Origin of the sequence: Bordetella ansorpii (assembly GCF_900078315.1) — a bacterium.
GTDB lineage: Bacteria > Pseudomonadota > Gammaproteobacteria > Burkholderiales > Burkholderiaceae_B > Bordetella > Bordetella ansorpii.
Genome location: NZ_FKBS01000006.1, coordinates 218,865 through 275,589, shown reverse-complemented (window position 1 = coordinate 275,589; position 56,725 = coordinate 218,865). Strand labels below are relative to the sequence as shown.

At 66.6% G+C, this 56,725-nt stretch carries 50 protein-coding genes and 1 tRNA gene (1 of these 51 running past the window's edge); 27 read left to right on the top strand and 24 right to left on the bottom strand.

The window, feature by feature from the left end; translation table 11 throughout:
- Positions 1-320 carry the final stretch of an autoinducer binding domain-containing protein gene (locus A7W11_RS29030; RefSeq protein ID WP_066407263.1) on the top strand. It extends 442 nt beyond the left edge of the window, so only the last 320 of its 762 coding nucleotides appear in the window; its start codon lies off the left edge, out of view; its stop codon occupies positions 318-320.
- A 447-nt stretch (positions 321-767) separates the two neighbouring features.
- On the opposite strand, the gene A7W11_RS02330 is transcribed toward A7W11_RS29030, so the two are convergent.
- Positions 768-1,652, bottom strand: a complete 885-nt coding sequence (locus tag A7W11_RS02330) for a LysR family transcriptional regulator (RefSeq protein WP_066407261.1) — start codon at positions 1,650-1,652, stop codon at positions 768-770.
- Positions 1,653-1,809: 157 nt separating this feature from the next.
- On the opposite strand from A7W11_RS02330, the gene A7W11_RS02325 reads away from it, so the two are divergent.
- From A7W11_RS02325 to A7W11_RS02300, 6 genes are all read left to right on the top strand, one after another.
- Positions 1,810-3,504 carry an acyl-CoA dehydrogenase family protein gene (locus A7W11_RS02325; RefSeq protein ID WP_066407258.1) on the top strand — a complete coding sequence of 565 codons (1,695 nt, stop codon included), beginning with the start codon at positions 1,810-1,812 and terminating at the stop codon, positions 3,502-3,504.
- A 140-nt stretch (positions 3,505-3,644) separates the two neighbouring features.
- Positions 3,645-4,628, top strand: a complete 984-nt coding sequence (locus A7W11_RS02320; protein WP_066407256.1) for a Bug family tripartite tricarboxylate transporter substrate binding protein — start codon at positions 3,645-3,647, stop codon at positions 4,626-4,628.
- Between the two features lie 10 nt (positions 4,629-4,638).
- Entirely contained in the window at positions 4,639-5,781 is a 1,143-nt protein-coding gene (locus A7W11_RS02315) for a CaiB/BaiF CoA transferase family protein (protein WP_066407254.1), read from the top strand.
- A 91-nt stretch (positions 5,782-5,872) separates the two neighbouring features.
- Positions 5,873-5,948 (top strand) — tRNA-Asn (locus A7W11_RS02310).
- A 184-nt stretch (positions 5,949-6,132) separates the two neighbouring features.
- On the top strand, positions 6,133-6,525 hold the full coding sequence (locus tag A7W11_RS02305; RefSeq protein ID WP_066407252.1) for a YkvA family protein: 393 nt from the start codon (positions 6,133-6,135) through the stop codon (positions 6,523-6,525).
- Positions 6,512-7,972, top strand: coding sequence for a DUF2868 domain-containing protein (locus tag A7W11_RS02300; protein ID WP_082887037.1), 1,461 nt, complete (start codon positions 6,512-6,514; stop codon positions 7,970-7,972). The genes A7W11_RS02305 and A7W11_RS02300 overlap by 14 nt, the downstream gene beginning before the upstream one ends.
- Before the next feature lie 289 nt (positions 7,973-8,261).
- On the opposite strand, the gene A7W11_RS27855 is transcribed toward A7W11_RS02300, so the two are convergent.
- A complete protein-coding gene (locus tag A7W11_RS27855) occupies positions 8,262-8,438 on the bottom strand; it encodes a hypothetical protein (protein ID WP_156522970.1) in 177 nt (58 codons plus the stop codon).
- Positions 8,439-8,522: 84 nt separating this feature from the next.
- On the opposite strand from A7W11_RS27855, the gene A7W11_RS02295 reads away from it, so the two are divergent.
- A complete protein-coding gene (locus A7W11_RS02295; protein ID WP_066407242.1) occupies positions 8,523-9,257 on the top strand; it encodes a helix-turn-helix domain-containing protein in 735 nt (244 codons plus the stop codon).
- A gap of 125 nt (positions 9,258-9,382) precedes the next feature.
- Positions 9,383-10,168: a substrate-binding domain-containing protein gene (locus A7W11_RS02290; protein ID WP_066407238.1), complete on the top strand. Its 786-nt coding sequence runs from the start codon at positions 9,383-9,385 to the stop codon at positions 10,166-10,168.
- Positions 10,169-10,178: 10 nt separating this feature from the next.
- On the opposite strand, the gene hemF is transcribed toward A7W11_RS02290, so the two are convergent.
- The 3 genes from hemF to A7W11_RS02275 form a co-directional block, all read right to left on the bottom strand.
- Entirely contained in the window at positions 10,179-11,099 is a 921-nt protein-coding gene (hemF, locus tag A7W11_RS02285; protein ID WP_066407383.1) for an oxygen-dependent coproporphyrinogen oxidase, read from the bottom strand.
- A 61-nt stretch (positions 11,100-11,160) separates the two neighbouring features.
- On the bottom strand, positions 11,161-12,225 hold the full coding sequence (locus A7W11_RS02280) for a fatty acid desaturase (RefSeq protein ID WP_156522969.1): 1,065 nt from the start codon (positions 12,223-12,225) through the stop codon (positions 11,161-11,163).
- A gap of 12 nt (positions 12,226-12,237) precedes the next feature.
- A complete protein-coding gene (locus A7W11_RS02275) occupies positions 12,238-12,849 on the bottom strand; it encodes an OmpW/AlkL family protein (protein ID WP_066407234.1) in 612 nt (203 codons plus the stop codon).
- Between the two features lie 110 nt (positions 12,850-12,959).
- Between A7W11_RS02275 and A7W11_RS02270 the strand changes: the two genes are divergently transcribed.
- From A7W11_RS02270 to A7W11_RS02220, 10 genes are all read left to right on the top strand, one after another.
- A complete protein-coding gene (locus A7W11_RS02270) occupies positions 12,960-14,357 on the top strand; it encodes a GTPase/DUF3482 domain-containing protein (RefSeq protein ID WP_066407230.1) in 1,398 nt (465 codons plus the stop codon).
- Positions 14,358-14,542: 185 nt separating this feature from the next.
- Positions 14,543-16,144 (top strand): ABC transporter substrate-binding protein, encoded by a 1,602-nt coding sequence (locus tag A7W11_RS02265; protein WP_066407228.1) that lies wholly within the window; start codon positions 14,543-14,545, stop codon positions 16,142-16,144.
- Between the two features lie 94 nt (positions 16,145-16,238).
- On the top strand, positions 16,239-17,210 hold the full coding sequence (locus A7W11_RS02260) for an ABC transporter permease (RefSeq protein ID WP_066407226.1): 972 nt from the start codon (positions 16,239-16,241) through the stop codon (positions 17,208-17,210).
- An 11-nt stretch (positions 17,211-17,221) separates the two neighbouring features.
- Complete coding sequence (locus tag A7W11_RS02255) at positions 17,222-18,142, top strand: ABC transporter permease (protein WP_066407224.1); 921 nt, start codon at positions 17,222-17,224, stop codon at positions 18,140-18,142.
- A 10-nt stretch (positions 18,143-18,152) separates the two neighbouring features.
- Complete coding sequence (locus A7W11_RS02250; RefSeq protein WP_066407222.1) at positions 18,153-19,895, top strand: dipeptide ABC transporter ATP-binding protein; 1,743 nt, start codon at positions 18,153-18,155, stop codon at positions 19,893-19,895.
- A 241-nt stretch (positions 19,896-20,136) separates the two neighbouring features.
- Positions 20,137-22,284 (top strand): KAP family P-loop NTPase fold protein, encoded by a 2,148-nt coding sequence (locus tag A7W11_RS27230; protein WP_082887034.1) that lies wholly within the window; start codon positions 20,137-20,139, stop codon positions 22,282-22,284.
- Positions 22,285-22,532: 248 nt separating this feature from the next.
- Entirely contained in the window at positions 22,533-24,086 is a 1,554-nt protein-coding gene (locus A7W11_RS02235; protein WP_218188563.1) for a DEAD/DEAH box helicase, read from the top strand.
- Between the two features lie 34 nt (positions 24,087-24,120).
- On the top strand, positions 24,121-24,750 hold the full coding sequence (locus tag A7W11_RS02230; protein ID WP_066407213.1) for a LysE family transporter: 630 nt from the start codon (positions 24,121-24,123) through the stop codon (positions 24,748-24,750).
- A gap of 46 nt (positions 24,751-24,796) precedes the next feature.
- The gene (locus tag A7W11_RS02225) at positions 24,797-26,404 is read left to right on the top strand and encodes a peptide chain release factor 3 (RefSeq protein ID WP_066407206.1); all 1,608 of its coding nucleotides are present in this window, start codon (positions 24,797-24,799) and stop codon (positions 26,402-26,404) included.
- A gap of 29 nt (positions 26,405-26,433) precedes the next feature.
- The gene (locus A7W11_RS02220) at positions 26,434-27,168 is read left to right on the top strand and encodes a hypothetical protein (protein ID WP_066407203.1); all 735 of its coding nucleotides are present in this window, start codon (positions 26,434-26,436) and stop codon (positions 27,166-27,168) included.
- A 115-nt stretch (positions 27,169-27,283) separates the two neighbouring features.
- Here A7W11_RS02220 and bfr read toward each other — a convergent pair whose 3' ends face one another.
- The gene (bfr, locus tag A7W11_RS02215; RefSeq protein WP_066124354.1) at positions 27,284-27,760 is read right to left on the bottom strand and encodes a bacterioferritin; all 477 of its coding nucleotides are present in this window, start codon (positions 27,758-27,760) and stop codon (positions 27,284-27,286) included.
- Positions 27,761-28,188: 428 nt separating this feature from the next.
- Positions 28,189-29,106: a DMT family transporter gene (locus tag A7W11_RS02210; protein ID WP_066407199.1), complete on the bottom strand. Its 918-nt coding sequence runs from the start codon at positions 29,104-29,106 to the stop codon at positions 28,189-28,191.
- Between the two features lie 128 nt (positions 29,107-29,234).
- Between A7W11_RS02210 and A7W11_RS02205 the strand changes: the two genes are divergently transcribed.
- Positions 29,235-30,128, top strand: coding sequence for a LysR family transcriptional regulator (locus A7W11_RS02205; protein WP_066407195.1), 894 nt, complete (start codon positions 29,235-29,237; stop codon positions 30,126-30,128).
- Positions 30,129-30,207: 79 nt separating this feature from the next.
- On the opposite strand, the gene A7W11_RS02200 is transcribed toward A7W11_RS02205, so the two are convergent.
- Complete coding sequence (locus A7W11_RS02200) at positions 30,208-30,486, bottom strand: (2Fe-2S)-binding protein (RefSeq protein WP_066407192.1); 279 nt, start codon at positions 30,484-30,486, stop codon at positions 30,208-30,210.
- Between the two features lie 221 nt (positions 30,487-30,707).
- Here A7W11_RS02200 and panS point away from each other — a divergent pair, with 221 nt between their 5' ends.
- The gene (gene panS / locus A7W11_RS02195) at positions 30,708-31,649 is read left to right on the top strand and encodes a ketopantoate/pantoate/pantothenate transporter PanS (RefSeq protein WP_066407186.1); all 942 of its coding nucleotides are present in this window, start codon (positions 30,708-30,710) and stop codon (positions 31,647-31,649) included.
- Between the two features lie 49 nt (positions 31,650-31,698).
- Here the strand turns inward: panS and A7W11_RS02190 are convergent, their stop codons facing one another.
- The 4 genes from A7W11_RS02190 to rpoN form a co-directional block, all read right to left on the bottom strand.
- The gene (locus A7W11_RS02190; RefSeq protein ID WP_173678803.1) at positions 31,699-32,103 is read right to left on the bottom strand and encodes a VOC family protein; all 405 of its coding nucleotides are present in this window, start codon (positions 32,101-32,103) and stop codon (positions 31,699-31,701) included.
- 207 nt (positions 32,104-32,310) lie between these two features.
- A complete protein-coding gene (locus A7W11_RS02185) occupies positions 32,311-32,922 on the bottom strand; it encodes a TetR/AcrR family transcriptional regulator (protein ID WP_066407178.1) in 612 nt (203 codons plus the stop codon).
- A gap of 16 nt (positions 32,923-32,938) precedes the next feature.
- Positions 32,939-33,280: a tRNA-binding protein gene (locus tag A7W11_RS02180; protein WP_066407175.1), complete on the bottom strand. Its 342-nt coding sequence runs from the start codon at positions 33,278-33,280 to the stop codon at positions 32,939-32,941.
- 28 nt (positions 33,281-33,308) lie between these two features.
- A complete protein-coding gene (gene rpoN, locus A7W11_RS02175) occupies positions 33,309-34,733 on the bottom strand; it encodes an RNA polymerase factor sigma-54 (RefSeq protein WP_459562131.1) in 1,425 nt (474 codons plus the stop codon).
- Between the two features lie 16 nt (positions 34,734-34,749).
- Here rpoN and A7W11_RS02170 point away from each other — a divergent pair, with 16 nt between their 5' ends.
- Entirely contained in the window at positions 34,750-35,376 is a 627-nt protein-coding gene (locus A7W11_RS02170) for a hypothetical protein (RefSeq protein WP_156522968.1), read from the top strand.
- A gap of 379 nt (positions 35,377-35,755) precedes the next feature.
- The gene (gene leuA / locus A7W11_RS02165) at positions 35,756-37,462 is read left to right on the top strand and encodes a 2-isopropylmalate synthase (protein ID WP_066407161.1); all 1,707 of its coding nucleotides are present in this window, start codon (positions 35,756-35,758) and stop codon (positions 37,460-37,462) included.
- 183 nt (positions 37,463-37,645) lie between these two features.
- On the opposite strand, the gene A7W11_RS02160 is transcribed toward leuA, so the two are convergent.
- On the bottom strand, positions 37,646-38,026 hold the full coding sequence (locus A7W11_RS02160) for a tautomerase family protein (RefSeq protein ID WP_066407159.1): 381 nt from the start codon (positions 38,024-38,026) through the stop codon (positions 37,646-37,648).
- 80 nt (positions 38,027-38,106) lie between these two features.
- Here A7W11_RS02160 and A7W11_RS02155 point away from each other — a divergent pair, with 80 nt between their 5' ends.
- Both A7W11_RS02155 and A7W11_RS02150 read left to right on the top strand, forming a co-directional pair.
- Entirely contained in the window at positions 38,107-38,964 is an 858-nt protein-coding gene (locus A7W11_RS02155) for a LysR substrate-binding domain-containing protein (RefSeq protein ID WP_066407157.1), read from the top strand.
- Positions 38,965-39,049: 85 nt separating this feature from the next.
- Complete coding sequence (locus A7W11_RS02150; protein ID WP_066407153.1) at positions 39,050-39,424, top strand: type II toxin-antitoxin system VapC family toxin; 375 nt, start codon at positions 39,050-39,052, stop codon at positions 39,422-39,424.
- Positions 39,425-39,447: 23 nt separating this feature from the next.
- Here A7W11_RS02150 and A7W11_RS02145 read toward each other — a convergent pair whose 3' ends face one another.
- From A7W11_RS02145 to A7W11_RS02115, 7 genes are all read right to left on the bottom strand, one after another.
- Positions 39,448-40,881 carry an aldehyde dehydrogenase family protein gene (locus A7W11_RS02145; protein ID WP_066407150.1) on the bottom strand — a complete coding sequence of 478 codons (1,434 nt, stop codon included), beginning with the start codon at positions 40,879-40,881 and terminating at the stop codon, positions 39,448-39,450.
- Positions 40,882-41,081: 200 nt separating this feature from the next.
- Positions 41,082-41,861 (bottom strand): SDR family oxidoreductase, encoded by a 780-nt coding sequence (locus A7W11_RS02140; RefSeq protein ID WP_066407147.1) that lies wholly within the window; start codon positions 41,859-41,861, stop codon positions 41,082-41,084.
- 84 nt (positions 41,862-41,945) lie between these two features.
- Positions 41,946-42,878, bottom strand: a complete 933-nt coding sequence (locus A7W11_RS02135) for an ABC transporter permease (RefSeq protein ID WP_235816782.1) — start codon at positions 42,876-42,878, stop codon at positions 41,946-41,948.
- A gap of 3 nt (positions 42,879-42,881) precedes the next feature.
- The gene (locus A7W11_RS02130) at positions 42,882-43,652 is read right to left on the bottom strand and encodes an ABC transporter ATP-binding protein (protein ID WP_066407143.1); all 771 of its coding nucleotides are present in this window, start codon (positions 43,650-43,652) and stop codon (positions 42,882-42,884) included.
- A gap of 2 nt (positions 43,653-43,654) precedes the next feature.
- Positions 43,655-44,725 (bottom strand): ABC transporter substrate-binding protein, encoded by a 1,071-nt coding sequence (locus A7W11_RS02125; protein WP_066407140.1) that lies wholly within the window; start codon positions 44,723-44,725, stop codon positions 43,655-43,657.
- A 131-nt stretch (positions 44,726-44,856) separates the two neighbouring features.
- Positions 44,857-45,066: a 2-hydroxymuconate tautomerase gene (locus A7W11_RS02120; protein WP_066407137.1), complete on the bottom strand. Its 210-nt coding sequence runs from the start codon at positions 45,064-45,066 to the stop codon at positions 44,857-44,859.
- A gap of 96 nt (positions 45,067-45,162) precedes the next feature.
- Entirely contained in the window at positions 45,163-47,829 is a 2,667-nt protein-coding gene (locus A7W11_RS02115) for a DNA topoisomerase III (RefSeq protein ID WP_066407133.1), read from the bottom strand.
- A 63-nt stretch (positions 47,830-47,892) separates the two neighbouring features.
- Between A7W11_RS02115 and A7W11_RS02110 the strand changes: the two genes are divergently transcribed.
- Positions 47,893-50,517, top strand: a complete 2,625-nt coding sequence (locus A7W11_RS02110) for a GDYXXLXY domain-containing protein (RefSeq protein ID WP_066407130.1) — start codon at positions 47,893-47,895, stop codon at positions 50,515-50,517.
- Positions 50,518-50,578: 61 nt separating this feature from the next.
- Here the strand turns inward: A7W11_RS02110 and gluQRS are convergent, their stop codons facing one another.
- From gluQRS to A7W11_RS02090, 4 genes are all read right to left on the bottom strand, one after another.
- Positions 50,579-51,487, bottom strand: a complete 909-nt coding sequence (gene gluQRS / locus A7W11_RS02105) for a tRNA glutamyl-Q(34) synthetase GluQRS (protein WP_235816781.1) — start codon at positions 51,485-51,487, stop codon at positions 50,579-50,581.
- A gap of 57 nt (positions 51,488-51,544) precedes the next feature.
- Positions 51,545-52,006 (bottom strand): Smg family protein, encoded by a 462-nt coding sequence (locus A7W11_RS02100; protein WP_066407121.1) that lies wholly within the window; start codon positions 52,004-52,006, stop codon positions 51,545-51,547.
- Positions 52,007-52,184: 178 nt separating this feature from the next.
- Positions 52,185-54,209: a TRAP transporter permease gene (locus A7W11_RS02095; protein WP_066407120.1), complete on the bottom strand. Its 2,025-nt coding sequence runs from the start codon at positions 54,207-54,209 to the stop codon at positions 52,185-52,187.
- A gap of 102 nt (positions 54,210-54,311) precedes the next feature.
- Positions 54,312-55,274 carry a TAXI family TRAP transporter solute-binding subunit gene (locus A7W11_RS02090; RefSeq protein ID WP_066407117.1) on the bottom strand — a complete coding sequence of 321 codons (963 nt, stop codon included), beginning with the start codon at positions 55,272-55,274 and terminating at the stop codon, positions 54,312-54,314.
- A 290-nt stretch (positions 55,275-55,564) separates the two neighbouring features.
- Here A7W11_RS02090 and A7W11_RS02085 point away from each other — a divergent pair, with 290 nt between their 5' ends.
- On the top strand, positions 55,565-56,716 hold the full coding sequence (locus A7W11_RS02085; protein WP_066407114.1) for a DSD1 family PLP-dependent enzyme: 1,152 nt from the start codon (positions 55,565-55,567) through the stop codon (positions 56,714-56,716).
- The last annotated feature ends 9 nt before the right edge of the window (positions 56,717-56,725 follow it).

Below are 56,725 nucleotides of genomic sequence, written 5' to 3'. Positions count from 1 at the left end.
ACTTGCCACCCGAGCGCTCATCGCGCCATACCGCCGCGATGGCGGGCTTGGTGACCATGACGGCCATGTACCTGCATGAGACGGTACGCCGCATCCAGCTCTCGCACCGCGCCGACCAGGTCCCCGCGCTGACGCCCCGCGAAAAGGACTGCCTGCAATGGGCCGCCGTGGGCAAGACCTCCTGGGAGATCGCCTACATCCTGAACGTGTCGGAGCGCACGGTGGTGTTCCACATCGGCAATGCGTGTCGTAAGCTGGGCGCGACGAATCGACGCCAGGCGGTCGCACGAGCCATCGGGCTGCACATCATCACCCCCTGAACCAGACGGCCCAGGACGTGGGCCTCAACGCATCGGCAGGCTTGGCCGCACATCACCGCATCCCGGCGCAGGCCGCACCAGCGGTAACTACAGCGACTCGTGCGCGGACAGTCTGGTCTTGTGGAAGCTGGCGGTGACGGGACTGATGCAGGCGAACGCCGACGCATTCCTCCCAGGCGGTTGATATGCCGGGTCAGCGTGGATGGTTCGATACGCAGCTACGCGCTGGCACGGGACACGCTGCCCGTGTGGGCGAGGTCATGGAAATACTCGAGAGCGTTCACATCCATCTCAGACATTGAATGAGGCCGCATCGAGCGCAACGCCGGGCGTCGATTCGAGACTCGACCCGGCCTTGCCGCGCTTGCCGCAGGGTCTTTTTCGATGATACCGCAGCGCACCGCGCCGGCTGCACAGGGCATCCTTGCCGTTGGGGCCCGCGGTCCGTCAGCTCGCCCGGCCATCCTGGAAAGCATCCAGCAATCTCGTCACCAAGGTGTTGCCAGCATCCCGCCGAGCGATGCCGTACGAATCCGACCGCGCCACGCTGCCCGCCAGCGGACGAAACACTGCTCCGCCCAACGCGGAACGCTCCAGCGCCTTCGGCACCAACGCCACCCCGAGTCCTTGGGACACCAGCGACACCACGGCCAACCAATGCCGCACCTCGTGCCGCACATCCGGTCGGAAACCGGCTTCGGCGCAGATCGACAGCACCCGGTCGTGATAATCCGGCGACACGCTGTGCGCGAACAGCACCAAGGGTTCGGACGCCAGATCCGCGGGCTTCACCGATCGTTTGGGGGCCAGCCGATGCTTCTCTGGCAGGCAGCACACGAAGGGCTCCGACAACAGCAACCGGCTTTCCAGTTCGTCCGGCAGGCGGCTGGTATGCACGAACCCCACGTCCAGGCGATCCTGCATCAGCTCGGTGATCTGCTCACCCGAATTCAGTTCGGTCAGCTTGATCCGCACGCCCGGATAGCGCGCCTGGAAGCTGCGCAGCGCCTGCGGCAAGCCGCGGTACAGCATCGCTCCCACGAAACCGATGCGCAACCGCCCGGCCAGGCCCGCCGCCGCGTCGCGCGCCTCCAGCGCCGCCTCTTCGGCCTGCGCCAGGATCTTGCGCGCCGAAGCCTGCATGGCGCGCCCGGCGGCGGTCAGCCTGACGGCCTTGTTGTTGCGCTCGAACAGCCGCGTGCCCACGCTCTCTTCCAGTTGCCGAATGGCCACCGATAGCGGCGGCTGCGAGATCGACAGGCGCGCCGCCGCACGCCCGAAGTGCAGCTCTTCGGCCAGCACCGAGAAGTAGCGCAGATGACGCAGTTCCATCGCAGGGCCCCTGGAAAAAAGCTGCCGCTTGTGCGTGGGCAGCCGATCAACAATATACGAATCAAATCGTACAAAACTAAATCAATATTGGATACCTATCATCGGTATCCCTAGAATGGGCCGAAAAAACAGTCATAAGCCATAAGGAGACCACGGCATGTCCGACATCGCCCCGCACCCCGTGCCCGATCGCCGCGGCGAGAATTTCTACACCACCGACCGCGAGTTGCAGCAGCTGCTGCCGCTGTACCTGCCAGCCGACCTGCTGACGCACCTGACACCGCACCTGACCCGGCTGGGCGAACTGGCGGGCGGGCATCTGGACGAACTGGCCAGCACGGCCGACCACCATCCGCCCACGCTGCAGTACCGGTCGCGCAGCGGCCTGGACGAGCAGCGCGTGCTCAAGCATCCCGCCTACGTCGAGATGGAGCGCCTGGCCTTCAGCGAATTCGGCCTGGGCGCGATGTCGCATCGCGAAGAAACGCTGGGCTGGCGCGGCAAGATGCCGCCCGCCGTGAAGTACGCGCTGACGTTCCTGTTCGTGCAGTCCGAATTCGGCCTGTGCTGCCCGGTGTCGATGACGGATTCGCTGACGCGCACGCTGCGCAAGTTCGGCAACCCCGAACTGGTCAAGCGCTATCTGCCGCGCCTGACCTCGCTGGATTTCGACGAACTGGCCCAGGGCGCCATGTTCATGACCGAGCAGGGCGCGGGGTCGGACATCGCCACCACGGCCACCGAAGCGCGCCGCGATGCGGACGGCAACTGGCGGCTGTACGGAGACAAGTGGTTCTGCTCGAATCCCGACGCCGAGTTCGCGATGGTGCTGGCGCGTCCCGACGATGCGCCGGCGGGCATGAAGGGCATCTCGCTGTTCCTGCTGCCGCGCCATCTGGACGACGGCAGCGTCAACGCCTATCGGATCATCCGCCTGAAGGACAAACTGGGCACGCGCTCGATGGCCAGCGGCGAGATCCGCCTGGAGGGCGCGGTGGCCTACCTGGTGGGCGAGCCGGGCCGTGGCTTCGTGCAGATGGCAGACATGGTCAATAACTCGCGCCTGTCGAACGGCGTGCGCGCGGCGGGCCTGATGCGGCGCGCCGTGGCCGAAGCGGAATTCGTGGCGCGCGAGCGCCGCGCCTTCGGCAAGTCGCTGCAGGACATGCCGCTGATGCGCCGCCAGTTGGACAAGTTGCGCGTGCCCGCCGAGCAGGCGCGCACGATGATGTTCCAGACCGCGCAGGCGCTGGCGCGCTCGGACGCCGGCGAACCCGACGCGTATGCGCTGCTGCGCATCCTGACGCCGCTGATCAAGTTCCGCGCCTGCCGCGATGCGCGCAAGGTGACGGGCGACGCGATGGAAGTGCGCGGCGGCTGCGGCTACATCGAGGAATGGAGCGATCCGCGCCTGCTGCGCGATGCGCATCTGGGCTCGATATGGGAAGGCACCAGCAACATCGTGGCGCTGGACGTGATCCGTGCGATCAAGCGCGAAGGCTCGTTGCCGGTGCTGCGTGCGCATCTGCTGTCGTTGCTCGAACAGGCCGGCATCGCACCGGCGTTTGCCGACGCCCTGCGCGGCGCGCTCGATGGCGCCAGCGCCCTGGCCGAGACGGCGGCGCGCGAAGGCGGCGATGCACTGGCCCGCCAGGCGGCATCGGCGCTTTATCACTGCACCAGCAGCATCGCGATGGCGTGGGAGGCCTCGCGCACCGGTTCGGCAGACCGCCTGCGCTGGGCGCAGCTGGCGCTGCGCCATCGTGTGCTGCCGCGCGATCCGTTGAAGCCGGACGATCTGCCCGAAGCCTGGACGAGCGGCACGCCGCAATCCGCGGACCGCCCCGCATGACATCCCGCGTGTCGATACCGGCGCTTGCAGAGCCGCCGGTATAGCCGTGAAACACCGCCTTACCCACCACCAGAACAGCATCGCGACGCGCCGGCCCATCCGCCCGCGCGGCCTGCGACACGCACAAAGGAGACACCACCATGCACAAGCGAATCTTCCTGTCCGCGCTGGCCGCGGCCCTCGTATCCGCCGCCGCAGCGCCGCTGGCGCAAGCCGCCGAGACCTTTCCGTCCAAGCCGCTGATGCTGGTGATTCCATACCCGCCCGGCGGCCCCACCGATGCGATGGCCCGCACGCTGGCCGCCGAGATCTCCAACTACATCAGCCAGCCCATGATCGTGGAGAACCGCGCGGGCGCCAACGGCAACATCGGCGCCGAGTACGTGGCGCGCGCCGCGCCCGATGGCTACACGCTGATGTTCGGCACCTCGGGCCCGCTGGCCATCAACAGCAGCCTGTACAGCAACCTGAGCTACGACCCGGTCAAGAGCTATACGCCGGTGGTCAACGTGGGCTACCTGCCCAACATCCTGGTGGTGAACCCCAGCGTGCCGGCCAAGACGGTGCCCGAACTGGTGGCCTATTCGAAATCGCATCCGGGCAAGCTGACGTTCGCCTCGTCGGGCAGCGGCGCGTCGTCTCACCTGGCGGGCGTGATGTTCAACGGCATTGCCGGCACGGACATCCTGCACGTGCCGTACAAGGGCACGGGCCCCGCACTGACCGACCTGCTGGGCGGCCACGTCACCATGAGCTTCACCGACGTGCTGACGGCCAAGCCCTATGTGGAGAACGGCAAGCTGCGCGCCCTGGGCGTGACCACCGCCAAGCGCTCGCAGGCGCTGCCCGATGTGCCCACGGTGGCCGAGCAGGGCTACGCAGGCTACGACGTCAGCGTGTTCTTCGGCATCGTGGCCCCGGCCGGCACGCCCGAGGACCGCGTGCAGGTGCTGAACAAGGCCTTCGTGCAGGCCCTGAACTCCGGCAAAGTGAAAGCGCTGTTCGCCGCGCAGGGCCTGGAATCCGCCGCGGACAACAGCCCGCAGGCGCTGGGCAAGTTCATCGCGCAGGAAAAGGCCAAGTGGAAGACGGTGGTCGAGAAGTCGGGCGCGCAGGTCAACTGAGGAATACGGCATGAGCAGTGCAATCAACATGGGTTCGCTGGCCGGGCTGCGCGTGCTGGACCTGTCGCGCATCCTGGGCGGCCCGTATTGCGGGCAGATCCTGGGCGACCACGGCGCCGACGTGCTGAAGGTCGAACCGCCGCAGGGCGATGACACGCGCACCTGGGGGCCGCCGTTCCGCGACGGGGTGGCGTCCTACTATTTCGGCTTGAACCGCAACAAGCGCGTGCAGCATCTGGACCTGACGACCGAGCCCGACCGCGAGCGCCTGCTCGAACTGATCGCCCAGGCCGATGTACTGCTGGAGAACTTCAAGATCGGCACCATGGAACGCTGGGGCCTGGGCTACGAGACGCTGTCGCAGCGCTTTCCCCGGCTTATCTGGTGCCGTGTGTCGGGCTTCGGCGCCGATGGCCCGCTGGGCGCGCTGCCGGGCTACGACGCGGCCATCCAGGCGATGAGCGGCCTCATGAGCGTCAACGGCGAAGCCGGCGGCGAGCCGCTGCGCGTGGGCCTGCCGGTGGTGGACATGGTGACGGGATTGAACGCCGTGATCGGCATCCTGCTGGCCCTGAATGAACGGCAACGCAGCGGACGGGGGCAGTTCGTCGAGGCCGCGCTGTACGACAGCGGCCTGTCGCTGCTGCATCCGCATGCGGCCAACTGGTTCATGGATGGACGCGAGCCGACTCGCACGGGCAATGCGCATCCCAACATCTACCCGTACGACACGTTCCGCACGGGCACCGAGCCGCTGTTCCTCGCGGTGGGCAACGACCGCCAGTTCGCCAGCCTGTGCGGCGTGCTGGGCCGGCCGGAGCTGGCGCGGGACGAGCGCTTCGCCAGCGCGGGCGGTCGGTCGACGAACCGGACAGCGCTGAAGGCCGAGCTGGAAGCGGCGCTGGTGAACTTCGAAGCCGAAAGCCTGGTGCGGCAGCTGATGGCTGCCAACGTACCGGCGGCCCCCGTCCTGCCCGTGGACGCCGCGCTGAACCATCCGCACACGGCGCACCGCGCGATGGTGGTCGAGATGGGCGAGCACTACCGCGGCCTGGCATCGCCCGTGAAACTGGGCCGCACGCCCGCCACCTACCGGCACGCGCCGCTGACCCCAGGGGCGGATTTCGATCCGCTGCCCGGCGAATCCGTGTGACGCAAAGGCAACAGAACGACTTCAGGAAGTTCTGAAATCCGCACGCGCATGCACACCTTCGTTTTTTCGTGCATAATCGCGGTCCTCTTGATCCCTGATAGCTCAGTCGGTAGAGCGACGGACTGTTAATCCGCAGGTCACTGGTTCGAATCCAGTTCGGGGAGCCAAAGAATTCAGCAGGAACGACGGCCTTTTGGTGGCGACACCATTGGGCCGTTTTTCTTTTGCCCGCGGCGGCGGACTGCGGCCGGGGAACGCTCCCCGGCATCCGGCACTCCAATAGACATCTACAATGTCTCTATCCGGGTGGGCCGCCCAAGCGGCGCCGCCGTTTTGCCAGGAATGCCCATCATGCCGCCTGTCGACACCGCCTCGTACGAAAACGCTTATTCCGAGCGCCGTTTCTGGCGCAAGCTGAGCGGCCAGGCCTCGGCCGCCGGCCGCCAGGCGCTGGAGAAGGCGCTGTGGCTGTACTACGCCGCGCAAAGCCCTGACACGCCCAAATGGGCGCGCCGCACCATCTACGGCGCCCTGGGCTATTTCGTGCTGCCGCTGGACGCCATTCCCGATTTCGCGCCGCTGGTGGGCTATACGGACGACCTGACCGTGATGGCCGCGGCGCTCACCGCCGTGGCCTTCTCCATCGACGACAAGGTCAAGCAACGCGCCAACGACACGCTGGCGCGCTGGCGGGGCGGCAAGCCCCTTGCCGAGGGCGCTGTCCATCACGATGCCGCCCTCTGACGCGGCCCGGCCCGCAGAGGGCCGGGCTGGAAACGTCCTTCCCGACGAAACCCGGCAGGAAGAAGGAGCCGCCTCGCACTGGCTGGCCGAAGCCGTCCGGCTGCGCGAGGCGCACTGGGGCCCGCTCGAAGATGCCGACGCCGTGCGCCAGGCCCGCCTGGCGGGCGGCACACTGACCTCCCGCATTCTGCTGCGCGCGCGCCTGCTGGCGCGCCGCGAAGGCCTGGACGCGCTGCTGGGCCGCTGGCGCCAGGGCGCGGCGCTCACCTTCATCCTGCTGGTGCTGGCCACCCTGCTGGCCGGCGCGGGCGCCGCGCTGGGCGCCCTGGGCAACGGCAGCCGGCCCGTCAACGTGCTGTGGGCCTTGTCGGCGCTGCTGGGCCTGCACGCGCTGATGTTCGTGCTGTGGATAAGTACTTTCGCCATCCGCCAGACCGGCGCCACCGGCCTGGGCCGGTTGTGGCTGTGGACAACCCGAAAGCTGGCGCGCGGCCCCGACTCCGCGCTGGTGCCGCAGGCGCTGTTGAACCTGCTGGCCCGCGCGGGCGCGTTGCGCTGGCTGTTCGGATCGGTCAGCCATCTGTTGTGGCTGGCGGCGCTGTGCGCGGCTTTGGCCGTGCTGCTGGCCATGCTGTCCACCGCCAGCTACCGCTTCGTCTGGGCCACCACGCTGCTGCAACCCGAGGCCTTCGTGCGCCTGGTGGCCGGCCTGGGATGGCTGCCGGCCCAGTTCGGCTTTGCCGCGCCGGATCCGGCCGTGGTACAGGCCAGCGATGGCGTGCAGGCCCTGCCCGCCGGCGCGCAGGCGCAATGGGCGGTGTGGCTGCTGGGCCAGGTGGTGTGCTACGGCATCGTGCCGCGCCTGCTGGCAGGACTGGGCTGCGTCATCATGTCGGCCCGCGCGCTGCGCCGCCTGCGCATCGAGCCCGAACTGCCGGGCTACGCGGCCCTGCGGGACCGCCTGCAGCCGCCTACCGAATCCATCGGGCTGGATCAACCCACCGGGCCGTTGCGCACGCCGGCGGTGGTCGCCACGCAGACCCTGCCCGATCTGTCCGGCCACGCGGTGCTGGCCGGCATCGAACTGCCGCCCGGCACGCCCTGGCCGCCGGCGATGCTGCCTGCGCAGGCCCACGACGCCGGCATCCTGGACACGCGCGAGCAGCGCAACACCCTGCTGGACGCCCTGGCGCGCACCCCCGCGCCCCGTTTGCTGCTGGCCTGCGACGCACACCAGACCCCCGACCGGGGCACGCTGGCGCTGATCGCGGACCTGTCCGGCAAGGCCGCGCAGACGCGCGTCTGGCTGTCGGCCGGCTTCAATGAGCATGAGGGCACGGATCGCTCGGCCACCTGGCGCGCGCGCCTCCAGGAAGCGGGACTGCCGCCCGAGGCCATCGTGGCCGACGCCGACGCCCCGCTGGCCTGGCTGGCACCAACCCGCTGACGACGGCCTGGAAGTCAGGGGCGCAATCCCGTGGCCAGGACCGGCGAGCGTCGCGCCCGCATGGCGCCATGCCGTGAAACTGAAGCCGGTCTCGCTGACGAACCGCCGCGTCAGGGTGCGTGGGGCCAGGCCGGCCACGATGAAGGGGCCACCGGTGGCCGAAACCTGCTCGGGAGTAATGGGAGGAACGTGTATGACTGGCGTATTCAAGCTATTGAATGACTTTTATAGCGCACCCAAGCCAAACAGATTCGCCTAAAGTGGCGTTGTCACTTATCCACAGGGTCCATCATGCGCGCCGAAGACATCCTCCCTCGATCACGCCAGCCACGTCGAACGCGACGGCGTCGCCATCCGCAAGGGTAGCGTCGGCGCATTTCTCATCAACGCTCGCCGCCTGGAGCGATCCCGGCACGAGCGCCGCCTGGTCGACGAGCAGGAAAAACAACAGTCTTGAGTACGACATCACCAAACCTTGCGTTGGATCAAATACCCCTACTTTAAATAGGGGTATGATGGTGACGACTCAGCGCCCATCCAGGCTTTCGCCATGCTTCCCATCGCCCTCTCTTCTTGCCCCGGCGCCGCCCCGCGGTCGACCGATCCCGTTGCGTGCTCGAATTGCGCGCTGCGCGACGTCTGCATGCCCGATGACCTGACGCCGGCGGACTTCGAACGCCTGGACGCGCTGGTGTGCGCTTCGCGCAAGGTCACGCGCGGCGAAACGCTGTACCGCCAGGGCGATGCCTTCCGCAACCTGTACGCGATCAAGGCCGGCGCCTTCAAGACGGTGGTCACGCTGCGCGATGGCCGCGAACAGATCACGGGCTTTCACATCGCGGGCGAGCCGCTGGGCCTGGACGGCATCCACGCCAGCGAGCACACCGCCGACGCCGTGGCGCTGGAAGACGGCATGCTGTGCATCATCCCCTACGGCCGCCTGGAGCGCCTGTGCGGCGAGATGCGCGCCATGCAGCGCCACCTGCACCGCCTGATGAGCGGCGAAATCGTGCGCGCCTCGCAGTTGATGGCGCTGCTGGGCAGCATGCGCGCCGAGGAACGCGTGTCGGCCTTCCTGCTCAACCTGTCGCAACGGCTGCGCGCGCTGCGCCATGCCGACATGGAATTCAAGCTGCGCATGTCGCGCGAAGAGATCGGCAGTTACCTCGGCATGAAGCTGGAAACCGTCAGCCGCATGCTGTCGCGCTTCCAGGACGAGAAGCTGATCGAGGTGCGCGGCAAGCTGATCCGCATCCTCGACGCGGACCGCCTGCAGCGCGTCTGAGCGCGTGACGCCGCGTTAACGAAGCGGTCAGGTCCCGACGCCGCAAGCGGCGTACTCTAGAGCACGGAGAAGCCCGGCGCAGCCATCCTGCGCCGGCCCAAGGCTTCCCGCACTCTGGAGGAGACATGAAGAATTATCTGCGCGCGTTTTCCGTGGCCGGCTCGCTGCTGGCCGCGTCGCTTGCCCATACCCCCGTCCAGGCGGCGGAACTGCATGTGCTGATCTCGGGCGGCTTTTCCGCCGCGTACGAAGCGCTGGGCAAGGAATTCACCCAGGCCACCGGCAACACGCTGGTCACCGAACACGGCCCCTCCATGGGCACCACCCCGCAGGCCATTCCCAACCGCCTGGCCCGCAACGAGCCGGCCGACGTGGTGATCATGGTCGGCTATGCGCTGGACGATCTGGTGAAGAAGGGCCAGGTGGGCGCCGATACGCGCGTCGAACTGGCCGATTCGCGCATCGGCATGGTGGTCAGGCAGGGGCAACCCAAGCCGGACATCGCCACGACCGACGGCCTGAAGAAGACACTGCTGGCGGCCAGCTCCATCGCCTATTCCGACAGCGCCAGCGGCGTGTACATCGAGAAAGAGATGTTCAAGAAGCTCGGCATCGAGGACCAGGTGAAGGGCAAGGCCCACAGGGTGCAGCGCGTTCCGGTGGCCTCGCAGGTGGCCGAAGGCAAATACGAAGTCGGTTTCCAGCAGGTGGCCGAGCTGCTGCCCGTGCCGGGCGTGACCTTCGTGGGCACGGTGCCCGATGCCGTGCAGTCGGTCACGCGTTTCGCGGGCGGCGTGCCCAGCGCATCGAAGCATCCGAAGGAGGCCGCGGCGCTGCTGGCCTTCCTGTCATCCAGGCAGGCCCAGGACACGGTGAAGAAGACCGGACTGGATCCGATCACCAGGCCCTGAACCCGCGCGCTCAGCGCCCGCCCACCAGCCAATCGCGCCGCACCAGGAAGTCGGCGTACAGGCGCGCCTCGGCCGAGCCCGGCTCGGGCTGCCACGCATAGCGCCACGCGGCGGTGGGCGGCATCGACATCAGGATCGACTCGGTGCGCCCGCCGCTTTGCAGGCCGAACAGCGTGCCGCGGTCCAGCACCAGGTTGAACTCGACGTACCGGCCGCGCCGGTAGGCCTGGAAATCGCGTTCGCGCTGGCCATACGGCGTGTCGCGGCGCAGCTTGGCGATGGGCAGGTAGGCGCCCAGGAACGCATCGCCCACGCTGCGCAGCATGGCGAAATCGTCGTCGAAACCCAGTTCGCAGAAGTCGTCGAAGAAGATGCCGCCGACGCCGCGCGGTTCGCCGCGATGGGGCAGATAGAAATAGTCGTCGCACCACAGCTTGAAGCTGCGGTAGAGATCCGCGCCGTACGGCAGCAAGGCATCGCGGCAGGCGCGGTGGAAATGCCGCGCATCGTCCTCGAAACCATAGTGCGGCGTCAGGTCCATGCCGCCGCCGAACCACCAGACGGGAGGATGGCCCTTGGCCTGCGCGCAGAACAGCCGCACGTTCATGTGCACCGTCGGGCAGTACGGATTGCGCGGATGCAGCACCAGCGACACGCCCATGGCCTCGAAGGCGCGGCCGGCCAGGTGCGAACGGCCCGCGCTGGCCGAGGGCGGCAGCGCATCGCCATGCACGTGCGAGAAATTCACGCCGCCGCGCTCGAAGAACTGGCCGTTCTCGATCACACACGAGCGGCCCTGGCCACGCAGGGCCTCGCCCGCCGGGCGGGCCCATTCGTCGACCTCGAAACGCTCGCCGTCGAATTCGGACAGCGCGGCGACGATGCGTTGCTGCAGGTCGACCAGATAGCCGCGCACGGCCAGCACGTCGATCGTCTCGTCCGCGGCGCTGGTGAAGGGCGTGATGCGCCGGCTCGCCGCGTGGTAAGCCTGTTCAGGTAGTGGGAATGCCATGGAAGTCGGTCCATTGATGAGTACGAAGGTCGTACAACTTGCAGCGCCGGGCGGTGTCCAGATACCAGCGCAGCGAGAAGGGCTGGATGACGATGCGTTCCGGCAGCATGTGCTCCAGCGTGCGCTGTGCCGTGTCCAGGCGGTACAGCGGAATGCTCATGTCCACGTGATGCGCGGTGTGTTCCATGATGTGGTGCAGCATGGCGCCGAAACGCCACGGGAACGTCAGGTGCACGGTGGTCGAGACGAAGGGCTGCGACTGCCCCCATTCCGTGCGATCGTCATACCAGCCCACGCGCACGTGCGTGTGATGGGCATACAGCACGAAGCCCACCAGCGAGCACCACACGAAGAAGGGCAGCGCCACGGCCAGGGCCAGCATCAGCAGGACGGACTGGTCCGTCGCCACCGCCGCCCCGCACACCAGGCCGATCACGAGCGCGCCGAACGCCGCCACCAGCAGGCAATCGCGCAGGAACACCGGACGCCGCGTGGGCATCGAGGCGCGGCTGGGAAAGAACAGCCGACGCCACCAGATCTCGATGCCGTAGTACAGCCCCGGCGCCCACCCGCTGCGGTAGATGCGCTCCATCCACTGGCGCGGCCGCGACAATGCGCCGAACTCGGCCTGCGTCAGCGGCGCCCAGACGAAGTCGAACCCCTTCAGGTTGGTATAGCCGTGGTGCACCACGTTGTGGCCCACTTCCCACAGGCTGTACGGCGTGAGCGACGGCAGGAAGGCGATGCGGCCCACCCAGCGGTTCAGGCGGCGCGACGGCGTCAGGCTCTGGTGGCAGGCATCATGGGCGATGATGAACAGGCGGCCGATGATCAGGCCCGCGGCAAACCCGCAGAGAAACTTCACCACCACGCTGCCGGCCAGCACGACGCCGGCCAAAGCGGCTGCCAGCATCGCATAGTCGAGCATCAGCAACAGCACGGGATACACGTAGGTGCGCGTCACCAGTGGCGCCAGCCAGTCGCGCAGCACCTTGCGGTGCGGCAGCGGGGCGTCTGGCGGAATCGGATCGCGGGAATGCGTCATGACGGATCGACCTCAGAAGCGTCGGCCGATGCCCACGCCGACCAGCCACGGGTCGATCTTCAGCGTGCCGAGCGACGCACCGGCCAGCGAGGCGTCGGTACGGATCCACAGCTTCTTCACGTCCACGTTCATGAACCAGTCGTCGTCCAGGCCGATGTCCATGCCCAGCTGCAGCGCGGGACCGAAGCTGTCGCGGTCGATGCGCACGCGCTGGCCGCCCGCGGACAGGCTGTTGTCGTAGAAGCGCGTGTAGTTGATGCCCGCGCCCACGTAGGGACGGAACTGGCCGGCGGGATTGAAGTGATACTGCAGCGTCAGCGTGGGCGGCAGCAGGCTGACCTTGCCCAGGCTGCCGGCGTTGGACGTCACGCGGTTGCGCGTGACGCCCAGGATCAGTTCGGCGCCGATGTGGTCCGTGAACATGTAGGTCAGGTCCAGCTCGGGCACGGTCGATTGCTTGACGCCGGCATCCAGCGCCGACAGGGTATTGTTCGTCGACACGTCCGGCGCCACGTGCAGGGCGCGCAGGCGGACCAGGATGTCGCCCTCGGCGGCCAGGGTATTGCCGCAGCCCAGGGCCAACAGGGCGGCAACGCAGGCTATTCTGATGTTCTTCATGTTCATGACTACGCTCTCGTTGAGGATGCAGCCATCATTCCACCGGCGCCCGTGCGGCGCCTTGCGGCAGATCAAGTTTTCCGCGCGCGGCCGGCGCGCGCCCCTGGACATCTTTCATGGCTGAGGCGCAATTGAAGATCGCGGTGGTGGGCCACACCAACACCGGCAAGACCTCGCTGCTGCGCACGCTGACACGCGACCCCGCGTTCGGGCAGGTGGCCGATGCGCCGGGCACCACGCGCCACGTCGAGGGCGTGCGCCTGGCCGCGGGCGAGAACGCCACGGTCGAGTGGTACGACACCCCCGGCATGGAAGACAGCATCGCGCTGCTGGAATACCTGGAGCGCCTGGACGAACCCGGCCAGCGGCGGGACGGCCCGGCCCGCGTGCACCGCTTCCTGGATTCCCCCGAAGCCAAAGGCCGCTTCGAGCAAGAGGCGCGCGTGCTGGCCAAGCTGCTGGACTGCGACGCGGCGCTGTACGTCATCGACGCGCGCGATCCCGTGCTGGGCAAGCATCGCGACGAACTGGCCCTGCTGGCAGCCTGCGGCAGGCCGCTGCTGCCCGTGCTGAACTTCGTGCAGGCGCCCGCGCACCGCGCCCAAGGCTGGCGCGATGCCATGTCGCGGCTGGGCCTGCATGCCGTGCTGGAGTTCGACACGGTGGCGCCGCCCCTGGATGGCGAAGCGCGCCTGTATGGCCGCCTGGCCATGCTGCTGCACCAGCATGCGGATCTGCTCGAACGCATCGCCGAGACCCTGTCGCAACAGCGCAGGCAGCGCCGCATGGATGCCTGCCGCGTGTCGGCCGACCTGCTGATCGACGCCGCCGCCTTGCGGCTGACGGTCGCCGACGACCCCGATGCCGTGGCCGCCGCCACGGACACCTTGCGCGAACAGGTGCGCCTGCGCGAACAGGCCGCCTCGCAGGCGCTGCTGGCGCTGTACAACTTCCGTTCCGGCGACTACGCCGCCGACACGCTGCCGCTATCCGGTGAACGCTGGCGCATGGATCTCTTCCATCCCCAGGCCGTCAAGGACATGGGGGTGCGGCTGGGCGTGGGCGCCGCCGCGGGCGCCATGGCTGGCGCGGCGGTGGACCTGGCGGTGGGCGGCCTGAGCCTGGGCGCGGGCATGCTGCTGGGCGCGGCCGCCGGCGGCCTGTGGCAAGGCGTCGGCCAGTTGGGCCAGCGCATGGCCGACCGGTTGCGCGGCCATCGCGAACTCAGCGTCGACGACGCCGTGCTGCGCCTGCTGGCACTGCGGCAACGGCAGTTGATCCAGGCGCTGGAACGCCGTGGCCATGCCGCGCGCGAACCGGTGCACTTGGATCAGCCGGCCGATGAAGCCTGGCGTCGCGCGGCCTTGCCCGACGCCATCGCGGAAGCGCGCAGCCGGCCCGCGTGGTCCGCGCTGAACGCGCATCACGAAGACGACGAACGCCGCAAGCTGAAGCTGGCGGAACTCGCCCAACACCTGGCGCAGGACATGGCGCAGTCCGCGCCAACCGAGTGATAACCCCAATCCAAATTGGTTGACGCTTAAACGTAAGATGCGACGTACATCGGTGCGGCCTGCATAGGCCGCGCCGCCGGATTTGCTGGATGAGCCATGCCCCGTCCTGATGCACGCGATCGGGGAAACGGGGCCCTGTCAGTTCTGACGCGCCACACGCGCGCACCGTACGGAGCACTAGGGCTATGCGCATCAAACCCGCAGTAAAGATCTCGGCATTGGCCCTGGCCTTCGCGGCCACGGCATTCGCATCGGGCGTCGACGCCCGCACGCTGCGCTGGGCCTATCAAGGCGACGCCACGTCGCTGGACCCGATGGCGCTGAACGAAACCTTCACGCTGGGTTTCCAGGGCAACATCTACGAAACGCTGGCCGGCTATGACGGCAACCTGAAACTGGTGCCCGTGCTGGCCGAAAGCTGGACGAATCCCGAGCCCACCAAGTGGATCTTCAAGCTGCGCCAGGGCGTGAAGTTCCACGACGGCTCGCCGTTCACCGCCGACGACGTCATCTTCTCGTGGAAGCGCAGCCTGACGCCGGGCTCGGACATGAAGGGCTACGGCGCCAAGGCCAAAGAGGTGCGCAAGATCGACGACCACACGGTCGAGGTCATCACGCCTACCCCCAACCCCATCCTGCCGCGCGAGTGGTCGTTCCTGTACATCATGAGCAAGTCGTGGGCGGAAAAGAACAACGCCACGGAAGCCACCAACGTGAAAGGCGGGCAGGGCAACTACGCCAACCTGCACACCAACGGCACCGGCCCCTTCATGGTCACCGAACGCCAGCCCGATGTGAAGACGGTGCTCAAGCGCTTCCCCGGCTACTGGGACAAGAAGGTCAAGACCAACGTCGACGAAGTCATCTTCCAGCCCATCGCGCAGGAAGCCACGCGCGTGGCCGCGCTCATTTCCGGCGAGATGGACATCGTGCAGCCCGTGCCCGTGCAGGACTGGCAACGCCTGGAGGACGCCCCCGGGGTGAAGCCGCTGACCGCCCCCGAGGCGCGCGCCATCTTCATCGGCATGGACCAGGCGCGCGACGAACTGCTGTACTCCGACGTGAAGGGCAAGAATCCCTTCAAGGATCCGAAAGTGCGCGAGGCCGTGGTGCTGGCGGTGGACACCGCCGCCATCAACGCCAAGATCATGCGCGGCGCGGCCAAGCCGCTGGGCTCGCTGGTGGCCACCTCCATCAACGGCTACGCCGATTCGTACGGCGCGCCGTACAAGCCCGATCCCGAACGCGCCAAGAAGCTGCTGGCCGAAGCCGGCTATCCCAAGGGTTTCACAGTGACGCTGGACTGCCCCAATGACCGCTACGTCAATGACGAGAAGGTCTGCCAGGCGGTGGCGGGCATGCTGGCGCGCGTGGGCATCAAGATCAACCTGCTGGCGCAGAGCAAGTCCAAGTACTTCGCCAAGGTGCTGCTGCAGGCCGGCAACGAGACCAGCATGTACATGCTGGGCTGGACGCCCAGTTCCACCGACGCGCACAACGCGCTGCTGAACCTGGCGGCCTGCCGCGATTCGAAGACGGCCAGCGGCCAGTTCAACCTGGGCGGCTACTGCAACAAGGAAGTCGACGCGCTGACCGCCAAGGTCGGCACCGAGACCGACCAGGCCAAGCGCAACGAGATGATCAAGCAGGCCTTCGAGATCGTGCGCAAGGACTTCGGCTACCTGCCGCTGCACCAGCAGCCCATGTCATGGGGCGTGAAGGACAACATCCAGGTCATCCAGCGCGCCGACGACGTGCTCGACCTGCGCAACGTCGTGATGCCCTGACGCCGCGTTTGCGCGCAGCGGCCGGCGCGCCGCTGCGCGCAGGTGACTCTTTCAACCCGCGCCCAGCGGCGCATGGCCCCGAGGCCCTCCGCACATGCTTTCCTTCATCGCGCGACGACTGCTGCAGTCGCTGATCGTCATGCTGGTGGTCGCGCTGATCGCCTTCTCGATGTTCCGCTACGTGGGCGATCCCATCGCCGGCATGGTGGGCCAGGACACCACGGAAGCCCAGCGCGCCCAGCTGCGCGCCGACCTGGGCCTGAACGATCCCTTTCCCGTACAGTTCGCCCGCTTCGTGGGCGATGCGCTGGAGGGTGATTTCGGCATCTCGTACCGGCAGCGCCGGCCCGTCGGCGAACTGATCGAAGAGCGCCTGCCCGCCACGCTGGAGCTGTCCTTCGTGTCGGCCCTGATGGCGTTGGCCTTCGGCATTCCCATGGGTATCTACACCGCGCTGCGCCGCCGCGGCGTGATGGCCAAGGCCTTCATGGCGCTGTCGCTGGCGGGCATTTCCCTGCCCACGTTCCTGATCGGCATCCTGCTGATCCTGGTGTTCGGCGTGCAGCTGCGCTGGCTGCCCAGCTTCGGGCGCGGGGAGGTCATCGCGGTGGGCGGATGGACCACCGGCCTGCTGACGCCCTCGGGCCTGGCCGCGCTGATCATGCCGGCCATCACGTTGGCGCTGTTCCAGATGACGCTCATCATGCGGCTGGTGCGCGCCGAGATGCTGGAAGTGCTGCGCACCGACTTCATCAAGTTCGCCCGCGCGCGCGGCCTGCCCGAGCGCCTGATCAATTTCCGCCACGCGCTGAAGAACACCCTGGTGCCCGTCATCACCATCACCGGCCTGCAGCTGGGATCGATCATCGCGTTCTCCATCATCACCGAGACCGTGTTCCAGTGGCCGGGCATGGGCCTCTTGTTCATCCAGGCCATCGGCGCCGTGGACATCCCGGTGATGGCCGCGTACCTCGTGCTGATCGCCTTCTTCTTCGTACTGATCAACCTGATCGTGGACCTGCTGTACTTTGCCGTCGACCCGCGACTGCGCGTGCAGAGCCGTTAAAAAGGACGCGCATGAGCCTCACCCTGCTGTTCTCCCGCGCCGCCGACAGTGACCTCTGGTACAGCTTCCGGCGCTCGCCCGGCGCGATCATCTCGGCCGTGGTCACGTTGATCATCGTGGCCGGCGCCGTGCTGGCGCCCTTCGTGGCGCCGCACAATCCGTTCGACCTGGCCTCGCTGAGCATCATGGATGCGAACACGCCGCCGTCATGGAGCCCCGAGGGCAATGCCGCGTTCCTGCTGGGCACCGACGACCAGGGCCGCGACGTGTTGTCGGCCATCCTGTACGGCGCGCGCGTCTCGCTGACGGTGGGCGTGGCCTCGGTGCTGTTCGCCATGGTGCTGGGCGTGTCGCTGGGCCTGATCAGCGGCTATGCGGGCGGACGCGTGGACAGCCTCATCATGCGTATCGCCGACGTGCAGTTGTCGTTTCCGGCCATCCTGATCGCACTGCTGATCGACGGCGTGGCCCGCGGCCTGCTGCCGCGCGACATGCACGACCAACTGGCGATGTACGTGCTGATCTTCGCCATCGGCATCTCGGGCTGGGTGCAGTACGCGCGCACGGTGCGCGGCTCCACGCTGGTCGAGCGCAACAAGGAATACGTACAGGCCGCCAGGCTGATCGGCATCGGCCCCATCACCATCCTGCGCCGCCACATCCTGCCCAACGTGATGGGGCCGGTGCTGGTGATTGCCACCATCCACCTGGCCGTGGCCATCATCACCGAGGCCACGCTGTCGTTCCTGGGCGTCGGCGTGCCGCCCACCGCGCCCTCGCTGGGCACGCTGATTCGCATCGGCAACAGCTACCTGTTCTCGGGCATGTGGTGGATCTCGATCTTTCCCGGCGTGGCGCTGGTGGCCCTGGTGCTGTCGGTGAACCTGCTGGGCGACTGGCTGCGCGACGCGCTCAACCCCAAGCTGCGCTGAGGACGACGCCATGGCCCTGCTAGACATCGACGCCATCCGCATCGAATTTCCCAGCCGCCGCGGCAACCACGTGGCGGTGGACGGCATCTCGCTGTCGCTGGAACCCGGAGAAATCCTCGGCGTGGTCGGCGAATCCGGCGCGGGCAAATCCACCATCGGCAACGCCGTCATCGGCCTGCTGGAGGCGCCCGGCAGGCTGACCGGCGGGCAGGTGCGCCTGGAAGGCCAGCGCATCGACGCGCTGCCGGCGCCCGAACAGCGCAAGGTGCGTGGCCGCCGCATCGGCATGATCTTCCAGGATCCGCTGACCTCGCTCGATCCCTTGCAGACCGTGGAAAGCCAACTGGTCGAGACCATGCAGGTGCACCTGGGCGTATCGCCGGCCGATGGCCGCCGCCGCGCCGTCGCGCTGTTGCAGCAGGTAGGCATCGACCAGCCCGAACTACGCGTGAAACAGTACCCGCACCAGTTCTCGGGCGGCATGCGGCAACGCGTGGTGATCGCGCTGGCGCTGTGCTGCGAGCCCGACGTCATCATCGCCGACGAGCCCACCACCGCGCTGGACGTGTCCATCCAGGCGCAGATCCTCGACCTGCTGCGCAAGCTGTGCAAAGAGCAGCAGGTGGGCATGATCCTCATCACGCACGACATGGGCGTGATCGCGGACGTGACCGACCGCGTCGCGGTGCTGTACCGCGGCCGCCTGGTCGAACAGGGCCCCACCGCCAAGATCCTGGGCGATCCCGACCATCCCTACACGCGCAGCCTGATCTCTGCCGTGCCCCGGCCCGACGTGAAGCTGCGGCGCTTTCCGCTGGTGACCTACATCGAGGACGTGCGCACGCCCGCCGCCCCGCTGGACATCGCCACGCACTGGCTGGGCCAGCGCCGCGAGTTCGGCGGCACGCAGGACGGCGCGCCGCTGGTGCAGGTCCAGGACCTGGGCATGCGCTTCGTATTGCGCAACGCCTTTCTGAAACGCAACCGCCGCACCCTGGATGCGGTCAAACAGGTGGACCTGTCCATCGCCGAGGGAGAAGTCTTCGGCCTGGTCGGCGAATCGGGCTCGGGCAAATCGACGGTGGCGCGGTTGATCTCGGGGCTGTACACCCCCAGCAGCGGCTCGGTCACCTTCGCCGGCACCAATCTGACGGCCTTGCGCGGCGAGCGGGCGCTGACCCCGTTTCGCCGGCAGATCCAGATGGTGTTCCAGGATCCGTATTCGTCGGTGAATCCGCGCATGCGCGTGCTGGACATCGTGGCCGAGCCCATCCGCTTCCACAAACTGGCCGACAGCGAAGCCCAGGCGCGCCGTATCGTCGCCGACCTGCTGGACGTGGTCGGGCTGGGCGCACAGGCCGCGCAGCGCTATCCCCACGAGTTCTCCGGCGGCCAGCGCCAACGCATCTGCATCGCCCGCGCGCTGGCCACCCGGCCGCGCTTCCTGATCTGCGACGAACCGACCTCCGCACTGGACGTATCCATCCAGGCGCAAATCCTGAATCTCTTGAAGGATCTTCAAGAACAGTTGCGCCTGACCATGCTGTTCATCAGCCACGACCTGCCCGTGATCCGCCAGATGTGCGACCGGGTGGGCGTGATGCGGCATGGACAGTTGCTGGAAGTGGCCGACACCGAAACGCTGTTCCGCACCCCGCAGCACGAATATTCCAGGCATCTGCTGGGCTTGATGCCGAAGTTGCAGGTGATGTCGCGGGACGGATTGGAGATCGAGGCAAAGAGTGTGGATTGATCGCTTTGTCGGGCTGGGCTCGTTAGCGGTGAAAACAGCTTCCTTCACATAGATGCCCAACGGGCTCTGCACTGATTCCACATCACAAAACCCACAACGGTCCCAATACATTCGACTTAGATTAGAAATAATCGAATGATAAAAAAATAGCCCGGCTATGAAGTCGTTATATCTGTAATGAGATCCATCGGATGCATACGCAGACGTGACATGCGCTAAGCGCGATCCTGAGGCTACTACTATGTATGACGATAGCGCGTACCCCGGCAAGCCCGAATTGCTTGCGGACAAACCCTCTGCTGAAGGCGATCAATACGGCCGAACGGACTTTGCACACCAGATCGGCAATCTGTTGAAAGTTCGCCCCGGTGGTCCGGGTATCGTCGTGGGGATCGAGGGACCCTGGGGGTCTGGAAAATCATCGATCATCGAAATGATCAAACAAAATCTCGATAGTTCGCCCGAGTCCGGACCGATCATCGTCCAATTCAGCCCATGGATGCTCTCCGGATCCGAAGCGCTGGTGGAAGCCCTGCTGACGGAGTTGGCTGCAGGTATCAATGAAGGCAGTGGTGAAGCCGCCACTGGGAAGGCGCTAACTGTCTCCAAACGCATTCTGGGCTATGTCGGCCTGCTCCGACACCTGAAGTATTTGAAGCATGTTCCAGGAGTAAGCCTGGTCGGCGTATCAGCGGAAGCCATCGGCAACGCGATGACAGTGGCTGGTTCTATCGCCGAAAGCATCGGCAACGGCGTAGACCAGGCCAATAAGATCGTCACCGATGTCGAAAGCGCGCTGACGGTTCAGAATACCCTGCACCGCCGCAAACGCGATGTCGAAAATGCACTGATTGACTTGGATCGAAGCATCCTCGTGGTCGTCGACGACGTAGACCGCTTGACTCCGGCAGAGACCATAGAGGTATTCCGTACGATCAAGGCAGTGGCTGATTTTCCTGGGGTTGCCTACTTGGTTACCTATGATCGAGAGGTTGTCAGCGATAGTCTGGGAAGCGGCAACCACGCTAGCGGGGAGGCCTATCTGGACAAGATCGTCCAGGTCGCCTATCCCTTGGCACCAGCATTTCCGTGGCAACTGCGCAGTCATCTCAAGGCCACATTGGACGACCGGCTGGATCGTAGCGGACGCACACTGGAGTCCTACGAAGAGCGGCTCATGCCCGAAGCGATCAAAATCGCATGTTCACTTTGTCGGCATCCCCGTGACATCGTTCGCTTAGCCAATCGGTTGACGCTGAGCCTCGTCTCGACCAGACACCATGCGAATGCAGCAGACGTCCTTGTAGCCGAGGCCGTGTTTCAACGTTTTCCAAGGATACGAGATGCATTGGGCAAGAGCCCGCAGCATTTCGTCCAAGAGCGTTTCACCGTCAAGAACAAACTTTCTGACCTGAGATTCGTCGAAGAATATACACAGAGCTCCATAAACTGGGAATCCTATCTTCCGAAAGATGCAGCACAGGCCGCTGTTTGCAACGCCGCATTGGATTTTCTGTTCTCTGCCCCATTAAAGGACCAGCGCTCTTCCGTCAGCGATCTCCGAATCTGTGAGCCATGGACCCTAATTCGGTTTCTAGTACACGCCTCTCTCGATGGGTTACCCAATGCAGACCATATCTATGAATGGCTGATCGCTCCCGCTAGAGCGGAGATCGGCAGAAGAATCCGTGAATCCGGTGTGCGAGAGGGGCAATGGCTGATTCAAGCCTCGATGACATTCGTGGAATCAAGAAAAGACGTTGATCATGCAGGACTGTTTCAGGAGCTACTACACGCTTACGATTACGCCAAGCTTGAGGACGACGATTGGACACAGAATCTTGACGGACTGGGGGAACTAGCAGCGAAATGCGTTCGTCTCTGCGGCGCAGATAAGCTAGAGTTACTTCTCGGCTTCGTTCACTCTACGCCACTAGCCTATGGACAGGCACTGTTGACGAACCTGAAGGACATGGAGGGCGCGGCTGGTCGTGCGACGGGCTTCGATCCCGAAGAGTTTTCGCAATGCATAGAAGTCTGGCTAGCACGCGCCGAGCAAGCCTTTCAAGCAGGGACAGTCGTTCGGGAAAAACACCTGAGATCTGTACTGAAGGGCATGGGAAAGTTGGCCGATGATCGAGATGTCCGGGGATACCGTGCACTCATGGCACTTTGCCGCAGACCCGAGGGCTTGGCCTATGTCATGCAATACGAGAAAGATCAGCTTCCCTCGCGCCATATCTACGGCTTTCTGGGAAATGGTGAAGAGCTCGCATCGCTTATCCGGAGATCTCCGGAGCATTCCTCGTACCAATGGTTCCTAGAAAAAATGCAGCACGAAGATATCGCACTCATACTCAGGGCCTTCAATCACCAGCCTGAGGATTGAACCCTCACGTGACGTAGAGCATAAGTCTCAACCACGCGGTGATCTTCACCGCCCAGGTTTTCAGTAAGATCAGCTACAATGCGCCGCGTGCTATCCCAATCAGCACGCCGCCGCAGGCGCAATCTCGCCGCCTGTGCCGGGGCTCCCGCCGCCTCATAACCCCGACGGGTCCGGCCCCCTTTCTCCTCATTTGCATGCCTGGATTGGTGTCGCTCCCCCTGAGCGACAGGCTTGCCGCTGGAGTTGTCTTGACTACCACTGTTTCCTTCGCCGACCTCGGACTGGTCGATTCGCTGTTGCGCGCGATCGCCGAGACCGGCTACACCGCGCCCACCCCCATTCAGGCACAGGCCATTCCGCAGGTGCTCAAGGGTGGCGACCTGCTGGCCGCCGCGCAGACCGGCACGGGCAAGACCGCCGGCTTCACGCTGCCCATCCTGCAGCGCTTGTCGCAGACCAAGCCCGCGCTGAAAAAGCCCGGCCGTCCGCGCTGCCTGATCCTGACCCCCACCCGCGAGCTGACCGCCCAGGTCGCCGAATCGGTGCAGACCTACGGCAAGTACACCGGCCTGTCGGCCATGGTGATGTTCGGCGGCGTCAACATCAACCCGCAGATCAGCGCGCTGAAGAAGCCGCTGGACATCCTGGTGGCCACGCCCGGCCGCCTGCTGGACCACGCCGGCCAACGCACGATCGACCTGTCGGGCGTCGAGATCCTGGTGCTGGACGAAGCCGACCGCATGCTGGACATGGGCTTCATCCGCGACATCCGCAAAGTGCTTGCCCTGCTGCCCAAGCAACGCCAGAACCTGCTGTTCTCGGCCACGTTCTCCGACGAGATCCGTACGCTGGCGCGCGGCGTGCTGCACGATCCGGGCGAAGTCTCGGTCACGCCGCGCAACACCGCCACCGAGCTGGTCACGCAGACCGTGCACACCGTGGCCCAGTCGCACAAGCGCGACCTGGTCAGCCACTTGATCCAGGAAAACGGCTGGCACCAGGTGCTGGTGTTCACGCGCACCAAGCACGGCGCCAACCGCCTGGCCGAAAAGCTGGTGAAGGACGGTCTGTCGGCCGCCGCGATCCACGGCAACAAGAGCCAATCGGCCCGTACCCGCGCGCTGTCGGGCTTCAAGGACGGCAGCGTCGCCGTGCTGGTGGCCACCGACATCGCCGCCCGCGGCCTGGACATCGACCAGTTGCCGCTGGTGATCAACTTCGAACTGCCGAACGTCCCTGAAGATTACGTGCACCGCATCGGCCGTACCGGCCGCGCGGGCGCCACCGGCTCGGCGATCTCGCTGGTCGACGACAGCGAAATCAAGCTGCTCAAGGCCATCGAACGCCTGATCAGCAAGACCATCGAGCGCAAGCCCGTGGCCGGCTGGGTGCCGCCCGCGCGCAGCGCCGCCGATGAGCCCGAAGACGACCGTGACGACGACGACCGCCCGCGCGGCGGCGGCCGCCGCCAGGGCCAGGGCGCCGGCAATCGGGGCGGCAACGGCGGCGGACGCGGCAGCCAGGGCAACGGCGCTCGCGCCAGCCAAGGCAATGGCGGCCGTCCGGCCCAGGGCAATGCCGGCGGCCGCGGCCAGGGCAGCGGCAATGGCCGCCCGCAGCAGCCGGCCCGCGCCGCGCAGCCGCGTAGCGGCGACCGCCAGGCCTCCGGCGAACGCCGCGAGGGCGGCCACAGGGATGCCGGCCGTTCCCAGGGCTCGCCGCGTCCCGAGGGCGGCGCCCCGCGCAACGGCGGTGCCCGCCAGGGCGGCAACCCGCGTGCGGGCGTGCTGCTGGGCAAGTAAACTCGCCGATCCTCCACGCCACGCATCCTGGATCATGCCGCTGTCGACCTGGTTGACCTTCTTCGTTGCCTCCTGGGCCATTTCCTTCTCGCCCGGCGCCGGGGCCATCTCGGCCATGTCGTCGGGGCTGAAGTACGGCTTCGCGCGCGGCTACTGGAACACGGCCGGCCTGATCCTGGGCATCCTGATCCAGTTCATGATCGTGGCGGTGGGGCTGGGCGCGTTGCTGGCCACGTCCGAAACCGCCTTCGCGGTGGTGAAGTACCTGGGCGTGGCCTACCTGATCTACCTGGGCATCCGCCAGATCCGCACCGACGCCGCCCCCGTGGCGGTCGACGGCGGCGATCCCGGCCAGTCCTCGATCCGCGACCTGATCGTGCGCGGCATGCTCATCAACATCACCAACCCCAAGGGCACGGTGTTCCTGATGGCCGTGGTGCCGCAGTTCGTCGATCCCGCGCTGTCGCTGACGCCGCAGTACCTGGCGATCGCCGGCACGCTGGCCTTCACCGACCTGGTGGCCATGGGCGTCTACACGCTGCTGGCCGCCAAGGTGCTGCGCCTGCTGCGCAGCGCCAGCCACATCCGCCTGATGAACCGGGTGTTCGGCTCGCTGTTCATCCTGGCCGGCGTCGTGCTGGCCACGTTCCGCCGCCATACGTAAGCGCGCCGGGCCGCCCCCAGGACGCCGCTTGTAAAATCCCCGCATCATGACCATCACCCAAGAAGTCGCGCGGCGACGCACGTTCGCCATCATTTCCCACCCGGACGCGGGCAAGACCACGCTGACCGAGAAGCTGCTGCTGTTCGCAGGCGCCATCCAGATCGCCGGCAGCGTGAAGGCCCGCAAGGCCTCGCGCCACGCCTCGTCCGACTGGATGGAAATCGAAAAGCAGCGCGGCATCTCGGTGGCCTCGTCCGTGATGCAGATGGAATACCGCGACTGCGTCATCAACCTGCTGGACACCCCGGGCCACCAGGACTTCTCCGAAGACACCTACCGCGTGCTGACCGCCGTGGATGCGGCGCTGATGGTGATCGACGCCGCCAACGGTGTCGAACCGCAGACCATCCGCCTGCTGCAGGTCTGCCGTGCGCGCAACACGCCGATCATCACGTTCATCAACAAGATGGACCGTGAAGTCCGCGAGCCGCTGGAACTGCTGTCCGAGATCGAATCGCACATCGGCATGGACGCCGTGCCGTTCTCGTGGCCGGTCGGCATGGGCAAGGCCTTCGGCGGCGTGTTCGACATCCGCCGCGACCGCATGCGCCTGTTCCGTCCGGGCCAGGAACGCCGTTCGGACGACGACGACATCATCCAGGGCCTGAAGAATCCCGAGATCGCCCAGCGCTTCGGCGCCGCCTTCGAGCAGGCCAGCGGCGAGATCGACCTGATCACCGAGGCGTCGCCCGCCTTCGACCGCGACGCCTTCCTGGCGGGCAAGCAGACGCCCGTGTTCTTCGGCTCGGCCATCAACAACTTCGGCGTGCAGGAAGTGCTGGACGCCCTGGTCGAACAAGCCCCGCCGCCGGGCGCCCGCATCGCGCTGGAACGCACCGTGCAGCCCGAAGAGCCCAAGTTCACGGGCGTGGTCTTCAAGGTGCAGGCCAACATGGACCCGGCGCACCGCGACCGCGTGGCGTTCGTGCGCGTCAGCTCGGGCCGCTTCGAGCGCGGCATGCGCCTGAAGGTGGCGCGCAACAACAAGGAAATGCGGCCCAACAACGTGGTGTCGTTCCTGTCCCAGCGCCGCGAGCTGCTGGACGAGGCCTATGCCGGGGACGTCATCGGCATCCCCAACCACGGCGTGCTGCAATTAGGGGACGTATTGACCGAAGGCGAGTCGCTGCGCTTCACCGGCCTGCCGTTCTTCGCCCCCGAACTCTTCCAGGCGGTCGAGGTCAAAGATCCACTGCGCACCAAGCAATTGCGCATCGGCCTGACCCAATTGGGCGAAGAGGGCGCCATCCAGGTGTTCCGCCCCGAGGCGGCCGGTGGCGCGTTGCTGCTGGGCGCGGTCGGCCAGCTGCAGTTCGAAGTGGTGGCCCACCGCTTGAAGGCGGAGTACGGCGTGGACGCCCGGATGATGCCCTCGCGCTATAACATGGCGCGCTGGATCACCTCGGACGACCCCAAGGCGTTGCGCAAGTTCATGGATGCCAATGCCGCCCATATCGCCTATGATGTCGTCGATGCGGTGGCCTTCCTGAGCGGTTCCGCGGCCCAGCTGCGGGTAGCCGAAGAGCTGTATCCAAACGTTAAATTTCACGCCATGCGCGAGCATGGCGGCAAGGTCTTCGCAGACAAGGTATAGCCTGCCCAGGCAGGCGGTAGAGGGTATCAATGTCGTGGCGTGTATTGTTCGCGGTGCTTCTGCTGGCGGTCGGCGCGGCCGCCTTCGGGGGCATCCAACTGGGTGACTGGCTGGTGGCGCATGCTCCGCAGGCCACGCCCGCTCCCGGGCAGGAAGAAACCGAAGCCTCCCAGCAACCCGTGCTGGATGCCAATGGCCGCCCCTACGTGGCGCAGCCTCCGCAACCGCGCGTGGACGGATCCCTGGGCGTTCCCGACAAGCCCGCGGGCGCCGAGTGGGCCATTCCCACCGTTTCGCTGTTCGACACCGTCACCGACCCGTCGGTGCAGATCTCGCGCACCAACGTCTCGCAGGAGGAAGCCCGCCAGTTGGCCGCCAACTCCGACGTGCCGCTGCCCACCGGCGGCTCCGACATCACCACGCTGGATCTGCAATCGCTGGGCAGCCAGGGCGCTGGCATACAGCCCACCGCGCAGCAGCCGCAACAACCGAACGTCGCCCCGATCCGTCCCGCCCCCGGCGTCTCCATCAACCAGCAGGCCATGGGCCAGCCGTCGCAGCCGATGGCCATGGGACAACCGGCGCAACCGGCCGCGCCGCAGAACAATCCGGGCAACTGGCAGGAATCCCTGCGCCACGAACTGGCCCAGTGTTCGAACCAGGGCTTCTTCGAGCGCCCCACCTGCTCCTGGAACGCCCGCAACAAGTACTGTGCGCCCAACCGCGCATGGGGCGCCATTCCCGAGTGCCCGCAACGCCCGTAGGCGGCGCGATGCCTCCCGGACCACGCCTTGCGCGGTCCAGCAAAAAGGGCGCGGAGACATCTCCGCGCCCTTTTTGCTGGCCGCGCGATATGCCGCGGCCTGGAAAGCCGGCGATTTAGCTGGCCACTTCCATCTGGCTTTGCAGGTAGTTCTGCAGGCCGACCTGATCGATCAGGCCGATCTGGGTTTCCAGGTAGTCGATGTGCTCTTCGGTGTCGTCCAGGATGTCCTGGAACAGATCGCGCGACACGTAGTCGCGCACCGATTCACAGTAGGCGATGGCGTCCTTTACCGTGGCCTGGGCCGCCGTTTCCAGCTTCAGGTCACAGGCCAGCAATTCGGGCACGTCTTCGCCGATCAGCAGCTTGTGCAGGTCTTGCAGGTTGGGCAGGCCGTCGAGCATGAAGATGCGTTCGATCAGGCGGTCGGCGTGCTTCATCTCGCCGATGGACTCTTCGTACTCATGCTTGCCGAGCTTGTTCAGGCCCCAGTGGTTCAGCATGCGCGCATGCAGGAAGTACTGGTTGATGGCAGTCAGTTCGTTGGTGAGCTGCTTGTTCAGGAACTGGATGACTGTCTTATCGCCTTTCATGATGAACTCCTTGTATTCATGCGCATGCCCATGGACACGACGCCGACGTCATGCGAATGGACGAAGGCTAACACTGCGCAAAGGGCCGCGACTACCCTTTGCCTGCATTTGGTAAACGGCTTTGCGAGTGCAATACGGAAACGTGAACCGAATGAGAATGAGTATGCGTGCGCGACAGCCCGCATCCACGGACACGGCTGCATGCGGGCTGGCGAAGCATGCACGCCTTGATTCCGCCCGGCCTGTCCAGTCATATCCACCCGGATAGGCTGCGCCGGCCACCCGATAACGCGCGTGACATGGCCGTGACTGCCATGTTGGCGTTCGGCAACAAACAGGGAACATGTCGATCGACTTCACGCCGGCAGGGGCGAAGGGCAATCTGATGAGACATCAGACGGCCCCTGCGATGCGGCCAGTTCCGGCGATCAGGCCCGGCGCGTCGCCAACCAGATACCGAACGCGATCGGCACGATGCCAGCCATGTCGAGCCACGACACCGGCTCGCCCAGCACGGCCCAGCCGAACAGCAGGCCCAGCGGCGGCATCAGGAAATGCAGCGCGCTGGCCGAGGTGGCGCTGTTGCGGCTGAGAATCGTGAACCACAAGGCGTAGCTGCCCATCGACACGGGCACGATGGTGTAGGCCATGCTCCAGAACAGGCTGGACGTCAGGTGCACCTGGTCGAGCGACTCGTAGTGCAACGCGAACGGCAGCAACACGAGCGACGCGGCCAACGACTGCACCGCCGTCGCGCTCCACAGGCTGGCGCGCGGCTTCAGGCGCTTGTACGCCAGCGTGCCCGCCACCAGGCCCAGCAAGCCCATCACCACGTGCAGCGTGCCTTGCAGGTCTTCGTGCATGCCGACCAGGCGTGAGCGCAGCACCAGCATCACGCCCAGCAAGCCCAGGCACAGGCCCAGCAGCTTGCGCCAGCCGAGCTTCTCGCCCAGCACCGGCCCGGCCAGCAGGCCGATCAGCAGGGGATTGGTGCTGATCAACACCGCGGTGAAGGCGGACGACACCGTCGCCATGCCGCTCCAGCTGAACCCCAGGTAGAAGGCATTGTTCAGCACGCCCAACCCCGCCAGGCACAGCAATTCGGCATAGGGAATCCGGCGCAGGCCGCCCGTGATGGCGGACATGCCCAGCATCAGTACGCCCGCGATCAGGAAGCGCACGGTCAGCAGCGTCAGCGGCGGACAGTCATGCAGGGCGATCTTGGCGGACGCGAAGGCCGAACTCCAGAGCAGGCAGAACAACGCGATGGAACCCCATGGCGTGGGTCGTTCTGCGGACGATGCGGCAACGGCGGCGGATACGGGCAGCGCAACGGTGAATTTCATGGGGGACGAGTCGAAAGAAAGGGCCGGCCCGACCGCGACCGTCAGAGGGATTCTGCGCCGCCCACCATCCATTGACAAATTCTTTATTCAGATCAAAAGTATTTGAAAAACCACTGGACAGGATCATCATGGACCTCGACCTGCTGCATAGTTTCGTCTCCGTCGTGGACGCTGGCGGCTTCACGCGGGCCGGCGAACGCGTGCACCGCACGCAGTCCACCGTCAGCCAGCAGATCCGCAAGCTCGAGGCTGCCCTGGGCTGCGACCTGTTCGTGCGCGAGGGCCGCCAGGTGCGCCTGACCGAAGACGGCGAACGCCTGCTGGGCTACGCGCGCCGCATGCTGGCGTTGTCCACCGAAATCCGCGAGGCGGTCAGGGGAACGCGCGGCGTGGAGATGGTGCGGGTCGGCGTACCGGACGATTTCGCGGTGGAACGCATGACGGCGCTGGTGGCGGACTTCGCACGCGCCCATCCCGCCGTGCGCGTGACCATGCGCTGCGATCTCAGCGCCATGCTGTCGCGAAGCCTGGAACGCGGGGAACTGGATCTGGCGCTGTTCAAGCGCGAACCCGGCGCGGGCGATTGCGTGGCGGCCTGGCCCGAACGCCTGACATGGCTCGGCTGCCGCGACTGGCCGATGCGGGAATTGCCCGATCCGGTACCGCTGGTCGCGTTTCCGCAGGGCTGCCTGTACCGCAACCGTGCCATTCACGCCCTGGAAAGCGCGGGCCGGCGTTGGCGCATCGCCTACGAAAGCCCGCACATGGGCGGCATTCAGGCGGCGCTGGAAGGCGGCCTGGGCATCGCGCTGATGGACCGGCGCTGTCTGACGCCGGCCATGCGGACCTGCGACGGCCTGCTGCCTCGCGCCGCGCCCAGCGAACTGGCGCTATGCATGAGCCCCGCGGCGTCCGGCAGCGCGCGCAGCCTGGCCCGGCAGATGCAGGGCTTCTGCGACGAGGTCGTGTCGTTGACGCGCGCGGCGGACGCAACGATGCCCAGCCCGGCCATGACGGACTGAATTCGACAGGAAAGGGAAAAGGAGGCCGCTTGAACGAGAGGTTGCGCGGCGATACGGCCCGACCCGGGCCAGGGGACGATCAGGCGGCCTGGGTGACGGCGCCGATGTTGGCGGCCGGCTGGTCGTTCTCGACCCGGACCGTGGGCATGCTCACCGGAACCGGCATGGCAATCGTACGCACGTCGCAGACGGTGGAGCAGCGCCCCCCCGGCAGGTACGCGAGCGCGGTCTCGGCGCAGCAACCGCAGCACGAGGCAACGCCCAGTTCGAATTGCAGATCGCCAAGCGACGTGGCACCCGCGTCGACACAGGCGCGGACTTGACGTTCGGTGACAGCGTTACAAACACAAATATACATGAGAATAATTATCGTCCTTTATTCTAGGGTGCGCAAGCGTTGCGCAATGACAGAGTGGCAAAACGCCAACTCGACCGCAGATCGCCCCGCCCGGGCCGGGCTTCACGCCCCTCATGCTAAAAAGGCGGGCCTGCATCACCGCAAGCCGTTTTCCCGGAAACCGCCTTCTCAAAACCGCCCCGTCCGGGCCTGGCCCGCGACGCGTCACACGCTGCACCTTCATGTCGTTCATCACCCGTCTATTCCCTCTTTGGGCGCTGCTCATCTCGGCCGTCGCCTATTTTTCGCCAACCACTTTCCGCCCCCTGCTTGCCTATGTGCAGTACCTGCTGATGCTGGTGATGCTGGGCATGGGCGCCACGCTGACGTTCGCCGACTTCCGGCGCGTGGCGAAGCAGCCCGCTCCCGTGGTCGCCGGCATCGTGATCCATTACCTGGTGATGCCGCTGGCCGCCTTCCTGCTGGCGAAGCTGCTGGACATGCCGCCCGAACTGACGGTCGGCATGATCCTGGTGGGCAGCGTGGCCAGCGGCACCAGCTCGACGGTGATGGTGTACCTGGCGGGCGGCGACGTCGCGCTGTCGGTCACCATCGGCGCCTTGTCCACGCTGGTGGGCGTGATCGCCACGCCGCTACTGACGCTGCTGTACGTGGACGCGGCCATCCCCGTCGATACCCTGGGCCTGCTGATCGATATCCTGAAGATCGTCGTGCTGCCGGTCGCGGTGGGACTGCTGCTGAACCACTTCGCGCGTCCCGTGGTGCGCGCGATCGAAGGGGTCCTGCCGCTGGTCTCGGTGCTGGCCATCCTGGCCATCCTGACCGCCGTGGTGGCCGCCAGCCAGGCCAGCATCGCCAGCGTCGGCCCCATCGTGCTGCTGGGCGTGATGCTGCACAACGCCCTGGGCCTGCTGGGCGGCTACTGGGGCGGCCGCCTGCTGCGCTTCGACGAATCGGTGTGCCGCACGCTGGCCCTGGAAGTCGGCATGCAGAACTCCGGCCTGGCCGCGGCGCTGGCGTACAAGTATTTCTCGGCGCTGGCCGCGCTGCCCGGCGCCATTTTCTCGGTGTGGCACAACATCTCGGGTTCGCTGATCGCCTCCTTCTGGGCCAGCCGGCCGCCGAAGGACGGCGTCAGGCACCAGGAAAAGCCGCGCCACTGAGGGCCAGGGCAATGGGGCATACGTGGCAAGCCCGTATGCCGCGCGGGGCTCAGTTGTCGAAGGTCCCGCGATACTCGGCCGCCACGTCGGCGCGTGTGTTGAACTCGAACATCACGCCGCCGGGCGCGCGGCAGAAGAAGCGCGAACCGCGGCCATTGTTGAAGACGTCGGACACCATCTCGACGCCTTCGGCCTTGAAGCGTGCATACAGCGTCTGCACCGCTTCGGCGTCGGGCAGCTCGAAGCCCCCATGGAAATTCGTGGGCCAGGCGGGCGTGGCCTCGACGTGCTCGATCACGACGTCAAAGCCGGGCCGCTTCAGGATGTAGGACTTGTCCCACGTCCCGTCGACGGTGAAACCCAGGTAATTCTCGAAGAACCGCGCCGTGGCGGTTGCGTCGGACGAAGGAAAGCTCAGGTGATTGAGCTTCATGGCGGTAGTCAGTCCGGTCATCATAGCCTCGCTATAAGGGGTCGGGCATGGCGTCCTGCCATGCGCTGCGATGACGTCAGAATATAAGCAAAAGCTCACATTGAACTACTCGCATCCGGCTGTGGCCACGGCATTGCCACGCGGGCCCCGCGAAAAGGCGATCTCGCGGCATGACGGACATCGAGGTCGATGCCGGTTGCTCGCATTCGGGGTCTTGAACCGCTGTTTTCAGGCCGCGTCCACACGCGCCAGATAGCCGAAGACGGCCGCGCCGATGCGCCGTTCCAGGTCGGCGACATCACGCTCCCCACGCTCGCCCGCCGCGTCGGTCATGGCGCGGATGATGGCGGACACGTCGCTTGCCGCGACCTCGGGCCGGGCACAGCCGCGCTTGGCCCGCCGGATGCACGTGACCAGCACGGCATGGAAACCCTGCGGCTTGTCGACCTCGCCGCGCAGTGCCGGCCGCGCCTCTTCGACGTCCAGCAGGCGGGCCAGCATGGGACGCTGCAACTGCTGGCGCACGGCGGCGCCGATCAGGTATTCCAATGCCGCGCGGCCCCCGCGTTGCGCCAGGGCGCCGCGCGCGTCGTCGTAGAAGCTGGTGGTCTCGCGTTCGATCAGGGCGACCGTCAGCGCGTCCTTGCCCGGAAAGTATTGGTACAGCGAACCGATGCTGACGCCCGCGCGCCGGGCCACCGCGTTGGTGTTGAAACCTTCCAGTCCTTCCGCTTCCAGCACCTGCGCGGCCGCCTCGACGATGGCGGCCACGGTCTGCAGCGAACGCATCTGCGTGGGCGCCTTGCGGGGCCGCAGCGGCTTGGCGCTGTCCTGGCTCATGGATGCTCCGCGCGGCTCAGAGCAGCCTGGCGCCCAGCGGCACGTCGCGATCCGGCACGCACAGGGCGACATCGCCGTTCTCGTCGTGAAAGCCCGTCACCAGGCACTCGGACATGATCGGCCCGATCTGCTTGGGCGGGAAGTTCAACACGGCCACCACCCTGCGGCCCACCAGGTCTTCCGGGCGATAGTGATGCGTGATCTGCGCGCTGGATTTCTTCTGGCCGATCCCGGGTCCGAAGTCGACCATCAGCTTGTAGGCCGGCTTGCGCGCCTCGGGAAAGGGCGCGGCCTCGACGATGCAGCCGACGCGCAGCTCGACCTTGGCAAAGTCGTCCCATGAAATCGGTGTGGTCACGATACGGTTCCTGCGTGAGGATGAGGGATCAGCGCGCGGCGGCCTGCGCCTTGCGTACGGCCGCTGGCGCGATGCGCAGCGCCTCGCGGTACTTGGCGACCGTGCGGCGCGCGATGACGATGCCCTGGCCGGCCAGGCGCTCCATGATCTGGCTGTCGGACAGCGGCTTGGCGCGGTTCTCGCCGGCCACCATCTGGCGGATGTGCTCCTGCACCGCGGTGGCCGACGCGGAGTCGCCGCTGTCGGTGGCCACACCCGTGCCGAAGAAGCGCTTGAGCTCCATCGTGCCGTATGGCGTCAGCATGAACTTCTGCGTGGTGGCGCGCGAAATGGTGGATTCGTGCAGGCCGAGTTCGCCCGCGATGTCCTTCAGGATGAGCGGCCGCATGGCCGCCGGCCCCTGGCTGAAGAAGGCGGCCTGGTGCGCCACGATGGCCTGCGACACACGCAGGATGGTGTCGAAGCGCTGCTCGACGTTGCGGATCATCCAGCGCGCCTGCTGCAGTTGCGCATGCAGGCCCGCATGGTTGGACTCGCGCTGGTTGCCCAGCATCTGCGCGTACAGGCCGTTGATCTGCAGGCGCGGCACCACGGCGCTGTTGAGCACCGCCTGCCAGCCTTGCCGGGTCTTGCGCACGATCACGTCTGGAATCGCGTAGTCGGCCGCGGGCACCGTCCAGGCGCGGCCGGGCCGCGGATCGAGCCGCTGGATCAGCGTGCATGCCGCACGCTGCGTCGCTTCGTCGCAACGCAGGGCCTCGCGCAGCCGCGCGGGGTTGCCGCTGGCCAGCAGCGGCAGGTGCTGCGCACAGATCAGCCGCGCGGCGGCCAGCGCCTCGGGATTCGCGGCTTCAGGCAGGCGCGACACGTCGGGATGGCGCAGTTGCAACACCAGGCAATCGGCGGTGTCGCGCGCGCCCACGCCAGGCGGATCGAACGATTGCAGCAGCGTCAGCGCCGCGCGCAGCTCGTCCAGGTCGACCTCGAGCTCTTCGGGCAGCCACGTCAGGATTTCCTCGAGCGGCGACCCCAGGTAGCCGTTCTCGTCCAGTTCGTCGATGAGCAACGCGGTCAGCGCGGCGTCGCGCGGTCCCGCGCGCGTCAGGATCAACTGGCCCAGCAGATGCTCGCGCAGCGTGTCGGTGCGGGCCGTCTGCGGCGTATCGCTGTCGTCGTCGGGATACACGCCACCCGAGCCCGGCATCTCTTCGATGCGCAATTCGGTGTCGGGCTGATTGTCATCGTTCTCGACCGAAGCCTCGCGCTGCGGATCGGCGGCATCGGCCTGATCGGCCGTTTCATCGCGCTCCAGCAGGGGGTTCTCGGACAGGGCCTGGGAAATCTCCTGCTCCAGCTCCAGCGACGACAACTGCAACAGTCGGATCGACTGTTGCAGTTGGGGGGTCAGTGTCAGATGCTGACCAGGACGGAGTTCTAAAGCGGGACGAGTCATAGGTACAATATTTTGCATGATGAATCCCTTTTCGCCCGAACGCATTCGCCAAGACAGCCGCATCGTTGGCCAAACCCTGGTGAAACTCGCGATTCCTCGCCTGGTCGTCCGGGCTCTGGTCATCGTCGTCGCAGCCATCATCTGGCTCTACGTATCGTCCAAGCTGCTGGGGGTAGGCCGTTCGATCAACTTCGACAGCCTGCACTCGCTGGGGCAGCAAACCGTGGACTTGCTGACCCGGATCAATCCCTACGCCTGGTGGGGCGTGGTGGCCATCTGGTCGCTCATCGTCTTCTTCCTGCTGCGTTCGTGGATCTACTCGGACATGGCCTCGGCGCGTGCGCGCCCGCTGGACGCCAACACGCTGGCCAGCCTGCGCGCCTCGCTGTCCGACGAATCCATCGACGTGCTGCGCTGGGTCTGGGGCGACCGCGAAGAGCCCTTCACGCTGGGCGACCTGCAACGCACACACCGGGAACTGCGCCGCAATCGTATCGGCAAGATCGCACTGGTGCGAGAACAATCGGCCATTCTGGACCAGGGCGGCATCCCGGTCGCCACGTCCACGTCGGCCCCCAGCGTTCCGCCTGCGCCGACCGCGCCGCGGCAACACACTGAACCTACCATCGGCCCGTTCCGATAGGCGGGTTCAATTGCGCGTGTGCGCAAAATATGTTTGACTACGGGTTATGGCCTTCGATTGCACCCCCTTCGCAATTGCCACCGAGCGCAACGACGCCTCGGTCGCAGGCCTGCGCGTGCTCTCCGCACGCCTACTAGCGCTATCGCTACACCTACCGATCGGTTGCCGGGCCTAGGGCCCCAAGTGGTAGCTCGGCAGCCTGGGTACGGCCCCACCCCGACCCGACACGCCTGCCACGCGTCTATCCGCTTTCCCTGCACGTTCCCACATTTGAAACCGAATCCGGCCAGACTTCCGGCTTGATGCCAGAAACCACGCCATCCGCCGCCGACCTTTTCGCGCGGACGGCGCCCGGATTCCCCGATACCGAGGTGTACCGATGATGCTCGCCAACCCCGCCGCCAAATACGTACCGTTCCGCCCGTTCGAACAGGATTTCTCCGACCGCACCTGGCCCAGCCGCCGCATCACCCAGGCGCCGATCTGGATGAGCACCGACCTGCGTGACGGCAACCAGTCGCTGATCGAGCCGATGAGCATCGAGCGCAAGCTGCGCTTCTTCGAGCAACTGGTGAAGATCGGCTTCAAGGAAATCGAGGTGGGCTTTCCCTCGGCCTCGCAGACCGACTTCGATTTCGTGCGCATGCTGATCGAAGAGAAGCGCATCCCCGACGACGTGACCATCATCGTGCTGACGCAATCGCGCGAAGAACTGATCACCCGCACGGTGGAAGCGGCGGCAGGCGCCAAGTGCGCCATCGTCCACCTGTACAGCGCCGTGGCGCCCGCGTTCCGCAAGATCGTCTTCAACATGAGCCAGGACGAGATCAAGAACATCGCGGTGACCGGCACGCGCCTGATCAAACAGGAGATGGCCAAGTACCCGCAGACGAAGTGGCGCTACCAGTACTCGCCCGAGGTGTTCAGCACCACCGAGCCCGAATTCGCGCTGGCCGTGTCCAACGCCGTGGCCGAGGAATGGAACGCCACGCCGCAGGACAAGATGGTGCTGAATCTGCCGGCCACCATCGAGGCCACCACGCCCAATATGTACGCCGACCAGATCGAATGGATGCACCGCAACCTGGCGCGCCGCGACAGCATCATCCTGAGCGTGCACCCGCACAATGACCGCGGCACCGCCGTGGCCGCCGCCGAATTCGCCGTGATGGCCGGCGCCGATCGCATCGAAGGCTGCCTGTTCGGCAGCGGCGAGCGCACCGGCAACGTCGACCTCGTCACCCTGGCGCTGAATCTCTACACGCAGGGCGTGCATCCCGGCCTGGACTTCTCGGACATCGACGAAGTGCGCCGCTGCGCCGAGTACTGCAACCAGTTGCCCGTGCACCCGCGCCACCCCTACGCCGGCGACCTGGTGTTCACGGCCTTCTCGGGCTCGCACCAGGACGCCATCAAGAAGGGCTTCGCGCAGCAGAAATCCGACGCCGTCTGGGAAGTGCCCTATCTGCCGATCGACCCGGCCGACCTGGGCCGCAGCTACGACGCCGTGATCCGCGTAAACAGCCAGTCGGGCAAGGGCGGCGTGTCGTACCTGCTCGAACAGGAACACGGCCTGGTGTTGCCGCGCCGCCTGCAGATCGAATTCAGCCGCGCCATCCAGCGCGTGACCGACGAAACCGGCCGTGAAGTCACCGCCGAAGACGTCTACACGATCTTCGACGAGGAATACCTGCAGCAGCACGCCCCGTGGAAGCTGATCCGTCACCGTATCGACGGCGATCCCAGCGCCGGCGAAGGCCGGCAGTTCACCATCACGGCCGAACTGGAATACGACGGCGAACGCCGCACGGTCACCGGTAGCGGCGACGGCGCCATCTCGGCCTTCGTGGCCGCGCTGGACGTGCCGGTCCGCATCATGGACTACCACGAGCACTCGATCGGCACCGGCACCGACACCCGCGCCGCCAGCTACGTCGAAATGCGCGTGGGCGATTCGCCCACCGGCTTCGGCGTGGGCATCGACCGCGACATCGTCACCGCGTCGTTCCGCGCCGTGCTGAGCGCCGTGAACCGCCATCTGGCCAGCGGCGCCAACGTGGATGCCGATGAGGCCGTGGCGGCCTGATACGGGCGTCTGGCAGCCCTTTCCGGGCTGCCTTGCCGATGAATGGGCCAGGTTCGGCCCTTAAAGACAAAACCCGCTGCGGCGGGTTTTGCCATTTCAGCATGACGCCGCAGCCGGATGGCGCGGGATTGCGCCGGTCCATCGGACCCGCGGGCGGCGCATCGCCTTGCAGGCGGCGTTACGTCAAGCGTATTGCGCGAGGCCGTTGCCCAGCGACCAGTTTTCCTTCCTGACCTCGACGAGATTCACGAACACATCTTCCGGCCGTATGCCGGGCGCTTCGCCCAGAAGTTGTGCGATCCGCTGGAACAGGGCTTTCTTCTGTTCCACCGTGCGAGTGTCGTTCGCGGTGATCTGGATGAACACGAGATCCTCGGTTCGAGCCACGTCGAGATACGTCGCGCCGTAGCGGAAATTCGCGGCGTCATGCTCGGTCAGGGCCATGAACTGGTCATCGTCGGGGACATTGAAGGTGTCACGCATGGCGCGGTAGACACTATCGAAGATCGCTTGCCGGTAGCTGTCGGTCTTTCCGGTGCGCAAAGAAATATGAACGAGTGGCATGAGGGGCCTCCTGATGATGGACCTTCATGCTATCCATTCGGATATGCTATGCGGGTGAATTTCAGCAATAAACAATTGAAATGACTGAATCCGCTTTGGACCTGGATGCCGTCAAGGCTTTCGTCCGCATCGCCGAATTGGGAAGCTTCACGCGCGCCGCCGAATCCCTGGGGGCAACGCAGGCCGCAATGAGTCTGAAGCTCAAGCGGCTCGAAGACCGGCTGGGTTTCCGGCTTATCGAGCGCACGCCCCGATACGTGGAACTGTCGGCGCGAGGCGCAAGTTTCCTGGCGCACGCACGCGAACTGCTGTCCGTCCATGATCGTGCGCTTTGCGCCGCCGCCGAGGCCAGGCAGCGCCTGACCATCGGCATCAGCGACCATGTCGCGGGACCGGAGCTTCCCGCGCTGATCGCGCGCATGAACGCGCAAGACCCGCAACTGCTGATCGAAATCCGGATCGGGTCGTCGAATGACCTGCTGCAGCGCTTCGATCGAAGGGAGCTGGACACGGTATTGGTTCGCCTGCACGTCGAGCGCGGCGACGGCCATGTCGTCGTCGAAGAGCAATTCGGCTGGTTTGCCGCGCCGGGCTGGCAGCATCGCGCGGGAGAGCCTTTGCCCCTGGCCACCATGGCCGAACCCTGCGGCGTGCGTGCGATGGCAGAGCAGCTTCTGGATGAAGCCGGCATACCCTGGGCCGAAGTCTTCGTGGGCGGCGGCGTCATGGCGGTCGCCTCGGCGGTCATGGCGGGGCTCGGCGTTGCCGCGTTGTCTCCGCGCATGGTGCCGTTCGGCGCGCTGGATGTGGGTCCCAGGCTCGGACTTCCCACGTTGCCGCGACTGCCCGTCCTGCTGCACACCAGGATCAGGAGCGGTCGAGCCAGCGATGCGCTTGCCGCCCTTTCAGCGGCATTCAAGAGCGCGGTACGGGGCTGATCCGATCCATGCCCATTCCTTCACGCACCAAGACGCAGGCGTCTGGAAGACGAGGGCACGGATCGAGGGCAACAGGAACAGATCGATGATGCTCGTCGATTCCGCGATCTGGATAGATCATTTCGACGGCAGAAACACCAGCCTGCAACCCTTGCTTGAACAGGATGGCGTCCTGACGCACCCTCTGGTGATCACCGAGATCGCATTGGGCAATCTTCCGCAGCGGGATTCCACCTTGCAGATTCTGCAAAACCTGCCTCATATCGAAGAAGCCTCGCATGCCGAAGCGTTGGCCTTGCTGCACAGCCAGCGGCTGGATGGGTCAGGTATAGGCTGCGTGGATCTGCACCTGCTTTGCGCCGTCAAGCGGCGACCAGGCACCCGATTATGGACCCGCGATAGAAAGCTGAACAAAGCAGCCACCGCGATGGGACTGGCTGGGCATCCGGCGGCGGCCTGATCGAACAGGCCGCCGCATCTCGCTCAATCGTGCTTGATCGAAATCGTCTTCAGCACCGTAAACCCATACAGCGCCTCGAAGCCCTTTTCGCGGCCGTGGCCGCTGGCCTTCACGCCGCCGAACGGCAGCTCGATGCCGCCGCCCGCGCCGTAGTTGTTGATGAACACCTGCCCGCTGCGCACCTTGCGGGCCAGGCGCAACTGGCGCGCGCCGTCGCGGGTCCAGATGCTGGCCACCAGGCCGTATTCGGTGGCGTTGGCGATGCGCACGGCATCGGCCTCGTCCTCGAAAGGCATGGCCGACAGCACGGGGCCGAAAATCTCTTCCTGGCCCAGTCGATGGTCCACCGGCACGTCGCGCAACAGCGTGGGGGCCTGGTAGAAGCCCTCGGGCGGCGCATCGTCGACCACGGCGCCGCGCGCCACGGTGGCAATGCGGTCCTGCTCGGCGGTCTTCAGGAACCCCTGCACGCGCTCCAGCTGGGTCTTGCGGATCAGCGGGCCGCAATCCAGGTCCATCGTGGCCGGACCCGCCCGCAGCTTGGCGAAGGCGGCGCCCAGGCGCTCCAGCACGGCCTCGTACGAGCCGCGCTGCACCAGCAGGCGGCTACCGGCCGAGCACGTCTGGCCAGCGTTCTGCACGATGGCATTGATCACCACGGGCAACAGCGCATCGACGTCGGCGTCGTCGAAGACGATCTGCGGCGACTTGCCACCCAGTTCCAGCGTAACCGGCACGTGGCGCTCGGCCGCGGTCTGCGTGACCAGCGCGCCGATGCGCGGCGAACCGGTGAACGAAATGTGATCGACGCCCGGATGGCGCGTCAGCGCATCGCCGGCCTCGTGGCCATAACCGGTGACGATGTTCAGCGCCCCCGGCGGAAAGCCCACTTCCGCCGCCAGCTCGGCCACGCGCAACAGCGACAGGCATGCGTCCTCGGCGGGCTTGACCACGCAGGCATTGCCCGCGGCCAGCGCGCCGCCGACGCTGCGGCCAAAGATTTGCATCGGATAGTTCCACGGCACCACATGGCCGGTCACGCCGTGCGGCTCGCGCAGTGTCAGCACGGTGTAGCCCTGGGTATAGGGCAGCGTTTCGCCATGCAGCTTGTCGGCCGCGCCGCCATAGAACTCGAAGTAACGCGCCAGCGCCGTCACGTCGGCGCGTGCCTGCTTGGTGGGCTTGCCGCAGTCGCGCGACTCGATCCCGGCCAGTTCGTCGAAATGGTCCAGCACCTTCACCGACAGCTTCAGCAGCAGGCGGCCGCGCTCGGCGGCGCTCAGGCGGCCCCAGGCGCCGTCGTAGGCGCGGCGCGCTGCTTGCACGGCCGCGTCGATGTCGGCGGCATTGCCGCGCGCGATGCTGTCGAATTCCTGGCCCGTGGACGGATCGATGACGGGAATGCGCTCGCCCGACGAACCTTGCGCCGGCCGATTGTCGATGAAGTGCTGTCTCATAACCACCTCTGATGAAGATGCTTGGGGAAGGCCGAGTCCTCTTGATGGGACGCTCGCCGCGGACATGCCGTCGCGCCATGAGCCTGGCCGGCAGTCGATGGGGACAACCTCCCCGCATGCCGTCATGCGCCATGCATGGAATGCGCTCATTGGCGCAATCACCCCACCGCATGGTACGACGCACCAGTTTAAACACACCCTCAGAACTGGACCGACAAGCCCCCGTCGACGACCAGGACGTGTCCGTTCACATAGGACGCCGCGGACGACGCCAGGAACACGGCGGCGCCGGCGATCTCTTCCGGTTGCCCCCAACGGCGCATGGGATTGCGCGAGGCCACCACCGGACCGATCTTGGGATCGGCCACCATGGCCGCATTGGTCTCGGTGGCGAACGTGCCGGGCGCGATGGCGTTGCTGGTAATGCCCAGCGGCGCATACTCCATGGCCAGGGCGCGCATCATGCCCGTCATGCCCTGCTTGGCCGCGGGATACACGGCGTCGCCCGCGCGCGCCAATTCGCCCACCACCGACGTGATGGCGATCAGCCGGCCATGCCGGTTGCGCACCATGCGCTCGGCTGCCAGCTTGGACAGCACCATGCCGGCCACCAGATCGGTGTCGATCAGCTCGCGGATCTCGGCGGGCGTCATGGCCTGCAGGGTCTTGCGGTTGCGTGCGCCCACGTTGTTGACCAGCACGTCGAGCCGGCCGAACTCGGCATCGACGCGGGCAAACGCCGCTTCGACCGCGGCGTCGTCGGCCACGTCGAACGGCAGCGCCGACGCCATCAGGCCTTCGGCGCGCAGGGCCTGCACGGCCTGTTCGATGGCCTGCACGTTGCGGCCATTGACCAGCACATGCGCGCCGCAGCCCGCCATGGCGCGCGCGATGCAAAGACCCAGCCCACGGGCCGAGCCGGTGACCAGCGCGACCTGGCCGGCCAGCGAGAACTGTTGCAGATACGATGAGGCAGTCATGCGGCGACACTCGCGTCGGGCAAGGCCGCGGCATCCGGCCTTGCGCGGCCCGGAACCCCGGACCGGATCAATGGGATGGACGCGCTACGAATCGCGGAATTCGGGCGCCCAGTGCAGCAGTCTACGCTCGACCCACGTCACGGCGTAGACCAGCACGATACCCACGATGGACAGCAGCGTCACCGCCGCGAACATGTCGGTGGCGTTCAGCGTGGCCAGGGCGGTGATCATCAGGTAGCCCATGCCGGTGGTGGAGCCCACGAATTCGGCCAGCACCACGCCGATCAACGCGAAACTGATGGCATTGGGCAGCGCGGCGAAAGTCCAGGCCGCCGCCGTCGGAATCCGCACGCGCCACAGGATCTGCCGTGGCGACCCGCCCAGCGTGCGGCAGAAATCCACCAGTTCGCGCTCGACGCTGCGCCCGCCCTTGTAGGTGTTGAAGAACACCAGGAAGAACACCACGAACCACGACGTGACCACCTTGGACGCCAGTCCCAGGCCGAAGAACATGGTGATCAGCGGCACGAACGCGATGCGCGGCATCGAGTTGAAGGCCACGATGAAGGGATTGCACACCTCGGACAGCATGCGGCTGCGCGACAGCGCCAGGCCCACGGCGAAACCGCTGCCCACCCCAGCCAGCAAGCCCAGCAGGGTGGCCTGCAAGGTCAGCAGCAGATGCGGCCAGACCGAACGCGGGCCGGGCTGGACCCACTGCCACAGCCGCACCGCCACGCGCGAGGGCTGGCTGATGAAGAAGGGATCGAACAGCGTGTTCTGCACGAACCACGGAATGCGTGTCAGGCCTTCCCAAGCCCCCAGCAACACGGCCAGGATCAGCAACTGCCACAGGCTGACCCGCAGCCGGTGCCGCAGGCCGCTGCGGCGGTCCTGGCGCAACTGGTCCTGCAGTGCAGCCGCGGCCTGCGGCGGCAGGCTGGCGGACGAGGCGTCGGCGGGCAGCGCGTGCCGGCGCGCCCAGCCCGGCAGGAAACGGAGATCGAATCCCATCATGCCTCAGGCCGCCGCGCGGAACTGTTGGCCCAGCACCGACCACAGGCTTTGCACGTGGGCGGTGAACCGCGGCGTCTCGCGCAAGGTGAACACGTCGCGGGGATGCGGAATGTCGATGCGCTCGTCGCGCAGCACGCGGCTGGGCGGCCCCGACAGCACCACCACGCGGTCCGACAGCATGATGGCCTCGTCCAGGTCGTGCGTGACCATGACGATGGTCTGACCCAGCTTGCGCCAGATCTCCATCAGCTCGCGGTGCAGATGGGTCTTGGTGTGCGTATCGAGGGCGCCGAAGGGCTCGTCCAGCAGCAGGATGCGCGGCTCGACGGCCAGGCTCATCAGCAAGGCCACGCGCCGGCGCATGCCGCCGGACAACTGGTGCGGATAGGCGTCGGCGAAAGCGGACAGATGGCCCAGTTCCAGCAGTTCGGCCACGCGCGGCGCGATGCGCGCGGCGGGCACGCCCTGGAATTTCAGGCCCAGCGCCACGTTCTTGCGCACGCTGTACCAGGGCAGCAGTGTGTCTTTCTGGAAGATGTAGCCCAGGGCCGGCGGCACACGGCCTTGCACGGCCTGGCCCGCCACGCGGATGCTGCCGGTGGTGGGCGGCAGGAATCCCGCGATCATGTTCAGCAGCGTGCTCTTGCCGCAACCCGATGGACCGACGATGGACACGAACTGGCCCTGCTCGATACGCAGGTCGACGTGACCGACCGCGTGCACGATCCCCGTGCGCGACTGATAGGCCTTGCCGACTCCCTCCAGTTCGATCATCGTCACAGGCCCCGTGCGCGGCGCACGAAACGCATGTCGACGCAGTCGGCGTAGGGCGCCTTCAACAGCTCGTCGTTGCTGTACTGGCGGCCATCGCCCATCACGCCGGTCATGCGCGCGTAGGCGTCCTGCGTGATGATGTTGTCGTTCAGGAACACCGACTTCTTGTAGACGTCCAGCGTCTTCTCGATGGCGGGCCGCGCGTAGGCGCTGAGGTAATCGTCGTAGATCGCATCGGCGATCTGCGTGGCGCTGTGGGCGGTGATGAAGTCCTGGGCCTTGACCAGCCCGCTGACGAAGGCCTGCACCACCTCGGGACGCTTCTCGATGGTGTCGCGCAGCGTCAGCGCCGCGATGCCGGGCACGTCGCCGCCCATGAATTCCTGCCACGAGGCGTCGGTGGTGGCATCGAAGATCGGCACGCCCCAGCCTTCCTGCTGCGCCTGCTCCATCATCGACATGGTGGCCATGCTGGCCGACACCGAGCCCGTCTTCAGCGCCCCCAGCATGGTGGCCAGATCGCCCAGCGGCCGGATGTCGACCTTGTCGCCTATACCGGCCTTTTGTGTCAGGTACACGGCCATCAGCCAGGTGCTGGACTGCGGTTGCGTGGCGCCCATGCGCTTGCCGGCCAGGTCTTTCAGGCTGCGCACTTTGCCGCTGTCGTAGTCCTCGCGGCGCACGATGACGTTGGCGTAGGTCAGCTTGCGGTCGAAGCCGAAGACCAGCGCGGCGGGCTTGCCCGACAACGTCAGCGCGGGCGCGGCGGTGGCGGCCGTGGCGCCGAACACGATCTGCCCGGCCGCCAGCAGCTGGTTGGTGCGCGGACCGCTTTGCGAATTCAGGTATTCGACTTCCAAGCCGTGCTCGCCGAAATAGCCCAGCTTCAGCGCCACGTAGCCCGCGGCGAAGAAGGGATCGATGCTGCCTTGGCCGTAGGCCACGCGGCCAAGCTTCTGGGCGCCGAAGGCCGACCAGGGGGCCAGCATGCCGGCGGCGGCCAGGCCGGTGGAAGCCGCCAGGAACCGGCGGCGCGACGCGCCGATGCCCGTGCCGTGCGCAGTGGAAGTCATGTCGTCCTCGCGAGGTGTTGTTGTGATGATTGTGCGCACAACGATACCTCAGCCGGACAGGATTGGGGATGGCCGGATCCGGTCGCGCCGCATCCCGCCCCCGAGGCGGGCCAGCGCGCCGCAACGGCGTATCAGCCGTGGCTTTTCGGCGCGGCGTTGCGGCGCGAGACCAGCGTGCCGGCGGTCGCCCAGTTCTGCGGCGCGACGTCGTCGAACACCACGAACACGCTTTGCGGATTGGCGCCGGCATGCTCGACCAGCGCCTGCGTCACCGACGCGGCGATGGCGGCCTTCTGGTCTTCGGTACGGCCTTCCAGGATTTCGATACGGACGTAAGGCATGGAGATTCCTTGTTCGGAGCAAACGGCGGGATCGCAAGCGCGGCCCGGGCGCGTGCGTGGCTCACGCACGCGCCAGGTCCTGGGCGGATCGGAAGATCAACCCGCGGTCTTGGCGGCCTTCTTGGCAACCGCCTTCTTCACCGCCGTCTTCTTGGCGGCAGTCTTGGTCGCGGTCTTCTTGGCGGCCGTCTTCGTGGCCGTCTTGGTGGCCGCGTTCTTGGTCGCCGCCTTCTTGGCGACCGTCTTGGCCGGCGCGCCTTCCGACGTCGCCGCGGTCTTGGCCGACTTCGCCGGCGCGCGGCCCGGCTTCTCGGGACGCGGCTCGAACTCGAAGCCCACCTTGCCGTCGGGCTGGCGCACCAGGAACGCCTTGAACTTGCGGTTGGTGCGGCTGGACACGAAGCCGTCCAGCAGGTCGGTGCGGCCATTGGCCAGCAGCTTTTCCATCTGCTCGCGCGAGATCTCCTGCTGCAGGATCACCTTGCCCGAACGGAAGTCGCAGGTCTTGGACGGACCGACCGACTTCTCGCAGACGTAGCTCATGCCGTGCTCGAACACGCGCGATTGGCACTTGGGGCACGGCCCCACCGGCGTGTGGCCGGAGAAGTCCACTTCCTCGCCGTCGTCGTCATCGCTCTGGCCGAAGTCGAACTCGAGCTTGTCCTCGTCGCTGATGCGCAGGATGGCCGCGAACGGACGGCCCATCTTGCTGATGAAGCCCTGCAGCGGACCGATCTCGCGCTTGGCCAGCAGCTCTTCCACTTCCGGCAGCTCGAAGGTGCGGCCGCCCGGATGCTTGCTGATCGAGAAGTCGCACTGCGTGCACGCATAGCGGCGGTAGTTCTCCTTCACCACGCCCCGGCACTTGGGGCAGGGCGTGACCAGGGTGGCGTAATCGCCCGGCACCGTATCGCGCTCGTATTCCTTGGCGCGTTTGACGATCACCTGCGTCATCTGCGCGATCTCGCGCATGAAGGCCTCGCGGCCGAGGCCGCCCTGCTCGATCTGCTTGAGCTTGTGCTCCCATTCGCCGGTCAGTTCCGGCGAGGTCAGTTCCGTCACGTCCAGGCCGGACAGCAGCGTCATCAACTGGCGCGCCTTGGCGGTGGGCACCAGGTCGCGGCCCTCGCGGCGCAAGTAGACCTCGTTCAGCAGGCCTTCGATGATGGCCGCGCGCGTGGCCGGCGTGCCCAGGCCGCGCTCGGACATGGCTTCGCGCAGTTCCTCGTCGTCGACCAGCTTGCCGGCGCCTTCCATGGCCGACAGCAGCGTGGCTTCGTTGTAGCGGGGCGGCGGTTTGGTCGCCAGGCCCACCGCATCGACTTCCTCGGTGCGCACGGTCTCGCCGTCGGCCACGGGCACCAGATTGGCGTCCTCGCCCTGGGCTTCCTTGCCGTACACGGCCAGCCAGCCCGGCGACACCAGCACCTTGCCCTCGGTCTTGAAGCGGTGGCCCTGCACCTGGGTCATGCGCGTGGTGACGCGGAACTCGGCCGACGGGAAGAACACCGCCAGGAAGCGCTTGAGCACCAGGTCGTACAGCTTGCCCTCGGCTTCGCTCAGGTCGCGCGGCACCTGCAGGGTGGGGATGATGGCAAAGTGATCCGACACCTTCTTGTTGTCGAAGATGCGGCGGTTGGGCTTGACCCAGTCGTTCTTCACCACCGTGGCGGCATGCCGCGACAACCCGCCCACCGCGGCGGAATCGCCCTGCGCCAGCACCGACATGGTCTGGCGCACGGTGCCGATGTAGTCCTCGGGCAGGTAGCGCGAATCGGTACGCGGATAGGTCAGGGCCTTGTGGCGTTCGTACAGCGTCTGCGCCAGGGCCAGCGTGGTCTTGGCCGAGAAGCCGAAACGGCCGTTGGCCTCGCGTTGCAGCGAGGTCAGGTCGTACAGCGCGGGCGAGGCCTGCGTCGAGGGCTTGGACTCCTCGGTGACGCTGCCCGGCTGCTCGCGGCACGCCGCCACCACGCTCTGCGCGGCGGCCTGCGACCACAGGCGCGACTCGCGACGCTCGGGATCGCGGTCGTCCTTCTTGAAGTCCGGGTCGATCCAGCGGCCCTGGTACAGGCCGGCGGCGGCCACGAAGGTGGCGTGCACTTCCCAGTAATCGCGCGACACGAAGCGGCGGATGCGCTCTTCGCGTTCGTGCACGATGGCCAGGGTCGGCGTCTGCACGCGGCCCACGGGGGTCTTGAAGAAGCCGCCGTCCTTGCTGTTGAAGGCGGTCATGGCGCGCGTGCCGTTGATGCCCACCAGCCAGTCGGCCTCGGCGCGCGAGCGCGCGGCGGCCTCCAGCGGCTTCAACTGGATGTCGTCGCGCAGGTTCTGGAACGCATCGCGGATCGCCTGCTGCGTCATCGACTGCAGCCACAGGCGCTGGACAGGCTTGTTCACGCCGGCGTACTGGATGATGTAGCGGAAGATCAGCTCACCCTCCCGGCCCGCGTCACAGGCATTGATCAGGGCGGTGACGTCCTTGCGCTTGGCCAGGCGTACCAGCAGCTTCAGGCGCTCGGACGACCGCTTGTCCGTCGGGCCGAGTTCGAACGCCGGCGGAATCACCGGCAGGTGCGTGAAGCTCCATTTGCCCTTCACGGGATCGTTGGGGGCGACCAAGCCGAGCAGATGCCCGATACTGGAAGCGAGGACGTAACGTTCGCTTTCAAAATAGTCGCCCTCCCGCGCGAAGCCTCCAAGGGCGCGTGATATATCCAGGGCTACCGAGGGCTTCTCGGCAATAATCAGCGTTTTGCTCATGAGTATCCAGTGGCGGCAGTCCCGCCTCGATTAGCGCGGATGATAAGAGGGGAGATTCAGGGCATGCAAGTCGGGGGTCATTCGCCAGCAGGATCGGAATTGCACACTTGGCGCCAATTCCTGGGTCGCGCGACCCTGGGATTGGGGGTCCTGCTGCTGGGCAGCGGCGTGATTTGCTGGGTGGCGGCCAACTGGCCGGCCCTGGACAAGACCGAGCGTTTCGTGGGCGCCCAGGCCCTGCTGGCGTTGTGCGCGCTGGCCGCCGCGGGCATCGGGTTGCGCCTGCGCGCCGATGCCGATTCGCGGCGCCACATCGCGGGCGCGGTGCTGACATTGGCCGGCCTGCTGCTGGGCGCCCTGCTCGCCCTGGTGGGTCAAACATACCAAACCGGTGCCGACACCTGGGAATTGTTTGCCTTCTGGGCCCTGCTGCTGCTGCCCTGGGCGCTGGTGGCGGCCAGCCAGCCGGTCTGGCTGCTGTGGGTGCTGGTCGTGAACGTCGCCGCCTCGCTGTGGCTGGGCGAGCATCTGTTCGCGTGGTGGGTGGCATTCGCCGGCCCCGGTTTCCCCAGTCTGGTGATGGCAGGGCTGAACCTGCTGATGCTGATCGGCTGGGAACTGGCCGCGCGCCATTGGCGCGCCAGTACCCGGGTCGGACCCCGCGTGCTGGCCATCCTGACGGTGGGCGTACTGGTGCTGGCCCTGATCGTGGGCGACATCATCATGGGCCTGGGCAGCTACACCGGCATCGCCTGGATCATCGTCACCGTGGCCTTGGGCCTGTATTACCTTCGTGCGCGGCGCGATCTGGTCATCCTGGCCATGCTGGCCGCCGGCGCCATCCTCGTGTCGCTGCGGGTCGTCGGAGAATGGCTGCTGCGTCTCGAGCCCGGCATCTGGGCGGTCCTGCCGCTGGCCGCGCTGCTGATGGCCGAGGCCGTGTGGGCCGCGCGCTGGCTGCGCAAACTGGCCGCGCAGAGCCCCACCGGGCGCATGGCCGATTCCGCGCCCGAAGGCGCCTCGGCGGGCAACGCGGTCGATCCCGCCGACGCCAGCGCCCCCGTCATCGCGCTGGCGGGCGACACCACCCAGGCACGGGCCGAGACGCCCTGGTACATCTACGGCCTGCTGGGCCTGAGCGCCTGGCTGGCGACACTGCTGCTGTTGCTGTTCCTCGCCGTGTCCGGCGTGATCGGCTCGCCGGAGATGGCGGGACTGGCCGGCCTGGCCCTGTGCACGGCCAGCATCGCAGCCCTGCGCAACGCCAGCGGGGCGTTCTGGCGCCAGTGCGCCACCGCGATGGGCTTCACCGGGCAACTCCTGATCGCGTACGGCCTGTACGACCTGTCCTCCGCCTACGGCACCTGGCTGATCGTGCTGGCGATGGGTATCGTCGTCTATGTCCTGGCGCCCGACGCGCTGCTGCGGTTTCTCAGCGGCTGGATGATGGCCCTGGCCGGCGCCTGCCTGGTCTGGCGGTTCATGTGGCCCAACCTGAGCACCAACGTCGATCTGATCGACGCCATGATGGACTACGACGTGGCCGTCTCCTCCATCATCTGGCAACCGGTCGCGGTGCTGGGCGCCTGGACGGCCGCCGCGGCCTTCTGGATCGGGCATCGGCTGGCGCCGCCGCGCCAGCGCAAGCTGGATCCGCTGGGCTGGTCGACCGCCATCGCCGTGCAAAGCCTGGTGTGGCTGTCGGGTGGCGTGGCGGCCACGAACCTGTTCGAGCTCTGGTCGGCGCGGCCGGCCACTGCCGCGCTCAGCCTGGCCGGCGCCCTGCTGCCTGCCGTGGTGGCGGCCCTGGTGCTGGGCGCACGCCGCGCGGCGCTCACGCCCGCGCTGGTCTGGACCGTGCCCCTGGCCCTGCTGGTGCTGGCGCTGTTCTGGTTGCCCAGCCCGGGCATCGCCTTCGCTTTGACATGGATGCTGCTCGGAGCCGGCCTGAACAAGCCGCGCCTGACCATTTTTGGCGTGGTGGCGCTGCTGTTCTACCTGCTGATCTATTACTACCAGCTGGAAGTGCCGCTGCTGCAAAAGGCCGGTTGGCTGGCCACGGCGGGCGTCATGATGTTCCTGCTGCGCGGCATGGTGTGGCTGGTGCCGCGCGTGATGCGCACGGCAACGGCCGCGCCTGACGTGCCGGGCCGTGCCACCGCCACGCAGCGCTGGCGCGCGGCGGGCGTGGTGGCTGGGCTGCTGCTGGCGCTGGCGGCGGCCAATACCGCCATCTGGCAGCGCGAGACCCTGCTGGCCTCGGGCCGCGTGGCCATCCTGGCGCTGGCGCCGGTCGATCCGCGCTCGCTGATGCAGGGCGACTACATGGCGCTGCGCTTCGCGGCGGGCGACGCGGTCAACCGGTTGCTGGACCAGGACCCGAGCCATCTGGGACCGGATGACAGCCCTTTCGTGCGCACCGAGGGCTATCTGGTGCTGGCGCCCGACGAACAGGGCGTGGCGCAGGCCGTGCGGCTGCAGGAGCGCGCAGAGCCGCGGACCGGCGACGAACTGGTGCTGCGCTACCGTGTGCGCCCCGAAGGCGTGCGCATCGTCACCAACGCCTATTTCTTTCCCGAGGGGCAGGCCGAGCGCTACGCGGCGGCACGCTATGGAGAGATCCGGGTCGACGACAGCGGTACGGGGCTGCTGGTACGGATGCTGGATGAGAAACGGCAACCGCTGTAGGCAGGCGGCACGGATGAGTTGCCCCCGAAATGAATCCGGCCTTCGGGACTCGGTTCAGGGCCTACCGCTTTTCTTGCGGAGAGATTGATCCGGCCAGCGGAAACCGCCGCGCCCAGCGGGCCGTCGCCTCGGCCAGGAAGGCCTGCACGTCCGGCGCATCGAAACCTGCGAATCCCAGGTCGCGCCAAGCCTGGCCCAGCGTCCGCAAAGGCCGCTGGGTGTCCAACGTGGCCGCGCCGTTCTGCTTGGACAGCTTCATGCCGCTGTCCGGATCCACGATCAGCGGCACGTGCATCACGCGCGGCACGGGTAGGTCGAGCAAGCGAGCCAGCACCCGCTGCCGCGCCGTGGAACTGAGCAGATCGGCGCCGCGCACCACGTCGGTCACCCCCTGGGCGCCATCGTCCACCACCACGGCCAACTGATAGGCCCACAGGCCGTCCGCACGCCGCAGGGTGAAGTCTCCCACGGCCTGCGCCACGTCCTGCTGCTGTGGGCCCAACCAGCGGTCCTGGAAGTGTTCCGTGCCTGAAGGCACCCGTACGCGCCAGGCGCGCGCCTGACGGCCCGGCGCCAGGCCGTGGCGGCAGGTGCCGGGATAGGGCCGCTCGCCATCGGCGCCGGCCTCGCCCCCGCGCAGTTGCGAATCGGCGATCTCGCGCCGGGTGCAGCCGCAGCCGTAGATCAATCCGCGCGCGGCAAGATCATCGAAAGCCTGCTGATACGCCTGGCCGCGCCGGGATTGCCACATGACGTCGCCGTCCCAGTGCAGCCCCAGGGCGCGCAACTGATCCATGATGCGGTCGGCGGCGCCGTCCACGGTGCGCGGGGTATCGACGTCCTCGATGCGCAGCAGCCAGCGTCCACCCTGGGCACGGGCGTCCAGCCAGCTGGCCAGCGCAGCCACCAGCGAACCCGCGTGCAGCGGCCCGCTGGGACTGGGAGCGAAGCGGCCGATGTACGTCGTCACGGGAATGAATGAGGGACGGGCCCCGTTTCTGGGGCCCGGAAACCGGCGCTGATGCGGTTAATGCAGAAGGCGGCGGCCGCCTTCGTCCTCGAGCAGTTCTTCGAGCACCAGATTGTCGATCTCGGCTTCCTGGCTCCAGAGCACCATCAGCGCGATGATCTTGATGCGCGACAGCGGCACGGGCGTCTCGGGCGAGGCCAGCGCACGATCGATGACGATCTCGCGCAGCGGCGCCGGCAGCACGCCCGCGGACTCCAGGAAGGCGATGAAACCGATGGACTCGGTACCGAGTTGCCGGTATTCGGAATCGGTGTAGATGCGAACGCCGCTGCTGGGAACCTGCGCCAGTTCGACGCAACGCTCGGTGGTTTCGGCCAGACCGTAGAGCCAACCCAAGGCGTCGTCGATGTCTTCGTGCTCGAACCCGGCGGCGGCGAGCCGCTTTGCCAACACGTCGGCCGCAGGACAGGCTTGCGGCGTGTAATAGTTTTCGAACAGATAAACCAGGATATCGAACATATAGCGGCCAAGTGGCCGTTTGCCCAGTCGGCCCGCATATCGGCAAACCAGCAAACGTAATTTTACTTTACGCTGATTTGCCACCTGGGGCAACTTGGTCCTACGTACAGGTTGCGCAGGCGGCCCCGGCGTGAAAAACGGTCGCGTCGCATCGACACCAGAGCGGCGCCCACGGCCGTCAGGCGGGCGCGGCCCCGCGCGCGGCGCGCGCTTGCACCACCTGATTGACCACGGCGGGGGCGGCGACCACCAGTCCCAGCAGCCCGCTGGCCAGGCCGGGGGCGATGGTCAGCAATGCGCCCACCGCGCACAGCAGGCGTTCCCAGGATTTCATGCCCACCAGCATGTAGCGCGAGAACGCCGCGGACAGCAGCACCAGGCCGATCATGCAGCCGATCAGCGTCACCCAGAAATCATAGGGCGAGAACCCCTGCACGGAAATGAGCAACGACGGTGAAAACACGAAGACGAACGGCACGATCAGCTTGGTGATGCCCAGGCGAAAGGCGGTATTGCCGGTCTGGAAGGGATCGCTGCCCGCCATGCCGGCCGCCGCATAGGCCGCCAGGGCCACCGGCGGCGTGATGTCGGCCAGGATGCCGAAATAGAACACGAAGAAGTGCGCCGCGATCGGTTGCACGCCCAGTTGCACCAGCGTGGGCGCCGCCACAGTCACCATGATCAGGTAATTGGCCGTCGTGGGCACGCCGCACCCCATCAGAATGCACACCAGCCCGGTCATGCACAGCGCGGCCGCCAGCGTCAGGGTCTGGGTGCTGGCCAGCGCCTCGGGGATCACGGCGCTGGCGCCCGAGGCCAGCCATTGCGCCGTCGAGATGACGATGAAGGAAATCTTGAACCCCACGCCGGTCAGCGTCACCACGCCGATGATCAGCCCGACCGTGCCGGCCGCCGCGCCGACGGCCAGCGCGTACTTGGCGCCGGTTTCGAATGCCTCGTACAGATCGCGCCAGCGCAGGCGCTGATAAGGATTGAGCAATCCGACCAGGATGCAGCCCGTGATGCCGCAGAACGCCGCCAGATACGGCGTGCGTCCGCTGGCCAGTACGCCGACCAGCAACAGCAGCGGGATCAGGGTCGGCCACCGCGTGCGGAAGGACTCGCGCAGGCGGGGCATTTCCTCGGCGGTCAGGCCGCGCAGGCCCTCGCGCTTGGCCTCGAAGTGAACCTGCATGAACATGCCGAAGAAATACAGCAGCGCGGGAAAGATGCCCGCGATGGCGATCTGCTGATACGGGATGCCCAGGAATTCGATCATCAGGAAAGCGGCCGCGCCCATGATGGGCGGCGTGATCTGGCCGCCGGTGCTGGACGCCGCCTCGACGCCCCCGGCGAAGTGGCGCGGATAGCCCACGCGGATCATGGCGGGAATGGTCAGCGAGCCGACCGTGACGGCGTTGGCGACGGACGAACCCGACAGCATGCCGAACATCGCCGAGCCGAAGACCGACACCTTGGCCGGTCCGCCGGCATAGCGCCCGGCGATGGTCGAGGCCGTATCCAGGAATAGCTGGCCCAGGCCGATGCGCGTGGCCAGCACGCCGAACAACACGAAATGGAACACATAAGTGGCCACCACGCCGACCGCCACCCCATAGACGCCCTGGCTGGTCAGGTACATGTGGTTGACGATCTGCGCCCAGCTGTTGCCCGCGTGCTGCAGCAGGCCGGGAAACACGCGTCCGAACGCGGCATAGGCCAGGAAGACCATCGCGATGATGGGCAGCGGCCAGCCCATGGCGCGCCGCGTGCCCTCCAGCAGCCCGACGATCAGGATCGAGCCCATCAGCACATCCAGCGGCAGCGGATTGCCGACGCGATAGGCCAGGTCGTCGAAGATGTAGGGGATGTAGAGCACCGTCAGCGCCAGCAGGGCGGCGATCAGCCAGTCGTACAGCGGCACGCCGCCCGGCGCATACCAGGCCGAGCGGGGCTCGCGCCGGTAATGCGCCTTGCTGAATCCGAACACCAGGAAGATCAGGCTGAGCACGAAGGCCAGGTGCACGCCGCGGTGCGTGGCCTCGCGCAGCAGGCCGAAACCCGCGGTGTAGTAATGGAACAGCGAGAGCGCCACCAGCAGCAGCGAGACGATCCATGCGGCCGTCTTGCCCAAGGGACGAAAACGGATTTCGGAGTCGTAGGTTTCCGCCAGTTGCTGGGTCTTTTCGTGATCGATCTGCATGACCTGGGCACTCTGTGAGAATGCGAGAAGACGCGGCGCGCCGGCCTGTCGAAGGGCCGGCGCGCGCGGTAGAGACGTCGAATGCCTGACGTCGGTCGGTGCTTACTTCAGCAGCCCGGCTTCCTTGTAGAACTTCTCGGCGCCCGGGTGGAACGGGATGCCCGCGCCCTTGACCGCGTTCTGCAGCGTGATGAGCTTGCCCTTGGCATGGCCGCTGTCCAGCGTCTTGCGCGTGGCGTCGCTGTAGAGCTTCTTGGTCAGCTCATAGACGATGGCTTCGGGCAGCTTGTCGGACGTGACCATCTGCGCGTTGACGGAAATCGTCCTGGCCTCGGCCACGCCCTGATAGGTATTGGCCGGGATGACGTCGGGCGTGAAGAACTGCTGTTCGGCGCGCAGCTTGTCGATCTCGGGACCGACCAGCGAGACCAGTTCGATGCCGCCGCCGCTGGCGGCCAATTCGGCGATGGCGCCGGCCGGCGCGCCGCCCACGAAGAAGAAGGCATCCAGGCTGCCGTCGCGCATCTTGTCGCCGGCCTGGTTGGGCTTGAGGTATTCGGCCTTCACATCCTTGTCGGCCATGCCGTAGGCCGCCAGGATCAGGCGCACGTCGACCAGGGTGCCCGAACCGGGCTCGTCCATGGACACGCGCTTGCCGCGCAGGTCGGCCACCGATTTGATGCCCGAGCCCTTGCGGGCCACCAGATGGATGCTTTCCGGATACAGGGTGGCGATCAGCCGCAGGCCCTGCGCCTTGGGCTTGCCCTCGAACGTGCCGGTGCCGCTATAGGCCCAGTAGGCCACGTCGGACTGCGTGAAACCGGATTCGAGCGATCCGCCCAGGATGCCGTTGATGTTGGCGACCGAGCCATTGCTGGCCACCGCGGTGGCGACCAGCTTGCCGGGCTCGGAGATCGAGTTGGCGATCATTCCGCCCACGGGGTAGTAGGTGCCGGCCGTACCGCCCGTACCGATGCGGAAGAACTGCTGGGCGTGCGCCGAGGTGGCCGCGCCCGTGATGGCCAATGCGACGGCCAGGGTTTTGATCCAGCGATTGAGCTTCATGGCTTCTCCGTAGTAATAAGGCACGACCTTGCGTCCCGTCCCTCCCAAGACGGGACGCGCCCGCACTACGCGTGCGGCGTGAAAGCTTTTTGTGGGCCGCCCAAGGCCGGGTCATTCCAGGAAAAACACCCCGTTTGGAACATCCCGCCAAATATGCAGCGTTGGGAAACCTTTCTTTTCGCTTTCTTTAGGTAAATTCTTACACGCGGTCCGGCGTGCGCCAATGCTCGCGGGGCTATGGTTTACCTGGGGCGGGCTTACCCGCGCCTTCAAATATTCCAAGAGGAAAAATGGGTTCATCCGACACTCCCACCTGCCCGGAAGGCAATCCGTACCTGCCGCCTCCCGTCCTGCCCGGCCAGCCGCTGGCCAGCGTGGACACGCCCACGCTGGCCATCGACCTGGACGCCTTCGAGGCCAATCTGAAGACCATGCAGGACTGGGCCGACAAGCACGGCGTCGCCCTGCGCCCCCATGCCAAGGCGCACAAGTGCCCTCAGGTGTCGCTACGCCAGCTGGCGCTCGGCGCGCGCGGCATCTGCTGCCAGAAGGTCAGCGAGGCGCTGCCTTTCATCGCCGCCGGCATCCTCGACATCCATATCAGCAACCAGGTGGTGGGGCCGGCCAAGCTGGCGCTGCTCGCCCGCATCGCGCCCAACGCCACGCTGAGCGTGTGCGTGGACCATCCCGACAACGTCGACGCGCTGTCGGCCGCCATGGCGCAGGCGGGGGCGCACCTGACGGTGCTGGTCGAGGTGGACGTGGGCCAGGGCCGCTGCGGCGTGGCCGACAGCGGGCAGGCGGTGGCGCTGGCCCAGCGCATCCAGACCGCGCCGGGGCTGACCTTCGGCGGCCTGCAGGCCTATCACGGCACGGTGCAGCATTTGCGCACCCGCGCCGAACGGGCAGCGGTGTGCGCCCAGGCGGGCGAACGCGCCGCGGCGTTCGCCCAAGCGCTGCGCGACGCGGGCATCGTCTGCGAACGCATCACCGGCGGCGGAACCGGCAGCGCCGAGTTCGACGCGGCAAGCGGGGTGTACACCGAGCTGCAGGCGGGCTCCTATGCCTTCATGGACGGCGACTACGGCGCCAACGAGTGGGACGGCGCCATGGCCTTCCGCCACAGTCTGTTCCTGATGTCCACGGTGATGAGCACCGCCAAACCCGGCCGCGCCGTGCTGGACGCGGGCCTGAAGTCCACCACCATCGAGTGCGGGCTGCCGTCGGTGTATGAACGCCCCGACCTGAAATACGTCGCGGCCAACGACGAGCACGGCGTGGTGACGGTGCAGGAAGGGGACGGCCCCGCACTGGGCGAGGTGCTGAAACTGGTGCCCTCGCACGTCGACCCGACCTTCAACCTGCACGATTGCCTGGTGGCGTATCGCAACGGCATGGTGGCCGAGATCTGGCGCATCGCGGCGCGCGGGTTGAGCCGCTAGAGGAAGGGA

Excerpts from the sequence above, each read along its gene's own strand:
- A7W11_RS02330 (WP_066407261.1), bottom strand. The coding sequence starts at position 1,652 with ATGGAACTGCGTCATCTGCGCTACTTCTCGGTGCTGGCCGAAGAGCTG.
- A7W11_RS02325 (WP_066407258.1), top strand. The coding sequence starts at position 1,810 with ATGTCCGACATCGCCCCGCACCCCGTGCCCGATCGCCGCGGCGAGAAT.
- A7W11_RS02320 (WP_066407256.1), top strand. The coding sequence starts at position 3,645 with ATGCACAAGCGAATCTTCCTGTCCGCGCTGGCCGCGGCCCTCGTATCC.
- A7W11_RS02315 (WP_066407254.1), top strand. The coding sequence starts at position 4,639 with ATGAGCAGTGCAATCAACATGGGTTCGCTGGCCGGGCTGCGCGTGCTG.
- A7W11_RS02305 (WP_066407252.1), top strand. The coding sequence starts at position 6,133 with ATGCCGCCTGTCGACACCGCCTCGTACGAAAACGCTTATTCCGAGCGC.
- A7W11_RS02300 (WP_082887037.1), top strand. The coding sequence starts at position 6,512 with ATGCCGCCCTCTGACGCGGCCCGGCCCGCAGAGGGCCGGGCTGGAAAC.
- A7W11_RS27855 (WP_156522970.1), bottom strand. The coding sequence starts at position 8,438 with ATGTCGTACTCAAGACTGTTGTTTTTCCTGCTCGTCGACCAGGCGGCG.
- A7W11_RS02295 (WP_066407242.1), top strand. The coding sequence starts at position 8,523 with ATGCTTCCCATCGCCCTCTCTTCTTGCCCCGGCGCCGCCCCGCGGTCG.
- A7W11_RS02290 (WP_066407238.1), top strand. The coding sequence starts at position 9,383 with ATGAAGAATTATCTGCGCGCGTTTTCCGTGGCCGGCTCGCTGCTGGCC.
- A7W11_RS02280 (WP_156522969.1), bottom strand. The coding sequence starts at position 12,225 with ATGACGCATTCCCGCGATCCGATTCCGCCAGACGCCCCGCTGCCGCAC.
- A7W11_RS02275 (WP_066407234.1), bottom strand. The coding sequence starts at position 12,849 with ATGAACATGAAGAACATCAGAATAGCCTGCGTTGCCGCCCTGTTGGCC.
- A7W11_RS02270 (WP_066407230.1), top strand. The coding sequence starts at position 12,960 with ATGGCTGAGGCGCAATTGAAGATCGCGGTGGTGGGCCACACCAACACC.
- A7W11_RS02265 (WP_066407228.1), top strand. The coding sequence starts at position 14,543 with ATGCGCATCAAACCCGCAGTAAAGATCTCGGCATTGGCCCTGGCCTTC.
- A7W11_RS02260 (WP_066407226.1), top strand. The coding sequence starts at position 16,239 with ATGCTTTCCTTCATCGCGCGACGACTGCTGCAGTCGCTGATCGTCATG.
- A7W11_RS02255 (WP_066407224.1), top strand. The coding sequence starts at position 17,222 with ATGAGCCTCACCCTGCTGTTCTCCCGCGCCGCCGACAGTGACCTCTGG.
- A7W11_RS02250 (WP_066407222.1), top strand. The coding sequence starts at position 18,153 with ATGGCCCTGCTAGACATCGACGCCATCCGCATCGAATTTCCCAGCCGC.
- A7W11_RS27230 (WP_082887034.1), top strand. The coding sequence starts at position 20,137 with ATGTATGACGATAGCGCGTACCCCGGCAAGCCCGAATTGCTTGCGGAC.
- A7W11_RS02230 (WP_066407213.1), top strand. The coding sequence starts at position 24,121 with ATGCCGCTGTCGACCTGGTTGACCTTCTTCGTTGCCTCCTGGGCCATT.
- A7W11_RS02225 (WP_066407206.1), top strand. The coding sequence starts at position 24,797 with ATGACCATCACCCAAGAAGTCGCGCGGCGACGCACGTTCGCCATCATT.
- A7W11_RS02220 (WP_066407203.1), top strand. The coding sequence starts at position 26,434 with ATGTCGTGGCGTGTATTGTTCGCGGTGCTTCTGCTGGCGGTCGGCGCG.
- bfr (WP_066124354.1), bottom strand. The coding sequence starts at position 27,760 with ATGAAAGGCGATAAGACAGTCATCCAGTTCCTGAACAAGCAGCTCACC.
- A7W11_RS02210 (WP_066407199.1), bottom strand. The coding sequence starts at position 29,106 with ATGAAATTCACCGTTGCGCTGCCCGTATCCGCCGCCGTTGCCGCATCG.
- A7W11_RS02205 (WP_066407195.1), top strand. The coding sequence starts at position 29,235 with ATGGACCTCGACCTGCTGCATAGTTTCGTCTCCGTCGTGGACGCTGGC.
- A7W11_RS02200 (WP_066407192.1), bottom strand. The coding sequence starts at position 30,486 with ATGTATATTTGTGTTTGTAACGCTGTCACCGAACGTCAAGTCCGCGCC.
- panS (WP_066407186.1), top strand. The coding sequence starts at position 30,708 with ATGTCGTTCATCACCCGTCTATTCCCTCTTTGGGCGCTGCTCATCTCG.
- A7W11_RS02190 (WP_173678803.1), bottom strand. The coding sequence starts at position 32,103 with ATGACCGGACTGACTACCGCCATGAAGCTCAATCACCTGAGCTTTCCT.
- A7W11_RS02185 (WP_066407178.1), bottom strand. The coding sequence starts at position 32,922 with ATGAGCCAGGACAGCGCCAAGCCGCTGCGGCCCCGCAAGGCGCCCACG.
- rpoN (WP_459562131.1), bottom strand. The coding sequence starts at position 34,733 with ATGACTCGTCCCGCTTTAGAACTCCGTCCTGGTCAGCATCTGACACTG.
- A7W11_RS02170 (WP_156522968.1), top strand. The coding sequence starts at position 34,750 with ATGATGAATCCCTTTTCGCCCGAACGCATTCGCCAAGACAGCCGCATC.
- leuA (WP_066407161.1), top strand. The coding sequence starts at position 35,756 with ATGATGCTCGCCAACCCCGCCGCCAAATACGTACCGTTCCGCCCGTTC.
- A7W11_RS02160 (WP_066407159.1), bottom strand. The coding sequence starts at position 38,026 with ATGCCACTCGTTCATATTTCTTTGCGCACCGGAAAGACCGACAGCTAC.
- A7W11_RS02155 (WP_066407157.1), top strand. The coding sequence starts at position 38,107 with ATGACTGAATCCGCTTTGGACCTGGATGCCGTCAAGGCTTTCGTCCGC.
- A7W11_RS02150 (WP_066407153.1), top strand. The coding sequence starts at position 39,050 with ATGATGCTCGTCGATTCCGCGATCTGGATAGATCATTTCGACGGCAGA.
- A7W11_RS02145 (WP_066407150.1), bottom strand. The coding sequence starts at position 40,881 with ATGAGACAGCACTTCATCGACAATCGGCCGGCGCAAGGTTCGTCGGGC.
- A7W11_RS02140 (WP_066407147.1), bottom strand. The coding sequence starts at position 41,861 with ATGACTGCCTCATCGTATCTGCAACAGTTCTCGCTGGCCGGCCAGGTC.
- A7W11_RS02135 (WP_235816782.1), bottom strand. The coding sequence starts at position 42,878 with ATGATGGGATTCGATCTCCGTTTCCTGCCGGGCTGGGCGCGCCGGCAC.
- A7W11_RS02130 (WP_066407143.1), bottom strand. The coding sequence starts at position 43,652 with ATGATCGAACTGGAGGGAGTCGGCAAGGCCTATCAGTCGCGCACGGGG.
- A7W11_RS02125 (WP_066407140.1), bottom strand. The coding sequence starts at position 44,725 with ATGACTTCCACTGCGCACGGCACGGGCATCGGCGCGTCGCGCCGCCGG.
- A7W11_RS02120 (WP_066407137.1), bottom strand. The coding sequence starts at position 45,066 with ATGCCTTACGTCCGTATCGAAATCCTGGAAGGCCGTACCGAAGACCAG.
- A7W11_RS02115 (WP_066407133.1), bottom strand. The coding sequence starts at position 47,829 with ATGAGCAAAACGCTGATTATTGCCGAGAAGCCCTCGGTAGCCCTGGAT.
- A7W11_RS02110 (WP_066407130.1), top strand. The coding sequence starts at position 47,893 with ATGCAAGTCGGGGGTCATTCGCCAGCAGGATCGGAATTGCACACTTGG.
- A7W11_RS02100 (WP_066407121.1), bottom strand. The coding sequence starts at position 52,006 with ATGTTCGATATCCTGGTTTATCTGTTCGAAAACTATTACACGCCGCAA.
- A7W11_RS02095 (WP_066407120.1), bottom strand. The coding sequence starts at position 54,209 with ATGCAGATCGATCACGAAAAGACCCAGCAACTGGCGGAAACCTACGAC.
- A7W11_RS02090 (WP_066407117.1), bottom strand. The coding sequence starts at position 55,274 with ATGAAGCTCAATCGCTGGATCAAAACCCTGGCCGTCGCATTGGCCATC.
- A7W11_RS02085 (WP_066407114.1), top strand. The coding sequence starts at position 55,565 with ATGGGTTCATCCGACACTCCCACCTGCCCGGAAGGCAATCCGTACCTG.